Here is a 57186-nt window from a genome sequence, read left to right as displayed (position 1 = left end):
CTTCTCGAAACCGTTGACCACTACCTGGACCACGGGCGCAAACCCGACCTCGTCGCCGACAGCCTCCACATCCACCGAGGCACCCTGTACTACCGCCTCCGCAAATTTGAGGACGCCACGGGCCTGGACCTGGAGTCCGGCAAAGACCGGCTGACGATTCAGCTCTCCCTGGAGGCCCTCAAGCTCCTGCGGGCACCCAAATGGCATCATGCCCACTAGCCGCTGCTGGAAGATAAGAAGACCATGATCTGCACGTACCTGTTGTTGCGTCCTGCCCCGGAATCCTTGGACGCGCTCGTCGCCTACTACCTCGACCATGACGTCATTGGCGCTGCAGTGCCCTATGGACTGCGGGTGGGAGAGCTTGCCCATCCCGCAGAGAATGCCACCACTGTCGCTGTCGTCTCCCTTTGGGACTCGCAGGATGCCTACGACGGTTGGTTGAAGGCGCCGGAGCGTAAGATCCTCATTGCCGGCATGATGCCGCTCCTCGATGGTGGCGACTCCATCACTGGCTGGAGCAAGGAAACGGATGATGCCTTCAGGAGCGTGGATTTCTCGGTGCTCTTCGGCGGACGACCCGTTTCCGTCAGGATCCGCGCAGAGGTAGACACCGCTCAGCCCTGAACACTGGTCTCTCCGGCAGTGGCCCGGGCGCGCGCACAGATTGAACGGTAGTCGGAACGATACTTGAACGGCAGTTGAACCAGCGGCGATGAACACTGACCCCGCGTCCATAGTTCCAACGTGACCCCGGTCATAGGCTTTAGTCAACAATCCGACAAAAGCCGAAAGCGACCGACATGTCATCCACACTTATTTTGGCCAACGCCACGGTCATCACCGCCGACGGAACCGACCCCATCGAGAACGCGTTCATCCGCGTGGACGGGACCCGGATTTCCCGAGTCTCACGCACCGCTATCCAGAGCACCGAGGCCACCGTCATCGACTGCACCAGTATGACTGTCATCCCGGGTCTCATCGACGCCCACACCCACATTTCCGCCGGGGACTACCTGAACAAGGTCCACCTCCTGCCAACGGCAGTGAACGCCGCCCGCGGCTTCCGGGCCCTTAGCGAATGCCTCGACTACGGCATCACCACCATCCGCGACGCCGGGTTCACGGACTACGGCTTCAAGCAGGCCGTCCTCGAAGGCAGCGCCGAAGGACCCCGGATGCACCTGGCCATCGCCCCGCTCAGCCAGACCGGAGGCCACAGCGACTTCCGCACCCGTGAAGAGGACGACTACCGGCGGGCGGACGGGATCTACCACCCAGGCTTGGTCGCCGATGGCCCTGACGGGTGCCGGCGTGCTGCCCGCGAAGTATTGCGCCGGGGTGCGGACCAGATCAAGATCATGGCCAGTGGAGGCTGCACCTCCCCCACCGACAGTGTGGACCACACCCAGTTCACGGACGAGGAGATGCGGGCCATCGTTTACGAAGCCCGGGCCCAAGAGAAATACGTCATGGCCCACGCCTACACTCCACAGTCCATCCTGGCCTGCGTCGCAGCAGGTATCCGCAGCATCGAACACGGCAACGGCGTGGACGAGGAGGCAGCAGACGCCATGCGCGAATCGGGCACCTTCGCTGTCCCCACCGTCGCGACCTACGAGTTGCTCCTGCGCGACGGCCTTGCCGGCGGCATGCCCGAAGACCAGGTCACGATGGTCAAGAAAGTCCTTGGAACCGCCTACGAGGCGCTGGAAATCCTCAAAGACCGCGGCGTCAAAATCGCCTCAGGTTCGGACGTACTGGGGCCCCATCAGGGCTACAAGACCTACGAACTCGAACTGAAGGCGCGGGTGCTCGGTGCACTGGGCACCCTCGAAGCAAGCACCCGCACCAATGCCGAACTGATCGGCATGGATCAGGACCTCGGCACCATCACCGAAGGCAAACTCGCCGACTTGGTGGTTCTCTCCCGCGACCCGCTGGCCGACATCACCACACTGCAGGACAAATCCACCTTCCAGCTGGTCCTAAGCGAAGGCCGAATCCTCCGGGATCGACGCAACGCCTAGCTCACTCCCCCAACAACAAGGAACATAGACATGCAAAGTCAAAGCACCGCGATTTCCCCTCCGGAAGCGCTCGAACAAAGCCAGGCCAAAAAGGCCTACGTCGCCGCCGGCATCGGCTGGGGCCTGGACGGCCTGACCTGGACAATCTACGGCTTCGCTCTCACCGCCGTCGGCCCGGTCCTCGGATTCACCTCCGCCACCGCGGGCTGGATCACCGCCATCAGCATCGTCGCCTCCGCCGTCGGCGGCGCCCTCGGCGGCGTCCTGGCAGACCGGTTCGGCCGCGTCCGGACCCTGACCTGGGTCATTCTGGGCTACTGTCTCTTCACTGGCCTGACCGCAACCTCCCAGGACGTCACCCAGTTCGCCATCTGGCGAGTCCTCGAAGGCCTCGCCTTCGGCGCCGAATGGGCTGTTGGTGCAGCCCTCGTCTCCGAATACGCACCGGCCCACAAACGCGGCCGCATCCTCTCTGCCATCCACAGCTGCTATGCCCTCGGCTGGGCACTGTCCACCGCCATCTACCTCTGGGTCTTCTCCATGGCCGATCCGGCCGTCGGCTGGCGCTACCTGTTCTTTATCGGCGTCATACCGGCCATCGTCGCCTTCTGGATCCGCCGCACCGTCAAGGACAAGGTCCAGGTCACGAAGAAGCCCAAAGGCACCAAGCTTCCATTGACGATGCTCTTCAGCCGCTCCCAGATACGCACCACCCTCCTGGCCACCCTTCTGGGCATGGGCGTCCAGGGCATCTACTACTCCGTCTTTGTCTTCCTTCCCTCGTTCCTGAAAACCGAGCGGGGAATGAGTGTGGTCGGCACCGCTGGCTACACCTGGGTTGTCATCGCCGGGTCGTTCCTTGGCTACCTGATTTCGGGCCACATCCACGACCGGTTCGGCCGCCGCCCTACCTTCGCTTTCTTCTTCCTCGCCTCCATCGCCTCCATCGTCCTGTTCGTGCTGACACCGGTGGCGCAGCCGTTCATCGCCCTGCCCATCTGTTTCCTGCTCGGCTTCTTCGCCTCCGGCCAGGCCGGCGGCCTGGGCGCCTTCCTGGCCGAACTCTTCCCGACCGAAATGCGCGCCACCGGACAAGGATTCGCCTACAACGTAGGCCGCGGCGTGGCCGCTTTCGGCCCACTGTCCATCGGCCTGTTTTCCGCCTCCATCGGACTGGGAAACTCCATCATGGCTGTAGGTGCCGTCGGGGCAACCCTGGCACTGCTCGCCGTCTGGGCGCTGCCGGAAACGAAGAACAAGGATATCCTCGCCACCCACTAATATTTTTCGTAGGATTGTTGACAATCTTGATGTGGACGATCATTATGGATTCAGGTGGTCAGCGCCACATCCTGACCCGGCGGGACCCGCTTCCGCAAACGCCGGACACCGCGCAAGCCCCGACCGGGGCCAACAACGACAAACAAAAGGGAAAGAACATGTTCGAAGAATTCGACGCCCTTAGCTTCGACTGCTACGGGACTCTGATTGACTGGGAAGCCGGCATCGCCGCCGTTCTCGGACCCTGGGGCCGCGCAACTCGTCCCGAACTGACCGACGAAGACCTTCTCCTGGCCTACGCGGACGAAGAAGCCCGTATCGAAAAGGAACACCCGACCACCCTCTACCCCCAGGTCCTGGCCGAAGCGTTCCGCGCAACCGGCGCCAAGCTGGGTATCCCGGTGTCCGACGCAGACGCTGAGAAGCTCGGCTCCTCGGTCCCGGAATGGCCCGCCTTCCCGGATTCAGTCGAAGCGCTGCGCAAGCTCAAGACCCGCTTCAAGCTGATCATCCTCTCCAACATCGACAAGAAGAGCTTCGAAGGCAGCAACGCCCGCCTCGGTGTCGAATTCGACCGGATCATCACCGCCGAAGAGGTCGGCAGCTACAAGCCGAACCAGCGGAACTTCGGCGCCCTCAACGCCTACGTCGACAGCGAAGGCCTCAAGGTCCTGCACGTGGCCCAGAGCCTGTTCCACGACCATGTTCCGGGCAAGGCTGCCGGCCTGAAGGGCGTCTGGATCAACCGCCGCCATAACGCTCCGGGCTGGGGCGCAACCCCCGACCCCGGCGCCGAAGTCAGCCCCGACTGGACGTTCAACTCCATGGCCGAATTCGCTGACGCCGCCGTCCCGCAGACGGTCGCGTCGAACTAAGCTCCGGCTTACCCGATCCGCGGCCAGCACCCTGAGGCCCCTAGCGGCGGTACCCGGGTGCTGGCCGCACCACTATCCAAACGATTGGTACATCCGATGACTTCCCTTAGCCCCATCCTCAAGCAAGCCACCCCCGTCGTGGTGGACCATGCTCTCGGCAGCTGGATCTACGGCACCGACGGCCGGGAGTACCTGGACTTCACGACCGGCATCGGCGTGACCAGCACCGGCCACTGTCACCCGAAGGTCGTCGCCGCCGCCCGCGAACAGGTCGGCAAGATCATCCACGCCCAGTACACCACCGTCATGCACCAGCCCCTGCTGGAACTGACCGAGAAGCTCGGGGAAGTCCTCCCCACCGGCCTGGATTCCGTCTTCTACGCCAACTCCGGTTCCGAGGCAGTCGAGGCCGCGATCCGTCTGGCCCGCATGGCCACCGGACGACCCAACATTGTCGTCTTCCAGGGCGGCTTCCACGGCCGCACCGTCGCTGCCGCATCCCTGACCACCGCCGGCACCAAGTTCTCCGCTGGATACTCACCGCTCATGGCCGGCGTGCACATGTCCGCGTTCCCGTACGCCTACCGCTACGGCTGGGACGAAGCAACCGCCGTCGAGTTCGCCCTCCAGGAACTGGACTACCTGCTCAAGACCCGCACCGCACCCAACGACACCGCCGCGTTCCTGATCGAACCGGCCCTTGGCGACGGTGGCTACCTGCCCACCCCGCCGGCGTTCATGGAAGGCTTGCGCGAACGCGCCGACCTGCACGGCATTAAGCTCATCTTCGACGAGGTCCAGGCAGGCGTTGGCCGCACCGGTAAGTTCTGGGGCCACCAATACTCCACTGCAACTCCGGACATCATCATCACCGCCAAGGGCATCGCGTCGGGCTTCCCGATTTCTGCAATCGCGGCGTCCACCGAGACCATGTCCAAGGCATGGCCCGGATCCCAGGGCGGCACCTACGGCGGCAATGCCGTGGCCGCAGCGGCCGGCGTGGCAACCCTCGGTGTCGTCGAAGAAGAAGGACTTGTGGAGAACGCCCGCGTCCGCGGCCTGCAGCTGCAGGCCGGCCTGAAAGCCATCCAGTCCCGTTTCCCCGTCATCGGCAACGTCCGCGGCCTGGGCCTGATGCAGGGCATCGAGTTCACCACCGCCGACGGCACCCCGGACGCAGCCACCGCCGCGGCCGTCCAGCAGGCCACCATCGACCAGGACCTGCTGTCCCTGACCTGCGGACCCGAAGGCAACGTGGTCCGCCTCATCCCTGCCCTCGTCGTCACCGAAAGCGAAATCGAAGCTGGTCTCCAGCGCTTCGAAGCAGCAGTAGGCGCCGTCGTCGGCGCAGTACCGGCCACCGCCGGAGTCTAGGCACGTCATGACCCACGATGTTCTCTCCGCTCCGGAGCGCGCCCAGATCCTCGTCCGGCTTGAAGCCTCAGGCGTACCCGTGGACTCTTCAGGCCACCGGTTGGCCGCGTACTCCTATGATGCGTCCAACTACCGGGTACCGCCCATTGCCGTCGTTTTTCCACGCACCGTGGACGACGTCGTCGAGGTCGTTGGCGCCTGCCGCGAAACAGCAACGCCCGTGATAAGCCGGGGCGGAGGAACATCGATGGCCGGCAACGCCATTGGACCCGGCATCGTGCTGGACTTTTCCCGGCACATGGACCGGATCCTTTCCATCGACGAGACCGCGGGGACCGCCGACGTCGAAGCCGGCGTCATCCTTTCCCACCTGACCCGGGAGACTGAAAAGGCGACCGGCGGCAAGCTGACTTTCGCTCCCGACCCGTCCTCAAAGAACCGTGCCACCATCGGCGGTTCCATCGGCAACGACGCCTGCGGCAACCACTCCGTACGCTACGGACGCACCTCCGACCACGTCGAAGAGATTGACGTCATCACGACTGACGGTGCCCGACTCACCGCGACTTCCACCGGCCTGCGCGCCACCGACACCTCGGACGCGTTCTCTGTCTCGCGGGCCTTCGAACTCGGCGAGGAGCTAAAGCAGCTGGCCCAGGACCACCTCGCCGCGTTCCGCGTCGAGCTGGGTCGTATCCAGCGGCAGGTCTCCGGTTACCACCTGGCCAACCTCCTGCCAGAAAACGGCCTGAACCTCGCCCGGGCCTTGGTCGGTACCGAAGGAACCTGCGCGGTCGTCGTGCGTGCCAGGATGAAGCTCGTCCCCAAAGCGCCCAGCGCCCTGCTGGTCTGCCTCGGCTACGCGGACGTCGTGGACGCTGCCAAAGACATCGAAACCATCCTTGAGTTCTCCCCCGCCGCCGTTGAAGGCATCGACGAGGCCATCGTCGACACAATGCGGATGCGCCGGGGCGAGGACTCCGTGCTCGGGCTACCCAACGGCAAAGCCTTCCTCTACGTCGACCTGGACGGGGACAACCCCGAAGACGTCGCCGCCGAAGCGGACCAGCTCATTCACCGGCTTGCAGCCAACGGCCGCCTCGTGGACGGCCGCGCCGTCCCCGACACCACCGAACGGGCCACCCTGTGGCGCGTCCGTGAAGACGGCGCCGGCCTCTCCTCCCGACCGGCCAGCGGCGGAGAATCCCAAGCCGGATGGGAAGACTCTGCCGTGGCACCGGAAAATCTCGCCGCCTACCTGGCAGACTTTCGGGAATTGCTGGCCGAGTATGGCCTGACCGGCATCATGTACGGCCATTTCGGTGCCGGCTGCATGCATATCCGCATCACCTACGACCTGCGCAGCGACGCAGGCCGGATCGTGTTCAGCAAGTTCAGCCAGGCCGCCGCGGAACTCGTGGTCCGGCACGGCGGTTCGCTCTCCGGCGAGCACGGCGACGGGCGCGCCCGCTCGGCACTCCTACCCGTCATGTACTCCCCCGAAATGATCTCTGCGTTCGGCACCTACCGGAAGCTGTGGGATCCGGCCGGACTGTTGAATCCCGGCTCCATCACCGACGCCGACGCCATCGAGGAAAACCTCGCCCTCGAAGGGATCCCGGACCGTGAATGGCGGACCCACTTCGAACTCCGGCCCGTCGAAGCCGCAGCTGCCGGCGCCGATGCCTGGGTGCACGCCGTCCAAGCCTGTATCGGGGTGGGACGATGCCGTTCCGACGCCGGCGGGGTCATGTGCCCCAGCTACCGGGCCACCGGCGACGAGAAAGACTCCACCCGGGGACGCTCCCGCGTACTCCAGGACATGGTCCGCGGTGCACGCAGCATCGATGAGGGCTGGAAATCCGAGGACGTCCGCGAAGCACTGGACCTGTGCCTGGCGTGTAAAGCGTGCTCCAACGACTGCCCCGCCGGGGTGGACATGGCCACGTACAAGTCGGAGTTCTTCTCCCACTACTACGAGGGCAAAGTCCGTCCGATGTCGCACTTCTCCCTCGGCTGGTTGCCGCGCTGGCTGAAACTGACCACACTTATCAGCCCGCTCGTGAACCTGGTCCTGGCTAGCCCGCTGGGCAAGGTCGTGGCCGCAGCAGGCGGGCTGACCACCCACCGGAAAATGCCCAAGTTCGCCTCCCGCGCCATGCTCCGCAAAGAACTGGCACCCTACGCGAATCCATCCACCCCTGCCGATGCAGTCCTGTTCGTGGACTCCTTCACCAAGGGCTTCAGGCCCGAAGTGGCCGGGGCAGCCGCACGGGTCATGGAAAGCACGGGCCGCACCGTCGGCTGCGAATCCGATGCCTGCTGCGGCCTGACCTGGATCTCCACCGGCCAACTGGACACCGCCAAAAAGCTCATGGGCAAAGCAGTAGCAAAGCTCGACGACGGAACCGACGCCCCCATCGTCGTCATCGAACCGAGCTGCGCAGCGGCCTTGAAGAAGGATGCCCCCGAACTGCTCGGCACCGAAGCGGCAGAACGCGTCTCCCACAGGATTCGCAGCTTCGCTGAAGCGGTAAAGGAATGGGTCGACGGCGGATGGACACCACCCGCAGTACCGACCGATGTCACGGTGCAAACCCACTGCCACGAGTACTCCACCTTCGGAGCCACCGTCCAACGGAAGGCCCTGGCAGCCCTCGGCGTCGCCAACGTCAACGAAGCCACGGGCTGCTGTGGCGTCGCCGGGAACTTCGGCTTCGAAGCCAACCACTACGACATCTCCATGAAGGTCGCCGAACAAGCCTTGGTACCGGCCCTGGCCAAAACGCCTGCCGACATTCCCGTCCTCGCCGACGGCTTCAGCTGCGCCATGCAGGTCAAGCAGCTCGAACCCGAACGCAAAAGCCTGCACCTTGCAGAACTCCTCGACCCCCAGACCACCCACAAGACTGAAGGATGACCATGACCACCACCGCGCAGGCCCCCGTGGGGCTGAAGACCGAACTGTTCATCAACGGAAACTGGGAAGACCTTCCCGACCGGCCCCGCATCCAGGTGCACAACCCCGCGACCGGCGAACTCATTGCCGAAATCCCCGATGCCGGTCCCGAAGACGGACGCCGCGCAGTTGACGCCGCCAACGCCGCGCAGGACGCTTTCGCAGCCCTGTCCTCCCGTGCCCGTGCAGACATCCTCCTCGACGCTCACAAACTGCTGCTGGCCTCCAAAGAAGAACTCGCCACGATCATGACCGCAGAGATGGGCAAGCCCCTGGCTGAAGCCCGCGGCGAGATCGACTACTCTGCCGGCTACCTGCAGTGGTACGCCCAGGAAGGCGTCCGAGTCCAAGGCTCACACGCCGAATCCCCCAGCGGCCGCGGACAAATCGTCCTCTCCCGCGAACCCATCGGCGCCTCCCTCCTGATCACCCCGTGGAACTTCCCATTGGCCATGGGCGCCCGCAAGATCGCCCCCGCCATCGCGACCGGCTGCGCCGTCGTCGTCAAACCCGCCGAGAAAACCCCGCTGACCATGCTTTTCCTGGCAAAGATCTTCGAAGAAGCCGGTGCCCCGGCCGGAACAATCAACGTGGTGACCACCTCCAGCTCCAGCGCCCTGGTCGCTCCCCTGCTCGCCGAAGGCCTCGTCCGTCACCTCTCCTTCACCGGATCCACCTTCGTCGGCTCCAAGCTGCACGGCCAGTGCTCGGACCACATGATCCGCACCTCGCTCGAGCTCGGAGGCAACGCCCCGTTCATCGTCTTCGAGGATGTCGATCTGGACCAGGCGGTCACCGAGATCACCGCAGCGAAGATGCGCAACATGGGTGAGGCCTGCACCGCAGCCAACCGCGTCCTGGTCCACGAAAGCATCGCCGAGGAGCTCACGGCCAAACTGGTTGAACGGTTCGCCTCCTTCCGGGTGGGCAATGGCTTTGAAGAGGGCACGGATGTCGGGCCCATGATTGATCAGGCCAGCGTCGAACGCATCCAGTCCCTGGTCAATGACGCCGTCACACGCGGCGCAGAAGTCCGTGTCGGCGGGACCATTCCGGAAGGCCCCGGATCGTTCTACCCGCCCACCGTGCTGGCGAACGTGACCCGCGATGCCCGACTGACCCAGGAAGAGATCTTCGGGCCGGTCGCCCCGATCATCACCTTCACCGACGAAGACGACGCCGTTGCCCTCGCCAACGACACCGCCTATGGGCTGGCCGGATACCTGATGACCAACGACCTCGGCCGGGCCCACCGCGTGGCACGCCGATTGGAAGTCGGCATGGTCGGTATCAACTCCGGCATCATCTCCGACGTCGCAGCGCCGCTGGGCGGCGTAAAGGCTTCGGGCATCGGCCGTGAGGGCGGCGTACTGGGCATCGACGAGTTCCTCGAGTACAAGTACACCTTCATCCCTTTCCAGTAAGCACGCATCCGGCGACAACCGTCGCTGCTGCAAGGGCTTAGGCCCGCCGCGACCCGTGCTCAGGGCCGCCAACAGACCGCGGACCGTACCGATTGCACATGGCACTGTGTTCAATCGGTGCGGTCCGCACCCATCAAACAGGAAGGACGATCCCATGTCCGACCCAGCGGGGATTACCTTCCTACCTGCACGACCCGGGCACCTCATCATGAAGGTCGGTCACCCATCCGAGCACGGCAGATACCTCCTGGCCTTGCGGGACATGGTCGAATCCCTCAACCTCTTGGGAGTCACACGAATCCGTGCGCTCAAAGACCGACTCCACATCGGATATGACGCGCGGATCGTGGACCCTGCGGATCTCGAAGACATGCTCACCGCCGCCGACGCCGCTGTCCACTTCGCGCGAGGTGATCATACGGCCCGCATCCACAGCCTCTCCGTGGCCTTTGACGGCCCCGGCAGCATCGATCTGCCTGTGGCGGGCTTGCTGCTGGGTACCTCAGAGACCGGGCTGATTCGCCGTCTTTGCCGAACAGGACACGTCGTAGCGTCGCTCACGGCTCCTACTGCAGCCCCCGTCGTCGACGTCACCGCATCCAAAGCCATGCCGGCCCTGTCTCACGCTTGCCGGGCCCATAAAGCCGTGTTGCCCGGCACGCTTCTCCTCTCTGATGTCGGCGTTACCATCGCCGCGCTCGGAGGCTTCAGCAACGAATACCAGATTGGGCGGGTAGTACAACGCGGGACCACACGGCCGCAACCGCTCCACATCGGAGACGTTGTCAGATTTCAACACGCGGCCCCTCAACAACTCAGCGAATCCATCCCCCGGGAATGTGCGAGATGAAAAAGAGAAACCAAGGCTCCGATCCTTTCGAACCGGCCCAACCGGGCGACCTCATCATCTGAGGCGGGGAGCAGCGACCGCTGAAAGTAGCGTCATGAAGCACGAACCAGTACAGCTATCCATGATCCTCTGGCAGAAATATCACTTCTTAACGACCACGTTTCCGCGCCACAGCAACCCACACGGCACCGCGGACCCACAGGTGGGAACACCAGACGGTACGCCAACACCACGGCATCCCGTGCTGCTTCTTTGGAAGCTGTGGTCCCTGGACCAATAGAATCCACGTAGCCCAAAATCGACAATTGCCGGGCGGTCCTCGTTTCGCCGCTATCGGCACCACGATCATTCAGCTTGAATCCGATTGTGGGCGCTCATGGTTCGCCGCGTCCGTGTTCGTTCACCCGGGCATATCATTACCGGCAGATAGAATCTGGGACTTCTGCGCCTTTGCAGGGCTTGCAGCTCTCTTGAAAGCGACGTCGCCCTCGATGGGCCGTATATACCGGGATCAGCGACCGCCGTTCCGCGCCGTCGTGCAGGAGTCGTTACAGTCCAGGTTGGCCCGGCCTTTGCGGATGGGCCAACCTGGATTTTCGAGTCAGTTTCTGTATGCCTTGATGATGCCTTGAAGGATATTTTCGATAATGGCGTCATCCATGGCGGTGGACAGTGCGATCAGTCCTGATGTTCCGAGCAGGATCCCCTCACGGTAAGCGCGCCACCATGCAGCGTTCATATCCTTGGGAAAGATTCGGATGAGCGATCCGAATCCGGAACACTCAATTCCTGCTTGCAGCAATCCCTCCCGCAAAGCGTTGCCTTGGCTATTGAGTTTTTCGATGGTGTCCTGACGGAAGTAGTCCAATGCGGTCAATCCTGCATTCATGGTTACGGGGTTGGCGCTGAAGGTTCCGCCCCAGGCGACTGTGCCTGGCAAGGCTGGGTTCGTTGTTGCCATGATGGTGGCCTTTCCACCGACAGCTCCGACGGGGAAACCACCACCAATGACTTTGCCCAACGTTGTCAGGTCAGGCTCAACACCGTAAACGCCCTGCAATCCTCCGAAGCCGGATCTGAATGTTATGACTTCATCGATGATGAGCAGGGCATCGTGTGCTCTGGTTTGTTCACGGACCAGTGTCACGAATGATTCGTCGGCGGGCTTGAGGCCAGCTCGGTTTGGCATCAAGTCGATTACGACGGCTGCCACATCCCGGCCCCGCTCCCGAAACAGACTTGTGAATGACTCCGCGTCTCCGATCGGCAGGGTAATCACCGAATCGGCCACGCTGCGAGGTACGCCCGGCATGGAGGGATCGATGACCGCGTCAGATGTCCCGTGGTAGCTTCCGGCGAAGCGGACAATGATGTCCCTGCCGGTGTGCGCTCTCGCGATCCTCATAGCCTGCATGACCGCTTCAGTGCCTGAATTGACGAAGCGCCACTGTTCGGAGGAGGGCAATCGCCGGCTGAGCTCTTGGGCCAATCGGATCTCGGATTCCGTGGGTAGACCGAACGAGGTACCTTCTTCGATGACCTCGTGAACTTTGTCGAGTACCGGCCGGAACTTGTGACCGTGAATCAGGGAGGTGTAGTTGTTGTTGCAGTCGATGACCCTGTGGCCGTCAACGTCGGTGACGTAGGCGCCCTCCCCGGCAGCGGCATAGGGTGCGCTCGGTGGGACGAATAGGGTCGAACGGGTATTTCCGCCGGGGAGGACCCGAAGGGCTTCCTCGAAAAGCCTTGAGTTCGTCGCTAGCTGGACACCTGTCATTATTCGGCCTCCTTACCCGGTGCAACTGGCTGGATCCCGGTGCCGCGTGTTTCCCTGGTTGCCAATGCAGTCAGTGCCACGATTAGGCAGCCCAAGCCTACATAGATCTGGATCGACAAGGTTGAATGGAAGGTACTTAGCAGCCAGAGAGAGATTGTTGGCGCGAGGCTGCCCCCGACAATGCCGGAGAGTTGGTATCCGATGGAGGCGCCGCTGTATCGGTGTTCGGTGTCGAATAGTTCGCAGATCCAGGATGCCTGTACGCCGTACATGGCCGAGTGGAAGAAAAGGCCCAGGACGACGCCGAGGACGATGAGCACACTGCTCTTGGTATCGAGCATGGGGAAGAACGCGAAGATCCAGGCCAGGCAGCCGACGGCACCGATAACAGTGATGCGGCGACGGCCATATTTATCACTCAAGGCGGCGAAGGCCGGGTAGGTGAAGATCTGCATGGCTGCTGCGATCAGGCTGGCGATCAGGCCAATCTCCCGGGGAAGGCCCAGAGTTTGCGCGACGTAGGTCAGCGTGAACGTGACGCAGGTGTAGTAGACGATGTCGGCGCCGGCTCGGATGCCGACGATCTTGAAGACTTCTCCGGACTGTCTGCGGAAGACTTCAACGATGGGTGGCCGTTTGGGTTTTTCTGTCCGGCTTTCTTCCAGTGCCAGGAAGGCCGGGCTTTCGGAGACTTGGCGTCGGATATAGATGCCGATGAAGACGACCACGACGGAGAGGATGAACGGCACGCGCCAGCCCCAGGCGATGAACTGGTCGTTGCTTTGAATCGCCGACATCAGGAAGAGCACCCCGGTGCTCAGGAGGGTACCGATGGGGACGCCGACTTGGACGAAGCTGGTAAGGAAGCCCCTTCGTGCGTCTGGTGCGCGTTCTGCGATCATGAGGGCCCCGCCGGCCCATTCACCGCCCAGGGCCAGGCCCTGGATCATCCGGGTCACGATGAGCAGGATTGGCGCCAGGATGCCGACGGCGTCATAGCCGGGCAAGAGGCCGATGGCCACGGTCGAGGCTCCCATCAGGGAGATGGTGAAGAGCAGGATGTTCTTCCGGCCGATCCTGTCGCCAAAGTGTCCGGCGATGACGCCGCCCAAGGGGCGGGCGACGAATCCCATGGCGAAGGTGAGGAAGGCCAGTAGCGTGCCGGTCACGGGGTCAAAGGAAGGGAAAAAGACCTTGTTGAAAACCAAGGCGGCAGCGGAGCCGTAGAGGAAGAAGTCGTACCACTCCAGTGTGGTACCGACAAGGCTTCCGATGATGGCCTTCTTCAGGGTTTGCTGCTGCTCCTTGGCGGATAACATGAGATCACTCACTGCATGTCCTATCAGAATGGGTGGGTGGTGGCAGCTGAAGTTGCAGCTTCAGCTGCCACCGGTTGGGGTGTTCAGATCTGGACGAGATCTATGAGGGCATCGGTTGGTTCAGCCGATGCTTCGGGTGATAGGTAGCCATTTTCGATATCTCGTGCAATGGCTTCCTGTGTGCGTTTGGCCGGGTCCCCATATCCTGCCCCTCCAGGAGTACGGAGACAGACAATGTCTCCCTTCTTGAGTCCAACGTTCTCTCCCTTACTGACCATGGGGAGAACGACTTTTTTGCCGTCGAGTTGGAACCAGGGTGATGACGGCAGTCCGTTGTCTCCGCCGGCGCGTCCAACCGGCGGGGTCTTTGATTGATCGCCGAGCAGGCTGGCTTGGGCCTGCTCGGCCGTTAGTTCGAACTCGAAGTGAACACCGAATCCACCTCGGGTGGCCCCGCTCCCGGCCGAACCTTCACGCAGCCCGTAACGGTTGAACCGCACGGGGTAGCGCTGTTCCAGGGTTTCGATGGACTGAACACGGCCGATGCTCATCAGCGAGCAACCGTTGGAGAGGCCGTCTCCGTTGAGGTGTCCTCCGTAGCCGCCGCCAAGGAAGACATACATCACGTACTGGTTTCCGTCTTCGTCGGTGCCTCCCATCGAGAGGTTGTTCACGGTCGCTGATGATCCTGCCGGGACCCTCTCCGGGACGGCGCTTGCCAGAGCGCCCATGACTGCGGTGATGATGCGCTGGCTGGTTTCAGCTGCGCATCCCGCGACCGGGCGGGGAGGCAAGGCGTTGAGAAAGACGGTCTCGGGCAGGTTGAAGTTCAAGGGAGCCAAGATGCCCGAGTTGATGGGGATGTCCGGGAATACATGCTTGATGGCCACCAAGGTGCTGGAAATAGTTGCCGCTTTCACGGAGTTCATCGGTCCGGTGCAGGGGGCGGAGGAATGGCTGAAGTCGATATCCATTTCGTCGCCGCGAATTGTCAGCCGTGCGTCGACCCTGAGCGGTTCATCGGTGATTCCATCGTTGTCCATTACTTCGACAAAGGAGTAGAGTCCGTCGGGAATATCCGAGATGTAGGACCGCATCTGCGTTTCGCTGCGGTCGCGCAACTGTCCGATGACGGCGTTGACGGTTTCCACACCGTATTCGTTGAGCAGCTCGGTCAGCCGGTTGTCACCGACGCGGAGGGCGGTAGCCTGGGCGTCGATGTCTCCCATGACATCTTCGGGGATCCGGGAGTTGCTCTGAACCAAGCGAACGATGTCGGTTTGGAGCACGTCTTCCCTGAAGAGCTTCACCGCAGGGATGCGAAGCCCTTCCTGGTAACAGTCGCTTGCCGATGCCCCGAATCCGCCAGGGACCCTTCCGCCAAGGTCGGGCCAGTGACCTGTGTTCGCCAGAAAGGCGAACAGCTCACCCTTGTAGTAGTAGGGACGCACGAGTTTGGTGTCCATGATGTGCGTTCCACCCGCGAACGGGTCGTTGATGAGGTAGGTGTCTCCGGGAGCGAGTTCCTCGATCTGCTCGATCACAGAGGCAACCGTGTATTGCATGGTTCCGACGAAGATCGGCAGTCCGCGGTGGCCTTGGACGATCATGCTTCCGTCAGTGGCCGAGTAGATCCCGTCGGCGCGGTCCCAGGCATCGGAGATGACCGGGGAGAAAGCCATGCGCTCGAAGACCGTGTCCATCTCATCAGCGATCTGTTCAAGTCGGCCACGGATGACGGCCAGGGTCAGGGGGTCAATTTCGTGAGTCATGCTGATACCTCAACTACGAGACTTCCATTGGCTTGGACAACCGCGACGCTGCGGGGAGGCAGGATAGTCGTGGTGTCGGTTTGGTTGATGACTGCGGGGCCTTCGATGACCTGCCCTTCGACGAAGGATTCGCGCCGCAGGACGGGCACTTCATGTTCGCCGTCGTCGAAGATGACCGTCCGGGACCCTTCCCCACCGGGTACTGGTTGCGGCGCTTCAAAGTCGACATCCTTTCGCAGGCCGGTGACCACCGTGCGAAGAGAGACGAGGTTGATCGCACCGCTTCGTTGGCGGCTGCCGAATGTTTCTGCGTACTTGGCCAGGAAAGCGTCGGTCAGTGCCTCGGGAGTCCAATCGCTTTCCTGGGCGCCCAGAGGAACATCTATGGTGTACATCTGCTTTGCATAGCTGAGTACTGCGATGTGTTCTACCTCGATGTCGGTGGTTCCGAAGCCTTCCGAATGAAGTTTTCCTTCGCCTTCCTCCCGGTGGCCGGCGAGGGTAGCCTGCACGTCCCCAGGTGAACACTTGCGGACATCCGAGGTAACAGCGGTCATGAAGTCGTACTTGATATCTCCCATCAGACATCCGAAAGCGCTGAGGGCGCCCGGATGAGGAGGGATGATGACCGAATTCGCCCCGATGGATCGGGCAAGCTCAGCGATATGCAGCGGACCGGCACCGCCGAACCCAACCAGGGAGAACTTCCTTGGGTCGTGGCCTTTGTCGACACTGACCATGCGGATGGCGTTGGCCATCATTTCATTGGCAATACGGACAATGGCCAACGCCGCATCGGGAACGCTAAGGCCTAGTGGGATGGCAACATCGTTCTCGATAGCGATCCAAGCGGCGTCGTAGTCGAGCTGGAAGCCATCCTGGGTTCCGAGTGTTTGAGTCGCTGCGATCCGGCCCAGAACCATGTTGGCATCGCTGATCGTTGGCCGGGCGCCGCCGCGGCCGTAACACGCAGGGCCAGGGAAGGAACCTGCGCTTTCAGGGCCGACTTGGAGAATCCCCGCCCGATCGATGCTGGCTATTGATCCGCCGCCTGCTCCAATCGTCTTGATGTCGATCATGGGCAGTTTCAACGGGAGTCCGTATTCGATTTCACTCTCACTGGTCACCGCGGGAGCGGCGGCGGGAATGAGCGCGACGTCGAAGCTGGTGCCACCCATATCGCAGGAGATGACGTCGGGCAGACCGGCAGCCTTTCCGAAGTGGGCTGCTGCCACCGTACCTGCCGCTGGACCGGACAACAGTGTCCGGACAGCGTATTTGCCTGCTTGCTTGGCTGGAATGACGCCGCCGTTGGACTGCATGACCAAGACATCGTGGTTGAACCCTTGAGCAAGCATCCGATCCTGAACGGTGCCAAGGTAGAGGGACATCTGCTTGGTAACAAAGGCATTGATCGCGGTGGTGCTGGCCCGCTCGTACTCCCCAAGCTGCGGGGAGATCTCGTAGGAAACGGAGACAGCAACCTCTGGTAGCTCCCGTTGAAGGAAGTCCGCGACCTTGGCTTCATGCGCGCTGTTCGCGTAGCTGTTGATCAGGCATACGGCCACGGATTCAATTCCGTCATGGCGCAATGCTGTTACCAGGTCCCGCAAGGCCTCCTCTGTGAGGGGTGTGACGACTTCACCGTCGGAGCCAATTCGTTCGTCGAGTTCATACGAGCGTGAGCGGGGAACGAGGGGCGTGTACTGACCGGTGAGCCCGTAAGTTGTGGGACGGTCCCGGCGGCGCAATTCCAGGACGTCTTGGAATCCTCGCGTGGTGACAAGAGCTGTACGCGCTCCCTTGCGTTCGAGCACAGCATTGGTGGCCACTGTTGTTCCATGGAGGAGTGCATCCAGTTCTGAAAGCGGTACACCAAACTGGTTCAGTCCGTTGAGAAGGCCGTCGGCCTGCATGGCCGGGGTGGAAAATACCTTGGCAAGGCGCAGCTTGCGCTTGTCTTCTTCGTAAAGCAGCACGTCGGTGAACGTGCCGCCGACATCTATTCCGGCGACGTACGTCATCGGGTTCCTTTCAATAGCGGGGAGACTGGGGTTAGACTCCCTGGCCGCGCTTGGCGTGAATCTGGGTCATGGCGTGCGCGGTGGATAGTAGAGGTTCGGTCCATGAATCAATGTCGAATCGGTTGGACGGACCTGCGATGCTTAGTGCCGCTACAAGCTCTCCGGATGCGTTCCGGACCCCTGTCGCTACACCATTGATGCCGTCGGCGTACTCTCCGAGGTTTGTGGCGTAGTTGCGGCGCCTGATCTCATCGAACTGCTCGATCAAGGCTGATTTAAGACGCAGTTGTGCGGAGGAAACACCTTGGGGAAGCTCTTTGTTGGGGTATAGCGAATTGACCTCGTCGAGTGTCATGTGCGCGAGGAAGTATTTCCCTGAGGCACATGCGAAGAGCGGCATCCGAGTCCCAATGCGGATCTCGGCCCGAAGGATCTGCCGGCTTTCGAATCGTTGGACCATTACGGCGTGGCGGCCGTGCAGGAGAGCCAACGAAACCGATTCACCGGAGATGTCTGCCAGCTCCCGCATGGGACGGGCGATCGCTCCGCCAAATCGGACGTTGTCGGGAACGGCCGAACCAACCTCAAAGGCGGTGATACCGAGCCCGTAATTACCCGAGGCTAACTTCTGCACAAATCCTTGCTCAACGAGGGTGCTGAGAAGGACATGCGCACTGCTCTTTCCGATCTCGCAAGCTTCAGCGACATCGCTCAGCCGGAAGCCTTCAGGCCGGGTGGAAAGCAGGCGAAGGATCCGCAACGCCGTGCTGACAGTACTTGAAATCCTGGGTGTGGAGTTCATAATATGCGAACGCCTTTCGTAAGTTCTGAAAGAGGATAGGGACAAATGTGAGGTGCGTCAACAAGTTTTTTCGCGTTGCCGAGGCGTTTCCGATTGTCTTTGCTGTCTCGAAGGCGGCTGGCCAGCTGACGGGCCCTAACCGGCTTGATAGGCCTCGGCCCTGTTGTTCGCTTCATTCGGGGCCTTGCAGCGCGAGGTGCCGCAGTTGAAGACTTGAATGGCGTCGATGCCGCGCATGGCTGATTAGCCGAATCAATTTCAGTCTCCGACCACCTATTGATCAATGGACGACATGTCTAGGAAGCCCTAGCGGTGGTTTCGCTAGTTTCGACCAGACTCCTCCGCAGGATCGTCAGTCAGGATCTTTGGTACAAGTTCCCAAAGTCATGTCGTGCTCAGCATCCCTACCTATGAAGAGGCCAGGACGCTGACCCCCGCTCCCCCACCCAAACTGAACAGGCCGCACCCGGCGGCCAGGCACCATCCGGGACGATGACGCAGAGGCACATGTCAAGCTTTGTCCACAGTTAAAAGCAAAAACCCCTCTGACGAGGGGTCATGCCGTGCCCGAGGTGGGACTCGAAGGCGATTCCGAACCTTGTGATTGCTGGGAAGTCGCGGAAACATCGGCAATCCGGGCCAGTCCGGCGGCCGTACGGGCCAGTCGGGAGCCTAACGTGTGGACGATGCACACGCGTCTTTTTGCCGGTTCCGACAGGCAAGCCTAACGAACAGTCAGGTGCCTCGATATCTCCGCGGCAGAGCTACTCAAATCAATCCGCCCGGCGGCGACGGCCACAACCAGCTCGAACCCCTCATCGGTTGCGAAGTCGTGGCGGTATCCGTTGATCCACAACAGCAACACCATCAGCGTCCACGCCGTGCGCTTGTTGCCGTCGATCAGCGGCTGAAAACGTGCGACGGACTCCAACAAAGCAGCCGCTTTCGTCGCCAGATCACCGTATGCCTCGGCACCCATGACGGTTGTCGCGGGCCTGGCCAGAGCCGAAGCCAGCAGCCCAACGTCACCGATATGGATGCCGTACCGGTCAACAACCTGAAGGGCGTCCTCTATATCCAGATACGCTGTCACGCGTCCTCAAGGCGGGTCAGCAGGTCAGCGTCGTGACTCGTCACGAAATCCAAACCCTCACTGATCTCCCGGCGACGGGCGTGCCGCTGCAATACCAACTCCGCCCCCTGTAACAACAGGGCCGACTTGGACGTGTGCTCCTCGGCCGCCAGCTTCTCCAAACGGCGATCAAGGTCTTCCGGGATGCGAAGATTCATAGCCATGAATCCATGGTGCCAGAAGGGTACCCGTCTCTCCGTCGCCAACCGCGCGAAGCGCATCTTTCTCTGGCCCGGTCAACGACAGGCGGGCTGGGCTGTTTCGCCATCGCTGACCGTGTTGGCGCGTGCCCGCGCCGCAGCAGGCGCAGTGTTTTCGCGACGACGAAGGTAAAACCAAACGACCACGGTCATGAGCGCACACCCAACTCCGCCGATCATGAGGGTCGCTTTGACGCCGACTGTTTCGCAAAGCCAGCCCAGCAATGGGGCACTGACGGGCGAGGTGCCGCCGACTGCGATGACGAAGAGGGCCATGGTGCGGCCTCGCATGACTGGGTTGGCTTCGAGTTGTGCCATGGATGTGGTGATGACGCGGTAGGCGACGCCGGCTGCCCCGAGCAGGAAAAGCAGGACGAGGGTCATCTCGATCCCTGGTGCGAAGGAAATCAGCAGCAGCAGGAGGGCGAACGTGAGGCTGGAGATAATGAGGCGCCCAGTGGTAGCTTTCAGGATCCCTGCGATGGCGAGGACACCGATGATTGCGCCGGCGCCCATGGCGATGAACAGTGCACTGACCAGTTTCGCGTCGCCGTGGAAGGCGTCCCGGGCCAGGAGTGGCAGGGTGACGGTCCACTCCCAGGCAAGGAGGCCCGTGACTGTGAGCAACACAAGGGGTCCGATGAGCCTGGGTTGGGCCATGACGTAGAGAAGCCCCTCGCGCAGCTGCCCTTTGGAGCGGGCGACGGGCACCGCTGGGTTCAACTGGTCCTGGCGGACGAGGAAGAGGGCCAGCAGCACGACTCCGAAGGACGCCGCGTTGACGAAGAAGCTTGCTGCCATCCCAATGCCGGTGATCAGGGCACCGGCGATGGCTGGGCCGATGAGCTTTCCTGAGTTGATGGTGATGTTGTTCAGGGTGAGGGCGTTGGTGAGCTGCTCCCGGGGAACCACTTCGGCGATGAACGTTTGCCGGGCCGGTTTGTCGAGGGCTTCGATGATGCCAATGACCGCGGCCAACGGCAAGACCAACCAGAGGGTCACAGATCCCGTGGCTGTGAGGACGCCAAGGAGGACCGCGGGGACTATGGATGCTGCTTGAGTACACAGGAGCAGGCGTCGTTTGTTCAGCCGGTCGGCCAAAAGCCCGCCCCAGGGGCTGAGCAACAAGGTTGGCAAGGCTTGGAGCGCGAGGGTGAGGCCCAGGAGTGTTCCTGAGTCTGTCAGTTCCAGCACGAGCCAGGCCTGGGTTATTTTCTGGGTCCAGGTTCCGATTTGGGACATACTCTGCCCCAGGAAGTACAGCCGGTAGTTTCGCCCGCCGAGGGAGGCAAACGTGGCGCGGAGATACCGTTTCATGCGTTGGTCTCCAACAGTCGGGTCAGGACGGGAAGAGCCTGCTTCAAAGCCAGCTGGTCCGGTGGGGTCAATGCGGACAGTTGGGAGGAAAGGAACTGGTCCGCTCCCCTGCTGGCATCGGTGAGAAGGCTTTCGCCCTTGGCAGTTAGCCGGATATGGCAGCTTCTTCCGTCGGCGTCATCGTGAACTCGTTCAACGAGCGCGGTGTCTTCGAGCTTGTCGGTCAGCCTGGTCGCTGTTGGTTTGCTGATCCCCTCGAGCTTGGCAAGGTGGCCAAGGCGCAGCGGGCCTTTGCGGCCCAGGACGTCGAGGGCAGACATTTGGGCAGGTGTCAGGGCTGTTCCCGAGTTTTTCCGCAGCTGCCTGGCCAGCCGGGTGACGGTGAGCCGAAGTGCGGAGGCGTGCGGGTGAGTGTCTTGTTGGATTGGTTTCGTGGTTTCTGTACTTGGCAAGAGGTTCTCCCGGCACGTCGGCATAGACCCGAGGGACTGCTCTTCTGGCAGTCCCTCGGGTCCATGCATCCGATGGTGGTCGCCGATGGGCGCGGCGCTACAGGGTCGTATTCAGAGCCCGACGGCGGCTGGTCAGGACGCGAGGTAGCGGGAGTTCACGGGGTTGACCCTGACTGCGACGTCGTCGCCGGGGCGGACGGCCAGGACTGCGGGCGTCGAGGCGGTCAGCTTGGTTCCTTCGACGTCGATGACCAGTTCGAGGCGGTCCCCGAGGAATTCCGCGCCGATCACCCGTCCGTGCATCTCATTGTGCTGCGCACCGCTGTGCCGGGAAACCGTCGTCGTGGAGACCTCGACATTCTCCGGTCGGATGCACACGTTTCCTCCCACAGTTCCGGTCGCGGTTGCCTGGCCTTCGCCGGCACACAGGAACGTGCCGATGTCGGTTTGGGCAAGGAGTCCGTCGCTGACCTCGCTGGTTTGCTGGACCGGGATCAGGTTGGCGCTGCCGATGAAGTCCGCCACGAATGCCGATTTTGGTTGCTGGTAGAGCCGTTCGGGCCGGTCGATCTGTTCGATGCGGCCTTGGTTCATGACGACGACCAGGTCGGACAGGGCCAAGGCTTCTGCCTGGTCGTGGGTGACGTACACGGAGGTCACCCCGAACTGCTCCTGGAAGGCGCGCAGTTCCAGGCGGAGCTTCGCGCGGAGTTTGGCGTCCAGGTTGGACAACGGTTCATCCAACAGCAGCACCTCGGGTTCGGAGAGGAGCGCCCGGGCCAGAGCCAGCCGTTGCTGCTGGCCGCCACTGAGCTGGGTTGACCAACGGTCCGCATACGGCGCGAGACCTACCTGGTCGAGCATGTCCAGAGTGCGCTGTTTGATGTTTTGCTGGCCCTTGCGGTGGCGTCCGTGCCGCAGCGGGAAGGCCGCGTTATCGAGCACGGTCATGTGGGGCCAGATGCCGTAGGACTGCGGAACCATGGCGATGGGCCGGTCCTCGGGACGTATCTGGGTTTTGCTGGCACCGTCGAAGACCGTCTGTCCGGCCATGATGATCTGGCCTTCATCGGGTTGTTCCAGTCCGGCGATGCACCGCAGGGTGGTCGTCTTACCGCAGCCGCTGGGGCCCAGGAGCGTGACGAACTGGCCTTTGGGGACCTCGAAGGAGATGCCGTCGACGGCGTAGGCTTGCTCGCCATGCTTGGGCTTGCTGTAGCTTTTGCGCAGTTCACTGATGGTGATCGAGCTTTGGGTTGTGCTGTGTGACATGTTGCTTATGCTTCCTTCTCGGAGGCCCCGCGTCGGTTCACCAACAGGACCGCGACCATGGAAATGACCAGGATGATGACCGCCAAGGCACTTGCCTGGGGGTAGTTGACGCTTGAGGTGAAGGTATCCCAAACCTCCACGACGAGCGTGCGGTTGTCTGCGCTTGTCAGCAGCAGGGCGATGGGCAGCTCACCCAGGGCGTGGGCGAAGACCCAGAGCCAGCACTTCCACAGCGCCTGGCGCAGCAGCGGGAGCAGGATCTTCATGGTGACCGTGAACGTCGACGCACCGGTGACCCGCGCGGCTTCGATCAGCCCTTCATCGAGTTGCAGCAGCGCTGTCTGCACCAAGCGGGAGCCGCGGGGCAGGAAGCGGGTCACGAGGGCGACGATGATGATCCAGACCGTGCCGTAGATCGGGATGGGCACGAACAGGTAGAGGAACAGCACAGCTGCGCCGAGCACGACGCTGGGGATGCCGAAAACGAGGTAGGTCGATTCGAACAGCACCGCGCTTCCGCGGAAGGACTTGCGGTGGGCGGCGACGGCGATCCAGACCGACATCGCCGTGGTGGCGGTTGCCGTCACCAGCACCACGATCGCGGTGTTGAGCATGACTTCGCCCATTCCCGGATCGGTCAGGATCTTGGTGAACTGCATGAAGGACAGATCGCCCAGTCCCTCCCAGGTGATGGGGCGGGAGAACGGTGAGAGGCTGGTCCACAGCAGCGCCAGGATGGGCAGGACGATGCCGATGAGCATGTACAGGGACACGATGATGAAGATCGGGATCCGCCATTTGCCCAAGGGGGTGCGGTTCTGGCGGTAGGCCTTGCCGACGACGACCTTGAACCGGTGGGTGTCCTTGATCCGGCGTCGGTAGATCAGCAGCATCGCGAAGGACAGTACGAGGATGAGCACACCGTAAGTGGTGGCCTGGCCGTAGTTGGGCGAGCCTGTCGGCGGTTCCAGGGAGTGCTGGATGAGGCTGCTGAACACGAAGATCTGGTCCGGCAAACCGAGCAGCGCGGGGATGGAGAAGCCTTCGAGGACCACCACGACGAACAGCATGGATGCTGCGGAGACGGCCGGGCCGATCAGGGGAAAGACAATGAGTCGGAGCCGGCGCATCAGGGGCGCGCCGACAGTTGCGGCGGCTTCTTCGAGCTCGGGGTTCAGCCTGGCGAACGCGGGGGCGATCATCAGGTACATGCTCGGGACTCCGAAGATGCCCATGACCACGATCATGCCGGGCAGGGAGTAGATGTCGATGGAGAGCCCGAGGGTTTGCCGAACGAGGATGGCGAGGGGCCCGTTGGCGGGGTTTGCCACGAGGGCCCAGGCGATGGCCATCACGACGACGGGAACGGCCATGGGTGCCAGGGCCATCGGGGCGAGGAACCTGCGGCCGGGGATGTCGGTGCGTTCGAAGAGGTACGCCAGCGAAACGCTGAGCACCAGGGCCACGAGCAGGGACCCGGCGACGTAGATGGCCGTGTTGAGGGTGACCTCACCAAGTCGGCTGGACTGGAAGACGTGGATGTAGTTGTCGAAGGAGAATCCCTTGACGTCAAAGGGCAGCTTGGTGGTGGAGGCCTTGAAGCTGCTGTAGAAGAGCACTACAAGCGGCACGACAATCAGGTAGCTGACCAGCAGGATCATTGCCACGTTCAGGGCTGTGCTGCCGAGTCCCCGGCGGCTCTGTCTGGCCCGGCGCTGGCGCTCCGGCGGTGGCGGTGCGTCGCTGATGACCGGCGGCTTTGTTGCGTTCATGGTCATAACAATCGCCTACCCGAGATCCGTTCCCAAGGCTTTCTGGGCCTTGGGGAAGAATTCGGCAAGATCGTCGTAGTGCTCGATCGTGCCGGTCGAATGCCAGGTGATGTTCGCTGCGCACAGTGCCTTCACCACGGGGCTCTGGTCCGGGTTGGAGCAGTCCGTTTCCTGCGGGATCCGCGAGTTGTAGGTGGTGGCCAGGGCTGCCTGTGCTTCGTCCGAGGACAGGAAGGAGGTGAGCAGGACGGCGGCCGCGGGGTGGGGGGCTCCCTTGGGCATGTAGATAAAGGTTTCGTTGGTGTTGGTCGGTGACAGGGGTGCGATGTCCACCGGCGCGCCGGACTTTTGGGCCTGCAGGACGAGGTTGATCAGGCTGGTTCCAATGGCGACCTGGCCGCTTTCGATCAGGCCTTCGGACTGGGTGGTGTTGGGTGTGAAGTGGGGCTTCTGAGCCGTGAAGTCCTTGGCCCAGGTGAGGGCCTTGTCCTGGCCGAGGGCCGGATCAAGGTTCCAGACCGTCATGAACGAGGCCCGGGATTCAGCGCCGATCTGTCCGTCCTTCCAACGGGGCTTGAGGAGGTCCTCCCACGTGCTGGGGACATCCGCCGGGGAGACCATTGTCTTGTTGTACGCCCAGACTTTCGGTGCGGCCCAGATGTAGACGGCCTTGTCCTCGAAGAAGACGTTGTCCTTGTCGATGCCGTAGGCGGCCCAATCTACGGTGTCGGCCAGATCCAGTGACGGTGGCACCGTCAGCTCGCCGGCTGCGGCGACGTCCACCGAGACTTTCCGGGCAGCTTGTTCCATCTTGAGCTGGCTGACCTGGTCCGGGGCTTTGGTGTTGGTGTACTTAACCTTGATCCCGGGATACTTCTTCTCGAAGAGGTCAATCGCGGGCTGCATCTGCTCCAGCGGCTTGGGCGCCGACCACGCGACTTCGGCTTCGCTCTGGGCCTGCTTGACCAGCTCGTCCATGGATGTGGGGAGCTTGGATGTGGCATCCCCGGCGCCACCGCACGCTGAGGCGCTGACGGTCACGGCCGCGAGCACTGCCAGCAGCCTGAGGCTGTGCCGGCGTCGGATGCCTGTTACGCGGGCTTCGTTGCTTGAGGTGTTCTTCATTGGTCCTCCTGGGTTAAGTCTGCGCCGGCGGCTTTGACGGCGCATGATAGCTAGTGCGCGACCACTGCCGCGCTGTAGATGCGGGCTGCGTTCCCGCCGAGGATCGCAGCCTTCTGGATGTCGTCGAGCTCTGGCAGGAGTCCTTCGATCTTGTCGCGGAGTTGTCCGAGGGTCCCGGCGGATGCGGGGAAGTTCGAACCCCACATGATGCGCTCGGCACCGAAGGTTTCGACGAGGCGACCGAGTACCTCGGTAACGTTCGCGTCCGGTTCGTCCTCCAGGCGTTTGATGGCAGGAGGCGTGATTTTCAGGTGGACACCAGCGAAACCGGCCAGCTGTCCGAGCTCCTCGAGCTGCGGGTAGGGGTATCCGCCGGCTGCGTTGGGCCGCCCGGCGTGGTCCAGCAGCACCGTCATGGCGGGGCGGCTCTGAAGGACATGGACGAGCTTGGGGGCGTCCTTGGAGTGCATCTGGATGCACACCGGGATGTTGTTGGCGGCGACGTAGTCCCAGACGGCGTCCATGCGTTCGTCGGACACCCCGGAACCGGGCGTGGGGACTTTGGTGGTTCCGTCGGAGACCCTGATCCGGACTCCGCTGAAGCCCTGCTCCTGGATCAGGCGCTCCAGGTCCGCGACGGCTGTGTCGGCGAGGAAATCGACGGCTCCGACCCCGACAAGGCGGTCGGGGTACCGGGCCAAAGCAGCGGCGGCGTAGCTGTTGTCGAAACCGTAGACAGTGGAGGCATGTACCAGGGCTGCGCGTTCGATCCCGGCCTCGTCGAGGCTGCGGACCAGTCCGTCGATGTCGACGTGCCGGGTCTGGGACCATTCGGAGCGGGTTCCGCCGAGGGGCTTGACGGGGAACTTGTCGGTGTCGGGCGAGATGGCGTGGGTGTGGGTGTCAAAGTAGTGCATCGGTCCTCCTCGGACGCGGGTTCAAGGGTGCGGGGCAAGGACGGCTGTGGCTCACGGCTCCCCCACGTATTTTTCGAAGTCGGCGAAGATCCTGTCTGCGGAGAGGTCTGTGTGGATGATCTCTTGTTCGCGGGCGTAGCGCAGTGCCGTGTCCAGGGTGGCGAGCAGGCTGTCGGTGACCCCGTACTGGATGACCTTTTCGCGGGTGGTTCCCGTCGGAACGGCGGGCCGGGCGGCATCGATGCTTTGTTGGAACGCCCGGTAGACGGCCCGGACACCGTCGGGGTTGGCCTCGGCCAGTTCGCGTCGGACGACGAGCAGGTGGTTGATGGGCACCCACCCGTGTTCCTGGTGGTACTGGTCTTGGCGGTCTTTCCAGTCGGGGAGCAGCGGTTCCAGACCTGGGACGTGGTCTGCTGAGCGGGCGCCCATGACGACGGCGGAGACCTCACCTTCGGTGAGCAGCTCCACGAGCTTCCGGTCCGTGCGTACAACGTTGGCCGGCTCTGAGGCGGTGGCCACATGGGGTCCTTCGGTGGTCACCCAGGTCACGTCCTGGGACCGGAGCCCATAGGTGTCGGCGAGCATGCCGCGGACCCAGAGTCCCGTGGTCTGGCTGTGCGCCCGGACGCCGACTTTCTTGCCGGCCAGGTCTTCCGGGCGGACCCTGCCTTCACCGTTCCAGATGGAGATGGAACGGTGGTGGAAGTTCCCGTGCAGGACCACCGGCAGGGCGATGACGGGACGCTCTGCTTCGAGGGCCTGGAAGAGGGTGGCAATGGCCAATTCGCTGAAGTCGTAGCGGCTTTCACGCACCATCGGTGCAAAGGCCCGGTGGATGGGTTCGACGTCGACGAACTCGAGGTCTACGCCCTCGGCGACGACCGTGCCGTTCTTCAGGGGCATGGTGTGTTCGTAGTCGCGGAGGGCGACGGTCCAGTGGGTGGTCATCGGAGCTCCTTCGCTAAACGACCTTTTGTTATACAATCCACGTTCAAACTAACAGTGACACGGGTCACTTTCAAGGGTTGCTCGGTCATTTCGTATAACAATCTACGCATTTCTAGCCGCCCAGCCGTGAGGCGGGAACACCGAGCGCCATGGACGTCGCGGCGACGAGTTCGTCGTAGTGGACCGGGCGGGGCAGGAGGTCCTGTTCCCAGGCGTACTGCGCCGCTGCGGTCACTGCCGGGCGCAGGGCTTCGAAGCCGTAGGGTTCCAACGGGATCCCGGGACCGGCTTTGCGCGCCTCGAGCTGTCCGGAGACGGCGTCGTAGAGGTCCAGGATGGCGCCGCTCAGCTCTTTGGCGGCGCTTTCCCGGACGGCGAAGAGGTGGTTGACCGGGACGTAGCCGACCTTCTCGGCCCACTCTACGGAGGCCGTGGCGGGGTCGGGGATGACGCTTCGCACGGCCGGGTCCTTCGGCCGGTCGTTACCCATGACGGCGAAGTCGACGCGTCCTTCCAGGAGGTCGTTGGCCAGGCTCGCGCCCTCTTCTGCCCGTTCGACCCAGGCGGGTTCCGGTTGTTCGGCGATGTGTCCGCCCTCGTAGGTGCGCCAGCGCACGGAGCGCGGATCCACGTTGTATTGGTGGGCGAGGAAGCCGCGAACCCACATTCCGGTGGTCTGGCTCCACGCGCGAACACCCACGGATCGGCCGGGGAGATCTTCAACCGACAGGGCCCGGGTGCTGATCAGGGTCTGGTGTTGGTGGCGTCCCAGCGCGGTGAGGGGCATGAAGAGGACCGGCCGGTCGTGGGCGACGGCCTGCAGCAGGGTCACCATCGCGATCTCGCTGACTTCATAGTTTTGGCCGCTGGCGAAGGCTTTGAATCCGTTGTGGACCGGGCGCAGGGGCGAGGCTGTGACTGTGGCGATGGATGAGTGGGATTCGAGGGCCGACTGGGCGGCTCCGGCGAGTTCCTGGTCGTTGATCAGGAACTCAATTTCGGCGGTCGTCATTGACGTGCCTTCCTTTCTGGGAGGGGAACACAGTCCGGCTGTGTCGGGGCAACGATGGGTAGCGCCGGGTCATACTTCTTCGGCGTACCAGAGGCGGCGGTACGGGATGCTGATCACGTCGCGGGTGATCCGGACGTCCAGGACCGTGGGTTCCGGGTTGGCAACAAAATTCCGGACAGCGGCTTCAAGGTCTGCGATGGTGTGGATCTTGGCGCCGTTGCCGCCAAGGGCGATGGCTGCGGCCCCGAGGTCGGGGGAAGGAATCGCGGTCAGTTCGGGATTCAGTCCGTGTGCTCCGGACTTGTGGAATTCGGCACCGAGGGCTTCATCGTTCATGACCACCACCAGGACGGGCCAGTTGTATCGGCAGGCGGTATCGAATTCGGCCAGATGCATGATGAAGCTCGCGTCTCCCTCAACCACCATCGTCGGCTTCGCCCGGGCTGCGCTCCAGCCCATGGTGAGCATGGGCGCTTGGCCGATCGCGCCGAACAGCCCATAGTTGGAGACGATTTCGCGGGGGCGGGTGAAGAGCATGGTGCCGAAGTCGGTTTGGTGTCCACTGCCCATCACGAGCGGCAGGCTCTCCGGCGCGAGCCTGTCCAAGGCGAGGATGACTTCGCGTGGGTCCAGGCGGCCATCTTCCCGGTGGAAGTCCTCCTTGATGGTGTCCGCTTCACGCAGGGCCTCGGCGATGTCGGCGGTGTGGTAGCCGTCGCCGTGTTCCGGGGTGTCGGGCAAGGCTTTGACGATGGCTTCCAGGGACGGGCGGGCATCGCCGCGGACGTAGCATTCCACGGGCTGCCCGGTACCGGTGACGATCTGGTCCGCGTGGTCGAGCTGGATGATCCGGGCTGTCGGGTAAAGGTATCCGTGTTCGGTGGTGAAGTGGTTCAGGCTGGCACCGATGGCTACCAGGCAGTCGGATTCCTGCAGGAGTTCGTGGGCGGTGGCGGTGCCGTAGAGCCCGGAGATCCCGGCGAAGAAGTCGTTTTCCTCGCGCAGCCAGTTCTTCGTTTGAAGCGTTGTGACAATCAGGGCGGTGGTTTTGCGCTGCAGTTCGAGGACGAGGTCCCCGACGTCGGCGGCCCGGGCGCCTTTGCCGACCAGCACGACGACCCGTTCGCTTTCACCCAGGATCTTGATGGCCTGGTCGATCCTTTCCGGTGCCGGCTGGGCCAGGGCGGTGTCGATGAGTTCGGTGGAGGGGACGTAAATGGGTGCGCCGTCGAATTCGGCTTGCTGGACGTTGGTGGGGGCACTGACCATCACCGGCCGGGACGTGGTCCGGGCCAGCCAGAATGCCCGTTGGACTGCCTCCTGGGCCCGGGCCGGGGAGGAGACCTGCACGAAGCCGCACTCGACACCGTCGGCGAACTTTGCCTGGTCGAGGTACTGGGTGGCGCCCAGGTCCCCGAGGGCTACTTCGCCGCTGAAGATCACCAGCGGTGTCCGGGCTCGGGCCGCGCAGACCAGGCTCGTGGCCAATTGGGTGACACCGGGGCCGCTGGTGGTGGAGGCCACCCCCGGTTTCCGGGCACCGCGGGCCCAGCCGTCGGCCATGGCCAGGCCGGAGCCTTCATGGCGGGCTTCGAACAGGGTGGCGCCGCGCTCGGCCATGGCGTACATCCAGTGCATGTTCGCATCTCCGGTCATGCCGAAAATGTGGGTGGTTCCTTCGGCGATAAACGCATCCGCCAGTGCTTCATAAACCTTGGTCATGGTTGCTCCTGTTTAGTTCGTGGCCGTGCCGGCGCCGACAGTCGCGCCGGCGGAAGGGAGTTGTCCTCGTTGTTCGAGGCGCTGACGCAGGCGGGGGAAGACGGTCAAGGCGTTGCCCGCTGCGATGGATTCCCGGTGTGAGGAATCGGTGAAGTCCAGGGAGTCCAGCAGGAAGCGGGTGTCGTCGTAGCGGTGTCCGGAGGACGGGTCCACCCCGCGGACGGCTCCGAGCATCTCGGAAGCGAACAGGATGTTCTTGGCCGGAACCGTGTCCACCAGGAGCTGCAGGCCGCGGGCACCGTAGACGCAGGTGTCGAAGTAGAGGTTGTCGCCGATGATGTCGAGCAGATCCCCTCGACCCTGGTCCTGCATGACGCCCTGGTAGCGTCCCCAGTGGTAGGGCACCGCCCCGCCGCCGTGGGGCAGGATGAGTTTCAGGTCGGGGAAATCGCGGAACAGGTCCGACTGGCACAGCTGCATGAACGCGGTCGTGTCGCCGTTCAGGTAGTGGGCGCAGGTTCCGTGAACAGCAGGGTTGGCTGACATCGACGAGTGCACCATGGCCGGGACGCCGAGTTCCACCATCGCCTCATACAAGGGGTAGTAATAGCGGTCCGTGATAGGCGGGGCCTGCCAGTAGCCATCGGAGTGGTCGGGGTTCAGGTTGCAGCCGACGAAGCCGAGTTCCTCCACGCAGCGGCGCAGTTCCTCGACGCTGACGGCAATGTCGCCGTTCGGGGACTGGGGAAGCTGGCAGACGTTGGCGAAGCTGTCCGGGAACAGCACCGACGCCCGGTATACCGTGTCGTTGCTCAGCCTGCTCCAGGTCAGGCTGGTTTCCTGGTCGCCGTAATGGTGGGCCATTTTGCCGGCGATGGGTGAGAGAAGGGCGAGGTCGATGCCGTGCTGTTCCTGCAGTGCCAGCTGGCCCTTGGTGAGGGCGGCTGCGATTTCCTCATCCGGGATTTCCAGATCGTCGGCTGAGAGGTGACGGCCGTGTTGCTCGATTTCCTCGATCTGGCGGTCCCGCCAGGTCTTCAGGGCCTCGGGAACGGTGGTGAAATGGGCGTGGATGTCGATGTACATGGTTTCCTCTGGTGTTTCGGTCATCGGCTGGGCTGGATCTGGGCAGCTTCGATCCGGGCAGTGGCAAGGTCACGGCCACGGACCAGGCCCGGGTAGGACACCACCGGTGCGGTCATCAGGAAGTCGTAGCCGGTCTCGAGCACCTCGTCGACGTTTTTGGCCGTGACGTGCGGGTGGGCGACCGGCACTCCCCTGGATTTACAGATTTCGACTACGCGGTTGCGGTGGGCTTGGACCGTGGGGTGTTCGAATTGCCGCGGGACGCCCAGTTCCTGGCTCAGGTCTCCCTCTCCGACGAGGATCAGCCCAATGCCGGGAACCTGGTCCAGGATGTCCTCGAGGTTCTCAATGGCCCGGACGCTCTCGATCATGAGACCAACCAGGATCTCGCCCTCGGGCGCGAGCGGCCACACGTCGGCGCGCTCGTAGTACTCCCCTATCGGTGTGCCCCAGTAGCGGGCCGCCCATGCCGGGCTGTCACCGCGCAGGCCGAAGGGTTCGCGGTCCGGGTCCTGGTTGATGCTCGGGTACCGGCAGGCCGCGACGGCGTTGCGGGCATCCTCGACCGTGTCCACGTGGGGCCAGATGATCCCGTAAGCGCCCAGGTCAAGGGCCTGTTTGGCGTGCCATTGCGACCTTTCACCGCCGTTCGGGGGAATCCTCACCAGCGGGATGGTCCGGGGTGCCAGCGTGTCGGCTTCGAAGACCTGGCGGCGGTCCAGGAGATACTGCATGGCGTCCTTGAGTTGGGGAACATCAAAGGGCTTGTGCTCTGCTTCGAAAATGAGGGCGTCATAGCCCGCGTCGCGTACGGCTACGGCCCCGGCCGGGTCGGGGGACGCGAAGGTCGCAAAGACCCGCTCACCCTTTTCGAACTTCTCAATGATGGTGTTCAGTCGCATTAGTTGCTGTTTCCTTCCATGGTGCTGCCGGCCCGCGCACCGACCCGGCTGAACAGGTTCCCCAGACGCGGTTTCCGGTCAGCGGCCGGTTCAGCGGTTTCGCTGTTTGGGTCGAGGGTCGCGCAGGTGCGGATGAGGCTTTCGGTGAAGGATTTGGTCATCCTGTCCACCACAATCGAGGCCCCGGTGGTGATGAGCGAGGCCAGGGCGCCGCCGATGTCGATTTGTCCTTCGAGAATGACCAACGATCCGTCCCCATCGGCCACGACGCTGTAATCGGCATGGCCCTGGACCCGGGTGGAGCCGCGGCTGTCGCTGCCCTTGGCCTCAAGGCGCCCGGTCCGGGCCTCTTCGTCGAGAACCAGGTTTGCACGGGCTTTGAAGGAGACCTTGATGGCGGCGAAACGGACAGCCATCAACGCATCGAAACTGCCGTCGTCGTGGAACTCGCCCAGACGGGAACCATCGATGCAGCCAACAACCTTGTGCGGGTCCGACAGGATGCTCCACACAAGCTCTGGCGGATGGGGAACTGAGACGCGCTGGGCAATGGTGATCACAGAAAACTCCGGTTTGGTGAGGGGTCCTTGTCAGCGGCCGGGCCTGCCGTCGATGGCAGGGATGTGAGGCGTGAGAAGCAACCGCGAAATCATTTTGTATAACAATCACGACGGTAGCACTCGAAGACCAATCTTGTGAAGAGGGCCACAACTTCATTGCCTGATCGCAAGAAATTGCTCTTATTACAAGGCTTTGCGCCCCTGCTGGTCATTTTGCGGAGCCTGCTGACAGCCGAAGGATCCCATGCTACCTTGTTCGTATTGTCCAACAATCCACATAGGAGGTTCGAATGGAACACCTCACCGTCGCCCTCGGCGACTACCCGCACTCAGCTGCCGTCCTCGATGGCCGCGCTGCCATCGACGGCTACGTCGTCAAGCCGATCGAGGTCAAACCGATCATTGCCGCGTACCGCCGAATGATCCGGGACCTCGAGTTCGACGTCTGCGAATTGGCCCCGGTCTCGTATCTCATGGCGCGTGAAGCGGGCGTGCCGATTACCGCTATCCCGGTCTTCCTCAACCGTCGCTTCCACCACGGCGACCTGCAATGCGCGCCAGGTTCCGGCGTCGTCATCCCCACTGACCTCGACGGACGCAAAATCGGCGTCCGCGCCTACTCGGTCAGTACGGGGGTGTGGGGACGTGGAATCCTGGGCGAAGACTACGGAGTGGATCTGGACTCGATTACGTGGGTCATCGACGATGATGACCACGTTGAAGGGAAAGTTCCCACCAACACACACCGCGTCACCGATGGACGGTCGCTCGGTGCCCTGCTGGCGGCCGGTGAAATCGACGCAGCCTTTACCGGAAACGCCGGCACCGGGCGCGCCGGGGCCCCGACAGCCGGATGGGAGTCCGCTACTCCTGTGACGGACACGGGGGAAACGTACCCGCTCTTTCCCGACAGCGACGTCATTGAGCGGGACTCGTACCTGCGCACCGGGATCTACCCCCTGCATTCGGTCATCGTGGTCCGCAACGAACTCGTCGAAAAAGATCCGGAGCTGCCCACCAAGCTCTACAACGCCTTCGTCCAGAGCAAACAACTCCACGTGGACGAAGACCCCACCTGGTCGGCCCTGCCGCGGCTCGCCAAGCAAGGACGAATGATCGGCGGCGACCCGATTCCCTACGGCCTGGACAGCAACAAGGCCAGCATCGAAGCCCTGCAGCGATTCAGCCGCGACCAGGGCCTCACCGAAGGCAACCCGGGCGACCCGATCTTCGCCCCGGGCACCTACGCAGACAACTAAGAACATCGAACAAAGAAGGAGACCCATGGACATCGTCGACAGCCACTGCCACATCCTCGCCACCGACACGGACACCTACCCCCGGACACCGCTCGGCGGCCACCAATCCGTCTGGGCAACCGAACGCCCCGTAACGGCCGAAGAACTCCTGCAGCGCATGGACGAAACCGGCATCGGACAGGCCGTGCTGGTCCAAGCCACCACCGCTTACGGTTACGACAACAGCTACGTTCTCGACTCCGCCAAGCGATGGCCCGACCGGTTCGTCGCCGTCGGAACCTTCGATCCACTCGCCCCCGACGCGACCGGACGGCTGCGCGCAGCCATCGACCAAGGACTCTCCGGAGTCCGGCTGTTCACCACCGGCAGCACCGTCTCCGAACAGGGCATGTGGTTCGCCGATCCTGCAGCGGATGAATTCTGGGCCGCAGCCAGCGAAGCGCGGATCCCCGTCTGCCTGCAGCTCCGCCTCGGCGACGACACCGCACCTGTCCTCAAAGACCTGCTCTCCCGCCACCCGGACGCCACCATCCTCCTGGACCACTGCGGATACCCCGACGTGCGCACCTCACCAACCAAGGCAGCCAACGACCTGACCGAACTGGCAGGACACCCCGGACTTCACCTCAAACTGACGCACCGCACCCTCGAAGGACTCGACGACATCGGCGACCGGGCCAGGGACTTCCTCGAGCCGCTGATCGCCGCCTTCGGGGCCGACAGGATCTCGTGGGGCTCAAACTGCCCAGCGGCCGAACAGCCCTTGGAAGAACTCCGTGCATTGGCAGAACGCGTACTCACGGCCACGTCTGCCGAGAACCAAGCGGCGATCTTCAGTGGAACAACCCGGAGGCTTTACGCCGCTTTGGGAAGTAACTGATAAATTCACAAGGTGTAGCACGGAAAGGGTCACAGCACATGAGTGAGCTAACAGCGGCCGCCGGCGACCTCTCCTCCACCCGGACGGTCCAGGCATACGAGGACCTGCGGAACCTCATCATCTCAGGGCATTTCAAACCAAATGTCCGCCTGACGGACGCTGAGCTGACGGGGCTGTTGGATGTCTCGCGGGGAACGGTCCGGGCCGTTACTGCCCGGCTCGTTTCGGAGGGTTATCTCACCAGCGAACCGCACCGCGGCGTGCGCACACGGATATTTTCCGTCGAAGAAGCCGTGGAAATCCTTGAAGCCCGCGAGATCCTGGAATCGGCCCTTGCCGGCAAAGCCGCCGAACGGGCCACCGACGATGAGCTTGAGGATCTTGCGGCGACGTGTGAACAAATGGCCTCTGCCGAATATGACCGTCAGGAAGCCGAGTATTCAAGGCTGAACCGCCATTTCCACAAAGTGGTCCGGGACGCGGCCAGGCAACCGACCCTTTCGGGTTTCACGGATCAGTTGCTCTACGCACTGGTCATGAGGCAGTACAGGAGCCTGACGCGAAAGCACCCCCGGCGGGATGCGTTGAATGAACACCGGGCGATCCTTTATGCACTGCAAACCCGGAATGCCGAAGCAGCAAGTGCCGCCATGCGGCACCATGTGGCTTCGGCACGCCGGGCATTGCTTGCGGCTGCCGCTTCGGACACTGAGGGCCTAAAGGTCGTGGAAGACGAAACCGACTCTGAGGTCTCTGCCTGACCATCGGGACCACATTTGTTCAAACTGCAGCTTTTTACGAGGAGGATCCCGACGCGCTGGGGCTTGGGCTTTGGGTGCTTCCGCCCGAGTCATCGGCGTCGCCGTCGTTGCCTCCAGGTCCGTGGCCCCCGCGGCCTCCCTGGCCTTGGTCCTCGGTGCCGGTGACCTTGAAGTTCTCATCCAGCAGGACGGTGGCGTGGGTGCCATCGGCTTTCGTGATGTGGGCTTCATAGGTTGCCCCGTCGGCGTCTGTTTCCATCCTTTCGATCGTCGCATTGGGCTGGGCGGCTTTCACTGCCGCCTCCACTTTGGTTGCCGTGTCACCGGTGAGGAGTTCCTCGGTCTTGCCGTTGGCCTGGTGCGGGCCCCGGGCGCCTTGCCCGGTTCCGGATGATGTTGATCCATATCCGTCGGACGGGGTAGCCGAGCTGGAGGAACTGCTGCCGGTGTCGGCCATGGCCGGCAAGGAGGCTGCTCCGATTGCACCTCCTGCTACAACGGCGGCCAGCATGATGCCAGCGGTGGTCTTGTCGATCTTTGCCATGTCACTCTTACCTCTCCACTTGGCCCGGTACCCGGACTGTTCACCGGTTACCGGGCTGGCCTGAATGGCCATGGCACCAGTCTTCAAGGCCCAGGTATGAGCCCACTTTGGCCAAGCTGTGCCCGGGCTATGACCCCCGCATGGGAGCAGCCACCGGCCCCGCGGGGGTTCTTAACGGATTCTTAAAGCCCCTTGCCGAGAATCAAAGACATCCGTTCGTCCTCTTGGAAGGGTTCCCCATGCCGTTTTGGTCCTCCTGGCTGCCGCCACCCTTTATCTGCTGAACCAAGCCAGCCGCCCCGGCGTCCCCGAGCCCGGAGCCGTGTACGCCTACCTGGACACCAACGACCTGATCAAGGCCATGATCCTGGCCGGTGCCGCCGGTGTCCTGCTCGCCGGCGGCGTCGGCTGGATCAGCGCCCGCACCGCCATCCGCCCACTCGGCGACGCCCTGGCAAGGCAACGCCGGTTCGTGCAGGACGCCAGCCACGAAATGCGCACGCCGCTGGCCATCCTCGACGCCCGTGTCCAACTCGCCCAGCGCGGCACCACACCCGACACCCCCACAGCGCAGGCCCTCGCCCTGATACGGGAAGACACCGCTGTCCTGACGGGCATCGTCAACGAACTGTTGACCACAGCCACCGCCGCTGGCCCCGTTGTTGTGCCTCAAGCGACCGACGTCGGAGACCTCACCCGGGAGGTGGTAGACAGCGCCGCACAATTCGCCGCCGAACAGAACATCACCCTCACCCATTCCGATGAGGGAGTACTCAGGGCCGTGATCGAGCCGGCTCACCTGCGCCGGGCAGTGCTGGGACTGGTCGAGAACGCCCTGACCCACACTCCCCCAGGCGGCGCCATCAACGTGGAGGCTGCCGCCCATGCAACCCGGACAACCATCACCGTCACCGACACCGGACCAAGGATCACCGGCATCAACCCCGAACGGATTTTTGACCGTTTCGCCCGCACGCCCAGACCCAACACAGGCCAAGGGCAACGCAACTTCGGCATCGGGCTGGCCCTCGTCCGCGACATCGCCACCCACGCCGGCGGCGATGTCCAGATCATCTCCACCGGCCCGCACGGCACATCCATCCGAATCACCCTGCCAACAGCCACGCCATGAAGCCGCCGTTGCAGGCCCTGGCCTGAGCCCAGCAGATCCGAGACGCGGCCATCGCCGACCAGGCCAGTGCCCTCCTTAACGGGAAATATGGCGATAGAGCGGAAAGCTTGGAGCCGACGCATCTTGGATGTTGAGGCTCAGGTTTGTTCTCCCTGGAGGCGACCGATCTCGGCGCGGGCAGAATCGACAAGTTCATTATTCGTGTGGGCTTTGCCCCATAAACCCCAGCCGCCATCCACGGCCTCGGTGAGCAGCACCCAAGTGCGCGCTTTCAGGCCATCATCGCCAGCTGCCTCAGCGACGAGTCCAGTGAACTGCTCGACGACTGCCTGCTGCTTGGCCCGGTCCAGCGCGCCCGCGTTCGTCAGGACCTGAACGCGCACATAGTTCGACTCGCCGTTGACGTTCGAGATCACTTCGACGTCATGGACGAACGCGGCAGTGTTGTTCTTGAACATCGGAATCGACGGGACTCCCTCAATATTCATCAGCGTTGACGCAAGTTTCTGCGCAAGCGTCGCCGCGTCGGCGAAGGTTCCAGCAGTGGCATACACATCAATCATCGGCATGGGGTCCTCCTCTGAGACTGATTATGATGGATTGCATAATCTCTATGATGGTTAGCATAGGCGGGAAGGAACGAAGCCGGAAGGGGCTGCAGTGGCCAGTGACGTACGGCAGCGAATGGCGCGCAGCGCCCTGCTCTTGATTGCCGAACGCGGAGTCGGCGGGGTGTCCATTGCTGACGTCCTGGAGCACAGCGGAACTCCCCGCGGCTCGGTCTACCACCATTTCCCAGGAGGCAAGGATGAACTTGTCCTCGCAGCGATGGAGTTCATGGCCACCGGTGCCCGTGCGCCCCTGGCCGCCATGAAGGGCCGAAACGTCGCCGGGATCATCACCGGCTTCGTCGACCTGTGGCGCGGCGTGCTGGTCCAGTCCGAATTCGAGGCCGGCTGCGCCAGCGCCGGGGTGGCAACAAGCGCTGAAACCGATGAACTCCGGACCGCAGCACGACGCGTCTTCGAGGCGTGGACGGCAGACCTGGCTGCCCTGTTCCAGGACGCCGGCCTGGAACAGCAACGCGCAACTGACTTGGCCTGGATGCTGTTCGCCTCCACCGAAGGCGCCCTGATCTTCGCCCGATCCGAGAAATCCATGCGCGCAATGGACCTGGTCGAAAAGCAACTACTGGCGCTGGCCAGTGCCTGATCCCACGCGCATCCAGACGCAATCGCTCATCGGTGTGAGCCATCGGTCCGCCCGCGACACTTGATGGCAGTCCTGGGCTCGCGCGTGCCGGGGGCAAAGGCTCCACTGGGTGTGGAGTCCGGTGGTCAAGCCGACGGCCCCAGAGGCGTCACGTACCGCAGTTTGTGCACCTTGAGCACTGACGATGTCTCCATGCGCCGCACTCCCGGCAATCGTCCGATCTTCTCGTTCAGAAGAGTCCATAGCGCGCCGTTGTCGGTGCTCAGTACTTCCACGCAGAGGTCGGCCCGACCCAGGATTGTGGACACATACGTAACCTCCGGCATCGCTGTCACTGCCTCCACCACCGATACGTGAAGCTCTGGATCAACCTCCAGAAAAACGATTCCCAGCTGCGTCCGGCCCAAGGTCTCCGGATCCGTAAAGGCCACTATGCGGAGGATGTTCAAGTCCTGCAGACGTTTGACGCGCGCACGGACTGTGGCCTCGGAGGTGTCTAGATTGCGTCCAATTTCCCGCAGAGCACGGCGCCCATCCTGCTCCAGCTCGCGCACGATGTCGCGGTCGAGGTCATCCAGCGTGTAGTCCGTCATGCAGCCCAGACTAGCCGAAATTCCGCATTCCATCGGCCGAAAACGCTGTCAACACGCCATTGCGTACTTGACGCCATCCATAGTTACGCAATGCGTAGTCATAAGCTCTTGTTCCACGCAAATCTTAATGTTAGCCTCGTCACACATTCAAAATGCGTGGCGGTGGAATGGGTCTGTAAGACCATGGTGCCCCAACAGCCCTGGACACGTGTGGATGCCCCTAAAGGCACTATCAAGGAGACCCCAACTGTGAGCACTCACGACTCCACAGCAGGCGGACACGCCTACCTAAAGACGCTGCGATGGTGGGACGGATTCACCATCAGCCTCTCGATCCCGGCAGCGCTTTTCATCATCATCGGGTACGCAATGGGATCGTTGGGGGCGTGGACAGCAATGGCGCTGGTCTTCGCCGTCGCTGTCATTGCCTGCCTCCAGAACTACATCTATTCAGAAATGGCCGGCATGTTCGGCGACAAGGTGGGCGGCATCTCGATGTACGCCAACCAAGGCTGGCGTACCAGAAGCACCTTGGTGGGACCTGTAGCAACGTTCGGCTACTGGTTCAGCTGGTCCAGTTCACTCGCCATTTACGGCCTCCAGATCGGGACGCTGGTGCAGGCTGAGTGGTTCCCCGACGCCACATGGACCATTTCAACGGGGCTTGCCGAAATCGGGCTCCCCCACATCATCGCCCTCGTCGTGCTGGTCTTGGGCTGGGGAATGAACGTTCTGGGCATGCGCCCTGCAATGTCCATCATGTACATCACCGGCGTCCTCATCATGATTCCCATCGCCGTGTTCGCCGCAGCACCCTTCTTCAGCAAGGACTGGTCCCTTTCCAACCTCAATTGGGACCTCACCGCCAGCGGCTTCCCAGCATGGCAGACAGTCCTCGCCTGGATGTTCGTCATGGCCTGGTCGGTGTACGGCATCGAAGCCGTGGCAGCATTCGTTCCCGAATTCAGGGACACCGTTCGCGATTCACGCATTGCTTTGCGCCTGGCAGGCTTCTTCGTCCTCGCCGTTTACTTCCTTGTCCCCCTCGGCGTCGGCGGCCTGGCTGAACAAGCTGAAATCGCGGCCAACCCCGTGACCTTCTACCTACAGGCCTTCGATCGTCTCATCCCTGGCAGCGACTGGCTCATGACCACCTGCTTGATCGCCGGACTGATGCTGATGATGGTCATGACGACGGCGGCTGGTGGCCGCGTGCTCCACGGCAGCGCTTTGGAGGGACTCACCATCCGCCAACTGGGTGAGCTGAACAAGGCCGGTGTTCCGGCACGGGCAATGTCGCTTGACCTCATTGTGAATGTTGTCCTGATTCTCTTCGTCGGTGATGCTTTGGCAGTGATCGTCGCTGGCATCATGGGGTACCTCATCTGCCACATCCTCTCGCTCACCGGCTTTATCAACCTTCGTCGGGACCAGCCTGGAGCCGAGCGTCCCATCAAGCTTGGCAAACAGTGGATCTACATTGCTGGACTCCTTGCCGCGATCGACACGGTGATCCTCGTCGTCGGCGTCGCCAGCACGGAAATCACCGGCTACGGCGGAATCAAGGAAGTCATCATAGGCATCCTGGTCCTGTCCCTCTCGGTTGTCCTCTACTTCTACCGGCAGATGAAACAGGAAAAGCAGCCCATCGCATGGCGTCACCGCAAAGTGGTCGACGCTCCCGGGCCGGACGTTGATGAGGCCCCCGTGAACGCAGGAGAGAGCAAGTGAACTCACCAAGCACCTGGCCCTGCAACAAAGCCGCAGCCGTCTCCCTGACCTTTGATGTCGATGCCGAAGCTGGCTGGCTCGGCGAAGGCGAACAGTACGCACGGCGCCTGACCATCCTGTCCGAGGGACGCTACGGCGTAACCCGGGGCATCCCCCGCATCCTCGAACTGCTGGCACGCTACGAGGCACCTGCAACGTTCTTCGTCCCTGGACACACGGCCGAGACCCATCCCCGACTTGTGGCGTCTCTCCTCGACGCCGGACACGAAGTAGCCCACCACGGACACCTGCACCTCCGCAGCGACCGGGTCGGCGCCCAGCAACAGCGCGAGGAAATCGAACGCGGTCTGGATGCCTTGGACCGGGCAGGGGCACCACGCCCGGTTGGGTACCGGTCAACGTCCTGGGAGCTGACACCCGAGACCTTCGCACTGCTGGTAGAGCACGGCTTCACCTACGACTCCAGCTGCATGGGCGACGACCGCCCCTACGTCGAAAGCTGGGGGTCCCTGACGATCCTGGAAATGCCGGTCCACTGGTCCTTGGATGACTACCCTCGCTTCGGATGGAACATCGATGGCGGCGGCAACGTGTCAGATCCGGCAGAAATGACACGGTGTTGGACGTCTGAATTTGAGTCCGCCCGTCGTGAGCGCCGGCACACAAGCTTCACCATGCACCCCGAAGTCATCGGCAGGCCCTACCGGCTGGAACAGTTCGAACGCGTGCTGGACCACATGGCTGCTTCCGACGATGTTTGGTTCGCCCGTCTGGACGAGGTTGCCCAGCATGTTGCACCCTCACTGCTGGAGCTGGCATGAGCGCGTACCGCTTCCGTTCCACGCAAATTCACCCCAAGGCCCGAGGCCTTGAGTTCGGCCGGGTGCACTCTGACAAGATCCGGGCCTCGATCGCTGCCTACCAGGACCTCTTTAACCGGACAGCGGGGCCCGGCGTGGACTTGGACTACTGGGGTTCAGCAGCACTACCACCGATTGAGGCCGTGTCACCAACCTTGTTGGATGAACTTTCCGGCATGGCAGAAGGCGCCCGTGTTTCGTTGACATCGTTGGCAGCCATCAACGCCCGTACGGAACTGTTGGCCGCCTTGGGAACAACTGCCGCCAAGGAATGCTCCACCATCGTGCACCTACCCACCGACGGCGCACCCGTGGCCGTCCAGGCGTGGGACTGGTATCCGGAACTCGAAGACCTATGGCTTGTCTGGGAGATCCCCCACGCGGACGGCAGCCTGACGACCACGGTGACTGAATACGGCATCCTTGGCAAGATCGGCGTCAACAGCCGCGGCCTGGGCATACTCTTCAACATCCTCCATCACGAACACGACGGCCTTGGAATTGGAGCACCGGTCCATATCCTGGCCCGCGCCGCACTCGATGAATCCCGGGATCTTAACCACGCGCTGGCCCTCCTCGGTAGCGCACCTGTCTCGGCGTCGTCGTCGCTGACTCTGGTGGCATCCATAGGTGGCGAATCGGCCGCGGTGAGCGTCGAGCTGAACCCTGGAGGAGTTGGCTACGCACTCCCGGATGACCATGGACTGTTGGCCCACACCAACCACTTCCTCAGTACCCCGGCTTCCCTGCACGATACTGAGCTGCGCAACGGTCCGGACACGGTAGTCAGACTCGACGGCATCCGCCGAAAGATGAGGCAGATCCACGCCTCCAAGGGGATAGATGCAGCGGCACTGATCCGCGTGCTCGACTCACATTTACTGGGCGCAGGTGCCACCTGCTGCCATCCGGATCCAGCAGCACCAACAGGATCCAGTTACCAAACCCTCGCCACAGTTTCACTGAACCTCCAAGACGGCACGCTCTCAGCACACGCTGGGGGCCCCTGCACCCATCCGACGCGAACAAATCCAAAGACCACCAAGGAGACTGCTGTGCTGAACCTCAAGCGCATCGACAACATGGACATCCTCACCCACGACGTCGGCCGCCTGGTCGATTTCTACCACGGCACCCTGGGTTTGGGCTTCCATCTGCCCTACGAACCCACCGAAGAATGGGCTGCCATCAACCTGGGCAACGTGACCCTCTACATCTTCAAGTCAGATGTTGGCGAGCACGCACCACGCCGTACCGCCATCAATGCCGAGAACGCACCGGGATTTGACTCGGTCGCCTTCGAAGTGGAGAACCTCGACCAGGCCGAAACCCACCTGGACGGGAAAGTGGAGTGGGTGGACCAGAGGATCGAATGGAAGCACCCCAACGGTACGTGGTACCGGTACCGGCCCTTCTTCGATCCCGACGGAAACATGCTTTACATCACCGAGCCGCACATCACTGAGGTCGTTGGGTCATGAGTGCAGACATCCCGGGTATCCGGCTCGACGGAAGGGTTGCCATCGTCACCGGTGCCGCCCGGGGCATGGGCGCCGCCCACGCCCGGACACTTGCGTCGCGTGGCTGCGAACTCGTTCTGGCCGACCTCGATGCAACCGAGCTGGACGCCGTCGCTGCCGAAATCCTGGTCACCTTTGGGCGAAAACCAGCCACACTGCAGTTGGACATTACCGCCCCCGACGCCGGAACCCGCTTGGTGGAGGCCGCCGACGCGAACTGGGGCCGCTTGGACGTATTGGTCCACAATGCCGGGCTAATGCACAACTGGAAATCGCTGGAGGACACCCCGGCAGAGAACCTTCAGCAATACTTCGCAGTCAACGTACTGGCCCCCTATGCGATCACGCAGGCGGCGGTTCCCTGGCTGCGCAAGAGCGAAGCACCACGGGTCATCTTCATCTCCTCACAGTGGGGCCAGGTCCCCGACGGGCACTCCTATGGCTACATGACGTCGAAGGCTGCCCAGCTTTCGCTGATGAAAGCACTGTCCAAGGAACTGGTCGCCGAAAGGATCCTGGTGAACGCCGTAGCGCCCGGTGCCATCCTCACGCGGATGGTCCCGGAAGAGGCCTACGACGCCGAACTCGCCGCAGTACCGCTCGGTCGCCTGGGTGACCCGTACGAAATAGCTGCCGCCGTGGCGTTCCTCGCCTCCGACAGCGCCGGTTTCATCACTGGGCAGACCATCAGCGTCAATGGCGGCGCACTCATTACCGGCGCCTAGCGCCGCAGAAAGGAAACACCATGACTACAACGCTTGAACCAGTCACCACTCCGGCCGCCACCAAGCGGGAACTGGCCGAAGCGGCCATGCGCCGCTCCTGGTTTCCCGTTGCCCGCATCTCGGACCTGGACAAACCACAGACTGCCACCCTCCTCGGCACCAACCTTGTGATCTTCCGCGACGGTGAAGGCACGGTGGCCGTCCTGGACCGACGCTGCCCCCACCGCGGAGGCGACCTCTCACTTGGTGAGGTCCACCAAAAGTCCATCGGCTGCCCTTACCATGGCTGGGAATTCGGCAGCTCCAACGGCACGTGCGCGCGGATCCCCTCTTTGGAAGATCAGAGCAAAATTCCTGCCAGGGCGGCAGTGAAGAGTTACCCCGTTGTCCTGCGTTATGGCCACGTGTGGACCGTCCTGGAAGACCCGATCCGGGAGATGTACCACATCGAAGAATGGCGCGGTGTCGAACTGGAATGGGTTGCGGCAACGCCCTTGGACTCCCCCGTGGGAGTCGGCGTAACCATCGAGAACTTCCGCGACGTTGCACACTTCCCCTTCGTCCATAAAGTCTCCATGGGCCCCACGCCCGAAGTCGTGGAGCCCCTCGACGTCAAGCGCGACGGATTGGATGTCTGGATGGAGCGGCCACTGGATGCCGGAACAGGTGACTGGGCCGAAGACGGCGACTGCATGATGCGGTACCACTGCGCCGCGCCGGGACTCGCTTCCATCACGTACAACTACGAACGCCTTGGCAAGCGCGTCGTGGCAGGGTTCCCGTCGCCCATCAACTACGAGCACGTCACCATCTTCTGGGGCGTCGCAAACCAAGTGGGGTACAAGGGGGCCGACCTGGCGGAATGCCTGCGTGTAGAAGAAATGGTCTACCTGGAGGATCTGCCGATCGTGGAAGCCGTCCAGCCCCGCGAAATTCCGTGGGACGCCGAAGAACAGGAATTCTCCGTTCCCGCGGACCTCTTCACCCTTAACTACCGGCGGTCATTCGTTGAATTGATGAACCGGGCAAAGGACGGCCACAGTGTCAACGCTGACGCATGACCACAGGCCCCAGGAAGTGCAGGACGCAGGGCAGATTGAAGTCCGCGTCATTGCGTCACGCCGTGAAGCAGAATCAGTCACGTCCTTCGAACTGAGGCGGCCTGATGAAGGACCGCTGCCAGCCTGGGCGCCCGGAGCGCACATTGACGTGCACCTGCCGTCCGGGACCATTCGCCAATACTCCCTGTGTGGGGATCCCGGCAACACCACGTCCTACCGGATCGCCGTCCTCGAACTCCCCCAAGGCCGCGGCGGCTCGGTAGAAGTGCACCGCGAGCTCCGGCCTGGCCGCACCATCACCATCGGCGCTCCCAGGGACAACTTCTCCCTTACCGAAGCCGAGCACTACGTCTTCGTTGCCGGCGGCATCGGCATCACACCATTGCTCCCGATGATCCACGAGGTCCACAGGCGCGGGGTGCCCTGGAAGTTGGTCTACGGAGCCCGCAGTTTGGAGCACTTCGCGTTCCTGACCGAGCTGGCTTCCCTGGATCCTGAGTCCGTGGAATTGCACTCGCAGGACACCAATGGACATCCTGATCTCGGTGCGATCGTCGAAGCAAGCCACGGCGCGCTGGTCTACACGTGCGGTCCATCGGGCCTGATGGATGCACTGACCGAGCACATGGAGCGGGCCGGCCGCCTTCACGAGCTGCGCCTCGAACGTTTCGCTCCAGCGGCACCAGCTGCACCGGCGGCGGCCGAAGAAACCTCCGGCGCCTTCGACCTGGAACTCAAACGCAGCGGGTTGACGGTGGGCGTCCAAGCCGACCAAACCGTGCTGGAAGCCGTGCGGGCAGCGGGTGTCAACCACCCGTCGTCGTGCGAAATGGGGTTCTGCGGAACCTGTGAGGTGAAAGTCCTGTGCGGCACGATAGACCACCGCGACGACCTTCTCACCGAAGACGAGCGGTCCCAAGGCGACATGATGATGATCTGCGTGTCCCGTTCAAAATCGCCCACCCTTGTCCTCGACATTTGAGCGTGCCCTGACCAAACCAACGACGGCGGCCACCAGCCGTCGTCGGACTCTACCGACCCAACCATGCAGAAAAGGTGATATCCGTGACCCAGCTAGCTGAACCGCGGACCGATTTGAAAACCACAGCCCGGGAAAACCTCTGGCTCCACTTCTCACCCCAGCCCCAAACGGACGATCAGCTGCCGATGATCGTTCGGGGCGAAGGCGCCTACATCTACGATGACGCCGGACGTAAATACCTGGACGGATTGGCTGGCCTGTTTACAGTGCAAGCCGGCCACGGTCGAACAGAGCTGGCCGAGGTCATGGCCCGTCAAGCATCACAGCTTGCCTTCTTCCCGTTGTGGTCATTCGCCAACAGGCCGGCAGCGGAGCTGGCCGAACGCCTGGCCCACCTTGCCCCCGCGGACCTGAACAAGGTCTTCTTCACCAACAGCGGCAGCGAATCCGTCGAATCGGCGTGGAAGCTCGCGAAGCAATACTTCCGCGCCACCGGCAGGCCCGGCAAGCACAAGGTCATCTCACGCGCCACCGCGTACCACGGCACCACTCACGGGGCGCTTTCCATTACCGGCATCGCTGACCTGAAGGCAGACTTCGAGCCCCTCGTGCCATCCACGCACCGCGTGCCCAACACGAATTTCTACCGGGCTGAACAACACGCAGATGACCCCATTGCGTTCGGGCTCTGGGCGGCAAACCAGATCGAAGCCGCCATCTTGGCCGAGGGTCCCCAGACCGTTGCGGCCGTGTTCCTCGAACCAGTACAAAACGCAGGCGGCTGCTTCCCACCACCCCCGGGCTATTTTCAGCGGGTACGGGAAATCTGCGATCAATACGACGTTCTGCTGGTCAGCGATGAAGTCATCTGCGCCTTCGGCCGTCTGGGAACCTACTTCGGTGCCGACAAATTCAACTACGTTCCGGACATCATCACCTGCGCAAAGGGCCTGACAAGCGGCTACGTGCCCATGGGGGCCATGATCGCCTCCGACCGCCTCTTCGAACCCTTTTCCACAGGCGAAACGTTCTTCAAGCATGGCTACACCTTCGGGGGCCATCCTGTTGCGGCATCTGTTGCGCTGGCGAACCTCGACATCTTCGAACGTGAAGGACTCAACCAGCACGTGCTGGACAACGAGTCAGCTTTCCGCTCCACCTTGGAGAAGTTGCTTGACCTGCCGCTAGTGGGTGACGTTCGCGGATCCGGCTACTTCTACGGCATCGAGCTCGTCAAAGACAAGGCCACGAAGGAAACGTTCACACCCGAGGAAAGCCACCGCGTCCTCAAATCGTTCGTCTCCAGAAAGCTTTTCGAGAACGGGCTGTACTGCCGCGCCGACGACCGTGGGGACCCCGTCATCCAACTCTCCCCACCACTGATTATCGGTCAACGGGAATTCGACGAAATGGAACAAATCCTCCGGGAAACACTGGTCACAGCCGAGGCCCTGCTCTAAACCCCTCACAACAGACTTCAAGGCGGAAAACCATGCACCAATTCATTGCCGGCCAAAACCTGATCGGAAGCTCCGGCAAAAAACACGACGTGATCAACCCATGCAACGGAGAAACCGTGGAAACGGTTGTGCTGGCAGGCAAGGACGACGTCGACGCAGCCGTTGCCGCAGCCCGGCAAGCCTTCACCGGTTGGTCACGAACCACCCCTGGTGAGCGATCGGCAGTGCTCTCCCGCTTCGCCCGGTTGTTGGAGGACCAGGCGGAAGAACTAGCCCAACTGGAAAGCCGCCAAACCGGCAAACCACTGAGGCTCACTCGTGAGTTCGACGTTCCCGGGACCATCGACAACGCGGACTTCTTCGCAGGGGCGGCGCGGAACCTCGAGGGCAGGGCCACGGCCGAATACTCGCCCGGCCATACCTCCAGCATCCGCCGGGAACCCATAGGGGTGATCGGGTCCATCTCACCTTGGAACTACCCACTGCAGATGGCAGCATGGAAGATCCTGCCGGCCATCGCAGCCGGGAACACCATTGTTCTCAAGCCGGCGGCAAACACACCACTGACGTCTCTCCTGTTCGCGCGCATTCTCCAGCAAGCCGGACTTCCAAACGGCGTGGTGAACGTGGTGGTCGGCGACGGACAGGAAGTCGGCGCCGCCCTCATGCGGCACCCTGATGTAGACATGGTGTCGTTCACCGGATCCACCGCGGTGGGCAGGACAGTGCTGGAAGCCGCCGCCGTCAACTCCAAACGCGTTCACCTCGAACTCGGCGGCAAGGCTCCGTTGGTAGTTTTCGACGATGCCGACGACGACGCAGCCGCGCACGGAGCGGTTGCCGGCAGCCTCATTAACACCGGACAGGACTGCACAGCTGCAACCCGGGCAATCGTGCACCGCTCGGTGTATCCAGCGTTTGTGGAAAAGGTAGCGGAACTCTACCGCTCGATCCGTCTGGGGCTGCCGGAGGATGAGAACACCGATATCGGGCCGCTGATCTCCTACGAACACCGAGACCACGTCGCGGCCATGGTCGAACGCGCCAAAGACTATGCAACGGTGGTCACTGGTGGTTCGATACCCGTCGGCGAACTGGCGGGCGGGGCCTTCTATGAACCCACACTCATCACTGACGCCTCCCCGGACAGTGAAATCGTACAAGACGAGGTCTTCGGCCCGGTTCTGGTCGTCCTTCCCTTCGACACCGACGAAGAGGCTATACAGCTTGCCAACGACACCCCCTATGGACTCGCCGCTTCAGCCTGGACCAAGGACGTGTACCGCGCCCTGCAGGCCACCCGCGAGATCAAAGCAGGCTGCGTTTGGATCAATGACCACATCCCCATCATCAGCGAAATGCCCCACGGTGGCATGAAACAGTCAGGCTTCGGCAAGGACATGTCAGCATATTCATTTGAGGAGTACACACAGATTAAGCACGTGATGTTTGACCTCACCGGAAGAGTCGAAAAGGACTGGCACCGGACGATATTCAAAGCCCGCTGACCCAAATTCAACGTGGAGTGCCCGGCGTTTTCACAGACATTGGGCGATGCCTTCGGCTCGTTGTTGCACCGAGCCGAAGGCCGTGGGCCCAGGCTGTGGCAGCTCGATTCCTTGAGAGTGGGCTATCCAAAGAGGAACCGTGTGGCCGGCATGAGTACCCACGAGGTGGTCATGCCGTGATGCGCAGGCATGACGCTACCCTGCGTTATGAATTGTTTGGTTCCTTGCTCGGACTTCAGTATCCACCAGCCGCTCATCGAGCAGCTTTGCCCGGTCTGCAGGATCGTCGGTGTGTGCATTCTCGCGCCGCGCCTGGCTTTCGCCAGTACTCTGTTTTTCACGTCGACCTCGTTCACTTCGTCTTGCGTGCCCATCCAATAGATGTATGAAAACATCACGCAATTTCATGACGATCACCGGGGAGTTTCGCCAGTGTTACCAATTGTCGGAAGTTGTTGCCGATCACATCCTGGCTGCCAAATCTCGGAGCAGTCCCGGTGCGTCCCGTCCGTGGATTGGAAGGCTGCGCCGACTTGAGCAGTACTACGTTCCTTTACGCATGATGTCCGTCGATTGCTCTTCATTGAGGCAATTGAGGAAGTGTTTCCCGCCGCGTAGTCCAGGCTTGAAGACGTTGAAATCTGGCAATATTCTCACGTCCAACGCATCGATTTTCAGCCGACGTTCCACGCCCTCAGGCCTGGAATACACCTGGCTTGACGTCCTACGCCTACCAACGACGACGTGCCCTCGGCGTCGACCTTCCACCCTGGAGTCCGCATGAAAACCGACATCCTGAACTTCACCGCCGATGTTCTGGTGATCGGCGGTGGCCCGGCCGGGACATGGGCCGCGATCAAAGCCGCCCGCGCGGGAGCCGCCGTGGTCCTGGCGGACAAGGGGTACTGCGGCACGTCCGGCCCGACCGCCTCTGGCGGCACGGGGGTCTGGTACGTGCCGCCTTCTGAGAAGGCACGTGAGGCCGCGATGGACAGCCGCGACAAGCTGGGCGGATTCCTTGCCGACAGAGGCTGGATGGGTCGCGTGCTGAACCAGACCTGGGACAACATGAATGAACTCGCTCAGGAGGGCAGATATCCCTTCCCCGTCGGGCCCGATGGGCAGCAGATGCGCAGAGGCCTCCAGGGCCCGGAGTACATGCGGATCCAACGCCTCCGAACCAAGCGGGCCGGTGTCCGCATCCTTGATCACAGCCCAGCCCTCGAACTGCTGACCGACGCGAACGGGGCCGTCGCCGGCGCCCGTGGATACCGCCGCCAGGAGGGGACGCACTACACCGTGCGGGCCGGGGCTGTGGTCCTCGCGACCGGCGGGTGCGCGTTCCTTTCCAAAGCCCTGGGGACGAACGTCAACACCGGCGATGGCGCTCTGATGGCGGCGGAGGTCGGAGCGGAACTTTCGGGCATGGAATTCTCAACGGCGTACGCACTCGCCCCGGAGTTCAGCACGGTCACGAAGACGGCGTACTACAGCTTCGCGACTTTCTACCGAGAGGACGGCACCGTGCTCGAGGGCGCCGGCAGCCAAGGCGGACGCTCCGTGATCGCCCGCGAACTGCTCACCAGCCGGGTCTTTTGCACCCTGGACGGAGCATCGCCCGCTGACCAGGCGGCCATGCGGCTGGGCCAGGTCAACTTCTTCCTGCCATTCGACCGTGCGGGGATCAACCCGTTCACGGACCGCTTCCCGGTGACACTGTTGCTCGAAGGAACCGTCCGCGGCACCGGCGGCGTACATGTGGCGGGCGATAACGGCGAGACGTCGGTGCCCGGCCTATACGTCGCAGGAGATACCGCGACCCGCGAACTGATCTGCGGTGGCTTCACCGGCGGAGGCTCGCACAACTCGGCCTGGGCGATGTCCTCAGGGGTATGGGCCGGACGGGCGGCCGCCATCCACGCCGCCAGGCTCGGCGCCCACGCCAAGGACCGCCCGGTATACGGGGCCGGTGAAGCCGCACTGCGGCCCACCGGGACACCCGGCCGGCCCGACGGATACCAGGACGTCCTGCGCATCATCCGCGAACAGGTCCACCCCTACGACAAGAACTACCTCCGGCACGCCGACCGGCTCACTCCCGCCCTCGCGGCACTGAACGACACCTGGGACCAGTTGCGGGCCTCCCTCCACGCCACCGACGGGGACGCCGTCCGTGCCCGCTCGGCGGCGGCGATGATCGCCCACGCCCGCTGGATGTACACCTCCGCACTGGCACGCACCGAAAGCCGCGGCATGCACACACGACAGGACTACAAGGACATCGACCCCGCCCAGCACCACCGCCTGCTCGTCGGCGGCCTGGACGCCCTGTGGACCACGCCGAGCACCTGGACTCGCGACCTTGCGGGCGTGGCGTCATGATCGAGATCGTCTCCACAGACAAGTGCATCGGTTGCGACAAGTGCGTCCAGGTCTGCCCGACGAACGTCTTCGACACCGGAACCGACGGAGTGCCGGTCATTGCCCGGCAGGACGACTGCCAGACATGCTTCATGTGCGAGGCGTACTGCCCCGTCGACGCCCTGTTCGTGGCGCCCAACGCAGAACCGCTGCCCGCCGACAGCCCCCTCCGCGACGAAGAGCACCTGGCCGCCAGCGGACTGCTCGGCAGCTACCGCAAAGGCATCGGCTGGGGCCACGGCCGCACACCCGGGGCCCGCCTCGCTATCGGCCCGGCACTACCACCACCACGCATCTCCACCAAGGAGAACGCCGGCAAGCCCGCGCCCACCCCCACCACCGAGCCACTGACCGCCTGATCCGGGCAGCCCACGCGCCAAGGGGTGCTTCTCCGTAGTCAGCTCAGATAGGCGCGGAGCTCTCCTGCAGCAGCCTGTCGGATAGTGGCGGCAAGTTCGCTGATAAGGCGCGGCTCATCCGGCAGGTGGGTGATGGCGATTCGGAGGTAGCCGCGCGAGGTGCCTGTAAGGAATGCCCTGCGGCCCTCCCCCAGGACGATTCCGTGGGCAGCAAGATCCAGCAGCGCCCGCGTCTCGTCGGGTACTTCTACCCAGACAATCAGTCCTTCGGGTGACGCTTCGGCAGAGAGGCCTTCGGCCGCGAGGGCATTCAGGAGGGACCGTCGTCGGCGGGTGTAGGTGTGCCGGGCTGCCTCTATGGCGACCGTGGCGGCTTCTCCGTCTATCAGGTAGGCGAGCGCGTTTTGGAGGATGCGGCTGTTAACGGCGATGCCGTGACTTCGGGCTGCCCGTGCCCGCTTGATGAGTTCGGCGCTGCCGCCGAGGGCCGAGGTGCGCAGGTCAATGCCGTAGGCCTTGCAGTATGAGCGGACTCGCAGGACCCGCCCCGGCAGGTCTCCGCCCATGGTGACGGAGTCGTCGCTGGCGAGTGGTCCGAGCGAGTCGTCTTCGATGATCCAGGTGTCCGTCTCGGCGAGAATTGCGGCTAGTTCGTCGGCGCGCTGTTGTGTGACGGCGTGGTTGCGGCCGAAGGGGCCGCTGGGTTGGTAGACGAATGCCACGGGATGGTGTTCCAGTGCCGTGAGAAGGCTTGCAGGAGTGGGGCCTTCGGTGTCGCATTCGACGCCGATGGGCCGGATTCCGAGGTCACGCATGGTGTCCGCGATGCCGGGGATGATCGGTTCGTCGATGGCAACCACCGACCCGGGCGGCGCAGCTGCTTCGATGGAGAGCAGGACTGCTTCGGTTCCGCCACCGGCCGTGGAGAATTCCTGGGCCTGGAACGGCCAGGTGCGTTCCAGGGCTTCACGCAGGGGCGCGGTGACCTGGTCGCGGCGGATGTCGTGCAGGTCCTGGGTTTCCAGGCCGGCAAGCAGTGCATCTTTGAGGTCCAGTTGCAGGCTGAGGTCGGCCTGCCCACTGACCAGGTCCACTTGCTGCCAGCCCGGGAACCGTGCCGGGCCCCCCGGGGCCCGCCCAGTGGAGGCCGGGGTATTGTGTGGGTCTGCAATGAAGCTGCCCCCGCGGCCTCGGGTGAGGATGAGTCCGCGTTGTCTCAGTGCTGCCCACGCATCGGCGAGCACATGCAAGGGTGTCCCTGAAGCTTGGGCCAGCGAGCGGAGCGTAGGAAGTTGGCTTCCCGGTGTGAGCTTCCCGGCGGAAATCATGTCCGCCAGGGAGGCGGCGATTTCCTCGGCCGCCTGGCCGGCGATTTTAGCGCCGATCAGTTGCGTGGATTCTCCGCTCTGCCGGGTTTGCACGACCACGTGTTAATGTCCTTCCGAAGTATTGATTGAACGGTACCGCATCGATTGTTGCCGTTCGTCCTGGGGCTAAGCCCGGGCAGCCTGCACAGGCTCCGCAGTGAGGGCGTCGCGCAGTGCCTGCCGACGGTCGCGGGAGACTGCTCCGCTGCTTAGCGTGGGTGCGGAGCCGATGAGCAGTTGGGTGTAGGGGTGCTGGGGGTTGTTGAGCAGTTCATCCGAGGGGCCTTGTTCGACGATCCGCCCGCGGTACATCACCACGATTCTGTCCGCCAGGCCGGCGACTGAACCGAGGTCGTGGGAGATGAACAACTGTGCGAATCCCTTGGTGTCCCTGAGTTTCAGGAGCAGTTCGAGGACCTGGATACGGTTGGCCGAGTCGAGCGCGCTGACGGGTTCGTCAAGGACCAGCAAGCGGGGTTCCAGTATCAGCGCCCTGGCGATGACAGCCCGCTGCCGTTGGCCGCCGGAGAGTTCGGCAGGGCGGCGTTCTGCCAGCTCCGGATCCAGCCCTACGGCCAGCATGCTCTCTACAACCTTTGCCGTTATGTCCTCCGGTGCCACGTTCCCGCGAATGTGGAGGCCTTCGGCAATCGAATCACCGACAGGTACTTCGGGATCAAGGCTCAGCAAGGGGTCCTGGAAAACGTACTGCAGCGATCGCCCGCGACGGAATTCGCGCAGCCGCGCCCCGCCCAGTCCACTGATCACGGCTCCTTCGAACCGGACAGCACCCTTCGCAACGGGATTGAGACCGAGGATGGACCTGGCGAGGGTTGTCTTTCCCGATCCACTCTCCCCGACCAGGCCAACGACTTCACCGGCCAGGATCTGCAGGTCGATGCCGCGCAGTACCTCTTTGCGTTTGTGGCCGTGTCCGAGCACCACGTCCAGGGCCTCCACCTCCAGCAAGGGCCGGTTGGCGGACTTGGGCTGATCAGTCTCAGGCAATGCTCTTCTCCTTGCTGAGAAAACGTTCGATGCCGAACCTGTGGTGGTTTTCGACAAGCAAGCGGGTATAGGGGTGGCTGGGCCGGTTCAAGACCTGCGCAGTGGGACCGGCTTCCACGACTCGCCCCTCCCTCATGACAATGAGGTGGTCGCAGGCTTGTCCCACGACGGCGAGGTCGTGCGAGACCAACACGAGGGCCAGTCCTAACTCATGCTGCAGGTCTTTAAGCAAATCGAGCACTTCGGCCTGCACGGTGACGTCAAGAGCCGTGGTCGCTTCATCGGCGATCAGGAGCTCCGGGTTGGCAGAAACCGCGATGGCAATCAGGACCCGTTGCAGCATGCCGCCGGAGAGTTCGTAGGGGTACTGCCTGTACACCGCTTCCGCTTCATGCAGGCCAAGGTGCCGCAACAGTTCCGTCCCCCTGGTCCTCGCGTCCTTGCGGGACAGTTTCGAGGTGGCTCGCAGGGCTTCGGACAGTTGCGTGCCAACGGTCAGGGAGGGGTTCAAGTAGGAGGCCGGGTCCTGGAACACCGCAGAGATCCGCGATCCCCGGAGAGGCCGCCAGGATTTGGCACTGAGAGTGGTCAGCTCGTGGCCGTCGAACCGGATGGATCCTTCGCGGATGGAGAGACCATCGGGCAGGATCCCGAGCACTGCCCGGCACGTCAGGGATTTGCCGCTTCCTGACTCCCCCACGATTCCAAGGGTCTGGCCCTGGGCCAGGGTGAAGGAAACCCCTTTGACCAGTTCAGTCCCCTCCGCTGAAGTAATCGACAGGTTGGCAACGTCCAGTACAGTTGCTGAGTTGCTAGTCGTCTCAGTTGGCATGCTGTGTCACTGTCCTTCGTCGTGGCGCTGAAGGTGCCGTCCGTCGTCGTTTTTGTTGTCCGGTGGAGTCCCGCAGGGCATCTGAGAGTGCGTTCAGTGCCCAGACGGTGGCGATGATGATCGCTGCGGGGGCGACGGGTCCGTAAGGCCGCTGGTAGAGATTCTGGAGGTCTGTAGCGAGGAGGCCGCCCCACGTTGGTTCCGGGGGCACGATGCCTATGCCGAGGAATGTCAGGGACGACACGATGACCAGGCTGACACCGGTCATGGATGCTGTGGTGACGGCAACAGCAGGAAGTACCTTGCCAAGAACGTGGCGCCGTACCACCCATCCGGTTGGGGCGCCAAGAAGGCGGGCTGCCTCGACGTATTGTGAGTTGGACACGCTCAGAGCGGACGCACGGGCCACCCGGTAGAAGCCGGGCGCGATGAGGATGCCTACCGCGAACATGGCTTGAACAAGTCCGTTTCCCAGTAACGCGGTCATTGCGATGGCGAAAACCAGGAACGGCAGCGTGATCAGGGCATCCATGAAACGCAAGGTCAGCCATTCGAAGGACCGTCCGAAGTACACCGAGAACAGTCCCGGGACTACGCCCAGAACCAGTCCGACGGCGACCGCCTCCAGTGCCGCGAGAACGGACACGGTGGACCCTGCCAGGAGCCGGCTGAAGACATCCCTGCCCAGCACATCAGTACCCAGCCAATGCTCCGGGCTGGCTCCTTTGAGGATCTGTGCAGCGTCCTGGGCCAGCGGATCCTGCGGAGCGGACGCTGGCCCGAAGATGGCCAGCAAAGTGACAGCTGCCAAAACGATGAGTGCTATCCGGGCGCTGCGGTAGTGGAGGAACGTGGCTGTCATTGTTGGCCTCTCCTGCGGGTGGCGGGCTGCAACCCGCCTTGGACGATGTTGATCAGGACGCTGGAAACCAGCACGAAGATGATGGCGACCACCAGGGTGCCTTGGACCACCGGGACGTCGCCGCGCAACGCTGAGGAAGCCGAGAGCGTTCCGAAGCCGGGCATGGTGAAGATCGTCTCCGTGACGACGGCGCCTCCAACGAGGGCAGGGATCTTCATTCCGAGGATGGCAAGCGCCGGTGAACTGCCGTTGCGGAGCGCGTGGACGAAAAGGATCCGTGGCCGGCTGAGGCCGCGCACAACAGCGCCGGTGATGTAGTTCTGCTGCAGGGCGTCCACCATGCCGGTACGCAGCTGTCGGGCGATATCGGCGACGACGTCAACGCTGAGGGCGAGGGCGGGCATGAGGATCAGAGAGAACCATTTCCCCACGTTTTGCGTTGGCGGGACGTAACCGGCGGAGGGCAGCACCCGTAGCCAGAGGCTGAAGACGATGATCAGGCCGATGGACAGAACAAAGGGCGGCAAGGTGGAAACGATTGAGGTGAAGGCTGTGACTCCACGATCCAGCCATGAGCCTTGCTTCAGGGCCGCGGCCAAACCCAGGAGGGCCCCGAAGACAATTCCCAGGACCAGCGCCAATCCGGCCACGGAGGCGCTTACCGCCAGGCGCTGCGCGATCAGCTCGCTGACGGGAACCTTGTTGAACCAGGACAGGCCGAGGTCGCCTGTGAAGATTCCGGCCATCCAGTTCAGGTACTGCTGCCAAACGGGAAGGTCCAGGCCGAACTCGGCATTGATACGCGCAATGGTTTCGGGGCTGGCCTCGTCCCCGGCGATCCCTGCGGCGGGGTTGAGGCCGCTGGCGGCACCGAGGAGAAAGGTGATCAACGTCGAAAACACGAAGACCGGTGCGACGATCGCGATGGTTGCGAGCAGCCAGCGTCCCGCAGTTAAGGCGTGTGCCCGGCGTACCGTCAACGCGGATTTTGGTCGGTGATCATGTTCCCGGGCTGAAGCCAGGGGTGTGGTGGAGGTGCTCATGCTGTACTTCCGGTTTGGCGGTCGGTGAGCGGGCCGGAACTGTGGTGGGGGGGGGGGGGGGGCGCCCCCCCCCCCCCACATTTACGGGACGCGCCGACCCCAGGACGCGGGCTGCAGGGAGTTAAAGGGGTGGAGGTGGGGGGGGGTGGAGTAATA

The 57186-nt window shown here is 62.8% G+C and carries 52 protein-coding genes (1 of these 52 running past the window's edge); 24 read left to right on the top strand and 28 right to left on the bottom strand.

Translation table 11 applies throughout. The features are described 5' to 3' along the window. The 9 genes from ACFVSJ_RS10340 to ACFVSJ_RS10300 form a co-directional block, all read left to right on the top strand. Nucleotides 1-219, top strand: partial view of a PucR family transcriptional regulator gene (locus ACFVSJ_RS10340; RefSeq protein ID WP_387436560.1) — the final stretch only. It extends 942 nt beyond the left edge of the window; only the last 219 of its 1161 coding nucleotides appear in the window; the start codon falls outside the window, past its left edge; its stop codon occupies nt 217-219. 24 nt (nt 220-243) lie between these two features. Beyond that, nucleotides 244-627, top strand: coding sequence for an antibiotic biosynthesis monooxygenase family protein (locus tag ACFVSJ_RS10335; RefSeq protein ID WP_387436558.1), 384 nt, complete (start codon nt 244-246; stop codon nt 625-627). A 176-nt stretch (nt 628-803) separates the two neighbouring features. After that, complete coding sequence (locus tag ACFVSJ_RS10330; RefSeq protein ID WP_387436556.1) at nt 804-2033, top strand: amidohydrolase family protein; 1230 nt, start codon at nt 804-806, stop codon at nt 2031-2033. 30 nt (nt 2034-2063) lie between these two features. Further along, nucleotides 2064-3314, top strand: a complete 1251-nt coding sequence (locus tag ACFVSJ_RS10325; protein WP_387436555.1) for an MFS transporter — start codon at nt 2064-2066, stop codon at nt 3312-3314. Between the two features lie 44 nt (nt 3315-3358). Further along, nucleotides 3359-4189 (top strand): haloacid dehalogenase type II, encoded by an 831-nt coding sequence (locus ACFVSJ_RS10320; RefSeq protein ID WP_387436553.1) that lies wholly within the window; start codon nt 3359-3361, stop codon nt 4187-4189. A gap of 96 nt (nt 4190-4285) precedes the next feature. Then, nucleotides 4286-5563: an aspartate aminotransferase family protein gene (locus tag ACFVSJ_RS10315; RefSeq protein ID WP_387436552.1), complete on the top strand. Its 1278-nt coding sequence runs from the start codon at nt 4286-4288 to the stop codon at nt 5561-5563. A 7-nt stretch (nt 5564-5570) separates the two neighbouring features. After that, nucleotides 5571-8483 carry an FAD-binding and (Fe-S)-binding domain-containing protein gene (locus tag ACFVSJ_RS10310; RefSeq protein WP_387436551.1) on the top strand — a complete coding sequence of 971 codons (2913 nt, stop codon included), beginning with the start codon at nt 5571-5573 and terminating at the stop codon, nt 8481-8483. A 2-nt stretch (nt 8484-8485) separates the two neighbouring features. After that, nucleotides 8486-9946, top strand: a complete 1461-nt coding sequence (locus ACFVSJ_RS10305) for an NAD-dependent succinate-semialdehyde dehydrogenase (RefSeq protein WP_387436550.1) — start codon at nt 8486-8488, stop codon at nt 9944-9946. A 154-nt stretch (nt 9947-10100) separates the two neighbouring features. Next, nucleotides 10101-10796: a hypothetical protein gene (locus ACFVSJ_RS10300; RefSeq protein ID WP_387436549.1), complete on the top strand. Its 696-nt coding sequence runs from the start codon at nt 10101-10103 to the stop codon at nt 10794-10796. Nucleotides 10797-11397: 601 nt separating this feature from the next. On the opposite strand, the gene ACFVSJ_RS10295 is transcribed toward ACFVSJ_RS10300, so the two are convergent. The 19 genes from ACFVSJ_RS10295 to ACFVSJ_RS10205 all read right to left on the bottom strand — a co-directional run bounded on the left by ACFVSJ_RS10295 (nt 11398) and on the right by ACFVSJ_RS10205 (nt 32910). Further along, nucleotides 11398-12573 (bottom strand): aspartate aminotransferase family protein, encoded by a 1176-nt coding sequence (locus ACFVSJ_RS10295; protein WP_387436547.1) that lies wholly within the window; start codon nt 12571-12573, stop codon nt 11398-11400. Further along, nucleotides 12573-13904 carry an MFS transporter gene (locus ACFVSJ_RS10290; RefSeq protein ID WP_387436546.1) on the bottom strand — a complete coding sequence of 444 codons (1332 nt, stop codon included), beginning with the start codon at nt 13902-13904 and terminating at the stop codon, nt 12573-12575. Before ACFVSJ_RS10290 ends, ACFVSJ_RS10295 begins: the two co-directional genes overlap by 1 nt. A 71-nt stretch (nt 13905-13975) precedes the next feature. Beyond that, nucleotides 13976-15664 carry a hydantoinase B/oxoprolinase family protein gene (locus ACFVSJ_RS10285; RefSeq protein WP_387436544.1) on the bottom strand — a complete coding sequence of 563 codons (1689 nt, stop codon included), beginning with the start codon at nt 15662-15664 and terminating at the stop codon, nt 13976-13978. After that, a complete protein-coding gene (locus tag ACFVSJ_RS10280) occupies nt 15661-17688 on the bottom strand; it encodes a hydantoinase/oxoprolinase family protein (RefSeq protein WP_387436542.1) in 2028 nt (675 codons plus the stop codon). The genes ACFVSJ_RS10285 and ACFVSJ_RS10280 overlap by 4 nt, the downstream gene beginning before the upstream one ends. A 31-nt stretch (nt 17689-17719) precedes the next feature. After that, nucleotides 17720-18490, bottom strand: a complete 771-nt coding sequence (locus ACFVSJ_RS10275; RefSeq protein WP_387436540.1) for an IclR family transcriptional regulator — start codon at nt 18488-18490, stop codon at nt 17720-17722. 724 nt (nt 18491-19214) lie between these two features. Then, nucleotides 19215-19583, bottom strand: a complete 369-nt coding sequence (locus tag ACFVSJ_RS10270; protein ID WP_387436538.1) for a type II toxin-antitoxin system death-on-curing family toxin — start codon at nt 19581-19583, stop codon at nt 19215-19217. After that, nucleotides 19580-19786 carry a ribbon-helix-helix protein, CopG family gene (locus ACFVSJ_RS10265; protein WP_387436535.1) on the bottom strand — a complete coding sequence of 69 codons (207 nt, stop codon included), beginning with the start codon at nt 19784-19786 and terminating at the stop codon, nt 19580-19582. Before ACFVSJ_RS10265 ends, ACFVSJ_RS10270 begins: the two co-directional genes overlap by 4 nt. Nucleotides 19787-19858: 72 nt before the next feature. Continuing rightward, entirely contained in the window at nt 19859-21139 is a 1281-nt protein-coding gene (locus ACFVSJ_RS10260; protein WP_387436533.1) for an MFS transporter, read from the bottom strand. Then, the gene (locus ACFVSJ_RS10255; RefSeq protein WP_387436703.1) at nt 21136-21615 is read right to left on the bottom strand and encodes a MarR family winged helix-turn-helix transcriptional regulator; all 480 of its coding nucleotides are present in this window, start codon (nt 21613-21615) and stop codon (nt 21136-21138) included. Before ACFVSJ_RS10255 ends, ACFVSJ_RS10260 begins: the two co-directional genes overlap by 4 nt. A 108-nt stretch (nt 21616-21723) precedes the next feature. Continuing rightward, complete coding sequence (locus tag ACFVSJ_RS10250; RefSeq protein ID WP_387436531.1) at nt 21724-22863, bottom strand: ABC transporter ATP-binding protein; 1140 nt, start codon at nt 22861-22863, stop codon at nt 21724-21726. Between the two features lie 5 nt (nt 22864-22868). After that, complete coding sequence (locus tag ACFVSJ_RS10245) at nt 22869-24641, bottom strand: ABC transporter permease (RefSeq protein ID WP_387436529.1); 1773 nt, start codon at nt 24639-24641, stop codon at nt 22869-22871. A gap of 9 nt (nt 24642-24650) precedes the next feature. After that, nucleotides 24651-25760 (bottom strand): ABC transporter substrate-binding protein, encoded by a 1110-nt coding sequence (locus tag ACFVSJ_RS10240; RefSeq protein WP_387436527.1) that lies wholly within the window; start codon nt 25758-25760, stop codon nt 24651-24653. 50 nt (nt 25761-25810) lie between these two features. After that, nucleotides 25811-26677 carry an amidohydrolase family protein gene (locus ACFVSJ_RS10235; RefSeq protein WP_387436525.1) on the bottom strand — a complete coding sequence of 289 codons (867 nt, stop codon included), beginning with the start codon at nt 26675-26677 and terminating at the stop codon, nt 25811-25813. A gap of 51 nt (nt 26678-26728) precedes the next feature. Then, complete coding sequence (locus ACFVSJ_RS10230; RefSeq protein ID WP_387436523.1) at nt 26729-27628, bottom strand: ABC transporter substrate-binding protein; 900 nt, start codon at nt 27626-27628, stop codon at nt 26729-26731. A gap of 112 nt (nt 27629-27740) precedes the next feature. Continuing rightward, complete coding sequence (locus ACFVSJ_RS10225; protein WP_387436521.1) at nt 27741-28640, bottom strand: hypothetical protein; 900 nt, start codon at nt 28638-28640, stop codon at nt 27741-27743. Between the two features lie 69 nt (nt 28641-28709). Then, nucleotides 28710-30362, bottom strand: a complete 1653-nt coding sequence (locus ACFVSJ_RS10220; protein WP_387436519.1) for a thiamine pyrophosphate-binding protein — start codon at nt 30360-30362, stop codon at nt 28710-28712. Nucleotides 30363-30374: 12 nt separating this feature from the next. Next, nucleotides 30375-31472 (bottom strand): amidohydrolase family protein, encoded by a 1098-nt coding sequence (locus ACFVSJ_RS10215; RefSeq protein WP_387436517.1) that lies wholly within the window; start codon nt 31470-31472, stop codon nt 30375-30377. Next, nucleotides 31469-32350 (bottom strand): HpcH/HpaI aldolase/citrate lyase family protein, encoded by an 882-nt coding sequence (locus ACFVSJ_RS10210; protein ID WP_387436515.1) that lies wholly within the window; start codon nt 32348-32350, stop codon nt 31469-31471. The genes ACFVSJ_RS10215 and ACFVSJ_RS10210 overlap by 4 nt, the downstream gene beginning before the upstream one ends. Beyond that, entirely contained in the window at nt 32350-32910 is a 561-nt protein-coding gene (locus tag ACFVSJ_RS10205) for an SRPBCC domain-containing protein (RefSeq protein ID WP_387436513.1), read from the bottom strand. The genes ACFVSJ_RS10210 and ACFVSJ_RS10205 overlap by 1 nt, the downstream gene beginning before the upstream one ends. 290 nt (nt 32911-33200) lie before the next feature. On the opposite strand from ACFVSJ_RS10205, the gene ACFVSJ_RS10200 reads away from it, so the two are divergent. The 3 genes from ACFVSJ_RS10200 to ACFVSJ_RS10190 are packed head-to-tail and all read left to right on the top strand — an operon-like array spanning nt 33201 to nt 35810. Beyond that, nucleotides 33201-34169, top strand: coding sequence for a hypothetical protein (locus tag ACFVSJ_RS10200; protein ID WP_387436511.1), 969 nt, complete (start codon nt 33201-33203; stop codon nt 34167-34169). Between the two features lie 25 nt (nt 34170-34194). Further along, complete coding sequence (locus ACFVSJ_RS10195; RefSeq protein ID WP_387436509.1) at nt 34195-35049, top strand: amidohydrolase family protein; 855 nt, start codon at nt 34195-34197, stop codon at nt 35047-35049. Between the two features lie 38 nt (nt 35050-35087). After that, nucleotides 35088-35810: a GntR family transcriptional regulator gene (locus ACFVSJ_RS10190; RefSeq protein ID WP_387436507.1), complete on the top strand. Its 723-nt coding sequence runs from the start codon at nt 35088-35090 to the stop codon at nt 35808-35810. A gap of 34 nt (nt 35811-35844) precedes the next feature. Here the strand turns inward: ACFVSJ_RS10190 and ACFVSJ_RS10185 are convergent, their stop codons facing one another. Further along, nucleotides 35845-36426 carry a hypothetical protein gene (locus ACFVSJ_RS10185; protein WP_387436504.1) on the bottom strand — a complete coding sequence of 194 codons (582 nt, stop codon included), beginning with the start codon at nt 36424-36426 and terminating at the stop codon, nt 35845-35847. Between the two features lie 175 nt (nt 36427-36601). On the opposite strand from ACFVSJ_RS10185, the gene ACFVSJ_RS10180 reads away from it, so the two are divergent. Next, nucleotides 36602-37486 (top strand): sensor histidine kinase, encoded by an 885-nt coding sequence (locus ACFVSJ_RS10180; RefSeq protein WP_387436502.1) that lies wholly within the window; start codon nt 36602-36604, stop codon nt 37484-37486. 137 nt (nt 37487-37623) lie between these two features. Here the strand turns inward: ACFVSJ_RS10180 and ACFVSJ_RS10175 are convergent, their stop codons facing one another. Beyond that, nucleotides 37624-38055, bottom strand: coding sequence for a 4-oxalocrotonate tautomerase family protein (locus ACFVSJ_RS10175; RefSeq protein WP_387436500.1), 432 nt, complete (start codon nt 38053-38055; stop codon nt 37624-37626). A 91-nt stretch (nt 38056-38146) separates the two neighbouring features. Here ACFVSJ_RS10175 and ACFVSJ_RS10170 point away from each other — a divergent pair, with 91 nt between their 5' ends. Then, the gene (locus ACFVSJ_RS10170) at nt 38147-38698 is read left to right on the top strand and encodes a TetR/AcrR family transcriptional regulator (protein ID WP_387436498.1); all 552 of its coding nucleotides are present in this window, start codon (nt 38147-38149) and stop codon (nt 38696-38698) included. Nucleotides 38699-38823: 125 nt separating this feature from the next. On the opposite strand, the gene ACFVSJ_RS10165 is transcribed toward ACFVSJ_RS10170, so the two are convergent. Further along, the gene (locus tag ACFVSJ_RS10165) at nt 38824-39291 is read right to left on the bottom strand and encodes an Lrp/AsnC family transcriptional regulator (protein WP_387436496.1); all 468 of its coding nucleotides are present in this window, start codon (nt 39289-39291) and stop codon (nt 38824-38826) included. Nucleotides 39292-39540: 249 nt separating this feature from the next. On the opposite strand from ACFVSJ_RS10165, the gene ACFVSJ_RS10160 reads away from it, so the two are divergent. The 8 genes from ACFVSJ_RS10160 to ACFVSJ_RS10125 all read left to right on the top strand — a co-directional run bounded on the left by ACFVSJ_RS10160 (nt 39541) and on the right by ACFVSJ_RS10125 (nt 49138). After that, on the top strand, nt 39541-41022 hold the full coding sequence (locus tag ACFVSJ_RS10160) for an APC family permease (RefSeq protein ID WP_387436494.1): 1482 nt from the start codon (nt 39541-39543) through the stop codon (nt 41020-41022). Further along, nucleotides 41019-41843, top strand: a complete 825-nt coding sequence (locus ACFVSJ_RS10155; RefSeq protein ID WP_387436492.1) for a polysaccharide deacetylase — start codon at nt 41019-41021, stop codon at nt 41841-41843. Before ACFVSJ_RS10160 ends, ACFVSJ_RS10155 begins: the two co-directional genes overlap by 4 nt. After that, a complete protein-coding gene (locus ACFVSJ_RS10150; protein ID WP_387436490.1) occupies nt 41840-43363 on the top strand; it encodes a C45 family autoproteolytic acyltransferase/hydolase in 1524 nt (507 codons plus the stop codon). Before ACFVSJ_RS10155 ends, ACFVSJ_RS10150 begins: the two co-directional genes overlap by 4 nt. Further along, nucleotides 43360-44127, top strand: coding sequence for an SDR family NAD(P)-dependent oxidoreductase (locus ACFVSJ_RS10145; RefSeq protein ID WP_387436488.1), 768 nt, complete (start codon nt 43360-43362; stop codon nt 44125-44127). The genes ACFVSJ_RS10150 and ACFVSJ_RS10145 overlap by 4 nt, the downstream gene beginning before the upstream one ends. A 20-nt stretch (nt 44128-44147) precedes the next feature. Beyond that, on the top strand, nt 44148-45188 hold the full coding sequence (locus ACFVSJ_RS10140; protein WP_387436486.1) for a Rieske 2Fe-2S domain-containing protein: 1041 nt from the start codon (nt 44148-44150) through the stop codon (nt 45186-45188). Continuing rightward, nucleotides 45169-46170 carry a PDR/VanB family oxidoreductase gene (locus tag ACFVSJ_RS10135; protein ID WP_387436484.1) on the top strand — a complete coding sequence of 334 codons (1002 nt, stop codon included), beginning with the start codon at nt 45169-45171 and terminating at the stop codon, nt 46168-46170. The genes ACFVSJ_RS10140 and ACFVSJ_RS10135 overlap by 20 nt, the downstream gene beginning before the upstream one ends. 83 nt (nt 46171-46253) lie before the next feature. Continuing rightward, nucleotides 46254-47630, top strand: a complete 1377-nt coding sequence (locus tag ACFVSJ_RS10130; RefSeq protein ID WP_387436482.1) for an aspartate aminotransferase family protein — start codon at nt 46254-46256, stop codon at nt 47628-47630. 32 nt (nt 47631-47662) lie between these two features. Then, the gene (locus ACFVSJ_RS10125) at nt 47663-49138 is read left to right on the top strand and encodes a gamma-aminobutyraldehyde dehydrogenase (RefSeq protein ID WP_387436480.1); all 1476 of its coding nucleotides are present in this window, start codon (nt 47663-47665) and stop codon (nt 49136-49138) included. Between the two features lie 122 nt (nt 49139-49260). On the opposite strand, the gene ACFVSJ_RS10120 is transcribed toward ACFVSJ_RS10125, so the two are convergent. Continuing rightward, nucleotides 49261-49533 (bottom strand): hypothetical protein, encoded by a 273-nt coding sequence (locus ACFVSJ_RS10120; protein ID WP_387436478.1) that lies wholly within the window; start codon nt 49531-49533, stop codon nt 49261-49263. A gap of 385 nt (nt 49534-49918) precedes the next feature. Between ACFVSJ_RS10120 and ACFVSJ_RS10115 the strand changes: the two genes are divergently transcribed. Together ACFVSJ_RS10115 and ACFVSJ_RS10110 are read left to right on the top strand one after the other, a co-directional pair. After that, a complete protein-coding gene (locus ACFVSJ_RS10115; protein WP_387436476.1) occupies nt 49919-51520 on the top strand; it encodes an FAD-dependent oxidoreductase in 1602 nt (533 codons plus the stop codon). Next, nucleotides 51517-51918, top strand: a complete 402-nt coding sequence (locus tag ACFVSJ_RS10110; RefSeq protein ID WP_387436474.1) for a 4Fe-4S binding protein — start codon at nt 51517-51519, stop codon at nt 51916-51918. The genes ACFVSJ_RS10115 and ACFVSJ_RS10110 overlap by 4 nt, the downstream gene beginning before the upstream one ends. A gap of 38 nt (nt 51919-51956) precedes the next feature. Here the strand turns inward: ACFVSJ_RS10110 and ACFVSJ_RS10105 are convergent, their stop codons facing one another. The 5 genes from ACFVSJ_RS10105 to ACFVSJ_RS10085 form a co-directional block, all read right to left on the bottom strand. Continuing rightward, nucleotides 51957-53345, bottom strand: a complete 1389-nt coding sequence (locus tag ACFVSJ_RS10105) for an aminotransferase class I/II-fold pyridoxal phosphate-dependent enzyme (protein WP_387436472.1) — start codon at nt 53343-53345, stop codon at nt 51957-51959. Between the two features lie 66 nt (nt 53346-53411). Then, entirely contained in the window at nt 53412-54293 is an 882-nt protein-coding gene (locus ACFVSJ_RS10100; RefSeq protein WP_387436470.1) for an ABC transporter ATP-binding protein, read from the bottom strand. Continuing rightward, nucleotides 54286-55125 (bottom strand): ABC transporter ATP-binding protein, encoded by an 840-nt coding sequence (locus ACFVSJ_RS10095; RefSeq protein WP_387436467.1) that lies wholly within the window; start codon nt 55123-55125, stop codon nt 54286-54288. Before ACFVSJ_RS10095 ends, ACFVSJ_RS10100 begins: the two co-directional genes overlap by 8 nt. Then, nucleotides 55115-55987, bottom strand: a complete 873-nt coding sequence (locus ACFVSJ_RS10090; RefSeq protein ID WP_387436465.1) for an ABC transporter permease — start codon at nt 55985-55987, stop codon at nt 55115-55117. The genes ACFVSJ_RS10095 and ACFVSJ_RS10090 overlap by 11 nt, the downstream gene beginning before the upstream one ends. Next, entirely contained in the window at nt 55984-57030 is a 1047-nt protein-coding gene (locus ACFVSJ_RS10085) for an ABC transporter permease (protein ID WP_387436463.1), read from the bottom strand. Before ACFVSJ_RS10085 ends, ACFVSJ_RS10090 begins: the two co-directional genes overlap by 4 nt. Nucleotides 57031-57186: the final 156 nt, after the last annotated feature.

It is taken from the genome of Paenarthrobacter sp. NPDC058040 (assembly GCF_042885775.1).
Classification (GTDB): Bacteria; Actinomycetota; Actinomycetes; order Actinomycetales; family Micrococcaceae; genus Arthrobacter.
This window is presented reverse-complemented; position numbering and strand designations above follow the sequence as displayed.

What these genes read in the sequence shown, in the direction of transcription:
- ACFVSJ_RS10165 (WP_387436496.1), bottom strand. Translation starts at nt 39,291, where the DNA reads ATGACGGACTACACGCTGGATGACCTCGACCGCGACATCGTGCGCGAG.
- ACFVSJ_RS10235 (WP_387436525.1), bottom strand. Translation starts at nt 26,677, where the DNA reads ATGCACTACTTTGACACCCACACCCACGCCATCTCGCCCGACACCGAC.
- ACFVSJ_RS10330 (WP_387436556.1), top strand. Translation starts at nt 804, where the DNA reads ATGTCATCCACACTTATTTTGGCCAACGCCACGGTCATCACCGCCGAC.
- ACFVSJ_RS10285 (WP_387436544.1), bottom strand. Translation starts at nt 15,664, where the DNA reads ATGACTCACGAAATTGACCCCCTGACCCTGGCCGTCATCCGTGGCCGA.
- ACFVSJ_RS10140 (WP_387436486.1), top strand. Translation starts at nt 44,148, where the DNA reads ATGACTACAACGCTTGAACCAGTCACCACTCCGGCCGCCACCAAGCGG.
- ACFVSJ_RS10175 (WP_387436500.1), bottom strand. Translation starts at nt 38,055, where the DNA reads ATGCCGATGATTGATGTGTATGCCACTGCTGGAACCTTCGCCGACGCG.
- ACFVSJ_RS10110 (WP_387436474.1), top strand. Translation starts at nt 51,517, where the DNA reads ATGATCGAGATCGTCTCCACAGACAAGTGCATCGGTTGCGACAAGTGC.
- ACFVSJ_RS10150 (WP_387436490.1), top strand. Translation starts at nt 41,840, where the DNA reads ATGAGCGCGTACCGCTTCCGTTCCACGCAAATTCACCCCAAGGCCCGA.
- ACFVSJ_RS10185 (WP_387436504.1), bottom strand. Translation starts at nt 36,426, where the DNA reads ATGGCCATTCAGGCCAGCCCGGTAACCGGTGAACAGTCCGGGTACCGG.
- ACFVSJ_RS10265 (WP_387436535.1), bottom strand. Translation starts at nt 19,786, where the DNA reads ATGGCTATGAATCTTCGCATCCCGGAAGACCTTGATCGCCGTTTGGAG.
- ACFVSJ_RS10220 (WP_387436519.1), bottom strand. Translation starts at nt 30,362, where the DNA reads ATGACCAAGGTTTATGAAGCACTGGCGGATGCGTTTATCGCCGAAGGA.
- ACFVSJ_RS10190 (WP_387436507.1), top strand. Translation starts at nt 35,088, where the DNA reads ATGAGTGAGCTAACAGCGGCCGCCGGCGACCTCTCCTCCACCCGGACG.
- ACFVSJ_RS10250 (WP_387436531.1), bottom strand. Translation starts at nt 22,863, where the DNA reads ATGTCACACAGCACAACCCAAAGCTCGATCACCATCAGTGAACTGCGC.
- ACFVSJ_RS10260 (WP_387436533.1), bottom strand. Translation starts at nt 21,139, where the DNA reads ATGAAACGGTATCTCCGCGCCACGTTTGCCTCCCTCGGCGGGCGAAAC.
- ACFVSJ_RS10310 (WP_387436551.1), top strand. Translation starts at nt 5,571, where the DNA reads ATGACCCACGATGTTCTCTCCGCTCCGGAGCGCGCCCAGATCCTCGTC.
- ACFVSJ_RS10320 (WP_387436553.1), top strand. Translation starts at nt 3,359, where the DNA reads ATGGATTCAGGTGGTCAGCGCCACATCCTGACCCGGCGGGACCCGCTT.
- ACFVSJ_RS10240 (WP_387436527.1), bottom strand. Translation starts at nt 25,760, where the DNA reads ATGAAGAACACCTCAAGCAACGAAGCCCGCGTAACAGGCATCCGACGC.
- ACFVSJ_RS10335 (WP_387436558.1), top strand. Translation starts at nt 244, where the DNA reads ATGATCTGCACGTACCTGTTGTTGCGTCCTGCCCCGGAATCCTTGGAC.
- ACFVSJ_RS10295 (WP_387436547.1), bottom strand. Translation starts at nt 12,573, where the DNA reads ATGACAGGTGTCCAGCTAGCGACGAACTCAAGGCTTTTCGAGGAAGCC.
- ACFVSJ_RS10225 (WP_387436521.1), bottom strand. Translation starts at nt 28,640, where the DNA reads ATGACGACCGCCGAAATTGAGTTCCTGATCAACGACCAGGAACTCGCC.
- ACFVSJ_RS10095 (WP_387436467.1), bottom strand. Translation starts at nt 55,125, where the DNA reads ATGCCAACTGAGACGACTAGCAACTCAGCAACTGTACTGGACGTTGCC.
- ACFVSJ_RS10280 (WP_387436542.1), bottom strand. Translation starts at nt 17,688, where the DNA reads ATGACGTACGTCGCCGGAATAGATGTCGGCGGCACGTTCACCGACGTG.
- ACFVSJ_RS10315 (WP_387436552.1), top strand. Translation starts at nt 4,286, where the DNA reads ATGACTTCCCTTAGCCCCATCCTCAAGCAAGCCACCCCCGTCGTGGTG.
- ACFVSJ_RS10215 (WP_387436517.1), bottom strand. Translation starts at nt 31,472, where the DNA reads ATGACCGAAACACCAGAGGAAACCATGTACATCGACATCCACGCCCAT.
- ACFVSJ_RS10145 (WP_387436488.1), top strand. Translation starts at nt 43,360, where the DNA reads ATGAGTGCAGACATCCCGGGTATCCGGCTCGACGGAAGGGTTGCCATC.
- ACFVSJ_RS10195 (WP_387436509.1), top strand. Translation starts at nt 34,195, where the DNA reads ATGGACATCGTCGACAGCCACTGCCACATCCTCGCCACCGACACGGAC.
- ACFVSJ_RS10085 (WP_387436463.1), bottom strand. Translation starts at nt 57,030, where the DNA reads ATGAGCACCTCCACCACACCCCTGGCTTCAGCCCGGGAACATGATCAC.
- ACFVSJ_RS10090 (WP_387436465.1), bottom strand. Translation starts at nt 55,987, where the DNA reads ATGACAGCCACGTTCCTCCACTACCGCAGCGCCCGGATAGCACTCATC.
- ACFVSJ_RS10325 (WP_387436555.1), top strand. Translation starts at nt 2,064, where the DNA reads ATGCAAAGTCAAAGCACCGCGATTTCCCCTCCGGAAGCGCTCGAACAA.
- ACFVSJ_RS10275 (WP_387436540.1), bottom strand. Translation starts at nt 18,490, where the DNA reads ATGAACTCCACACCCAGGATTTCAAGTACTGTCAGCACGGCGTTGCGG.
- ACFVSJ_RS10230 (WP_387436523.1), bottom strand. Translation starts at nt 27,628, where the DNA reads ATGACCACCCACTGGACCGTCGCCCTCCGCGACTACGAACACACCATG.
- ACFVSJ_RS10210 (WP_387436515.1), bottom strand. Translation starts at nt 32,350, where the DNA reads ATGCGACTGAACACCATCATTGAGAAGTTCGAAAAGGGTGAGCGGGTC.
- ACFVSJ_RS10125 (WP_387436480.1), top strand. Translation starts at nt 47,663, where the DNA reads ATGCACCAATTCATTGCCGGCCAAAACCTGATCGGAAGCTCCGGCAAA.
- ACFVSJ_RS10115 (WP_387436476.1), top strand. Translation starts at nt 49,919, where the DNA reads ATGAAAACCGACATCCTGAACTTCACCGCCGATGTTCTGGTGATCGGC.
- ACFVSJ_RS10120 (WP_387436478.1), bottom strand. Translation starts at nt 49,533, where the DNA reads ATGTTTTCATACATCTATTGGATGGGCACGCAAGACGAAGTGAACGAG.
- ACFVSJ_RS10245 (WP_387436529.1), bottom strand. Translation starts at nt 24,641, where the DNA reads ATGACCATGAACGCAACAAAGCCGCCGGTCATCAGCGACGCACCGCCA.
- ACFVSJ_RS10255 (WP_387436703.1), bottom strand. Translation starts at nt 21,615, where the DNA reads ATGCCGACGTGCCGGGAGAACCTCTTGCCAAGTACAGAAACCACGAAA.
- ACFVSJ_RS10200 (WP_387436511.1), top strand. Translation starts at nt 33,201, where the DNA reads ATGGAACACCTCACCGTCGCCCTCGGCGACTACCCGCACTCAGCTGCC.
- ACFVSJ_RS10300 (WP_387436549.1), top strand. Translation starts at nt 10,101, where the DNA reads ATGTCCGACCCAGCGGGGATTACCTTCCTACCTGCACGACCCGGGCAC.
- ACFVSJ_RS10305 (WP_387436550.1), top strand. Translation starts at nt 8,486, where the DNA reads ATGACCACCACCGCGCAGGCCCCCGTGGGGCTGAAGACCGAACTGTTC.